The organism is Duganella aceris (genome assembly GCF_011090165.1).
In the GTDB taxonomy this organism is placed as follows: domain Bacteria; phylum Pseudomonadota; class Gammaproteobacteria; order Burkholderiales; family Burkholderiaceae_D; genus Rugamonas; species Rugamonas aceris.
This window is the reverse complement of record NZ_JAADJT010000002.1, coordinates 171,181-228,851: the sequence shown is the minus strand read 5'-3', so window position 1 is coordinate 228,851 and position 57,671 is coordinate 171,181. Positions and strand designations below refer to the sequence as shown.

Annotated in this window: 41 protein-coding genes (2 of these 41 only partly in view); 22 read left to right on the top strand and 19 right to left on the bottom strand. The window is 67.5% G+C overall.

Annotated elements, in window-relative coordinates:
- Window positions 1–2,620: the 5' portion of a hybrid sensor histidine kinase/response regulator gene (locus GW587_RS05495; protein ID WP_166099613.1), read on the bottom strand. 2,345 nt of this gene lie to the left of the window's left edge; only the first 2,620 of its 4,965 coding nucleotides appear in the window; the start codon lies at window positions 2,618–2,620; its stop codon lies off the left edge, out of view.
- A 215-nt stretch (window positions 2,621–2,835) separates the two neighbouring features.
- Between GW587_RS05495 and GW587_RS05490 the strand changes: the two genes are divergently transcribed.
- Together GW587_RS05490 and GW587_RS05485 are read left to right on the top strand one after the other, a co-directional pair.
- Window positions 2,836–3,183 (top strand): hypothetical protein, encoded by a 348-nt coding sequence (locus tag GW587_RS05490; protein WP_166099610.1) that lies wholly within the window; start codon window positions 2,836–2,838, stop codon window positions 3,181–3,183.
- A 10-nt stretch (window positions 3,184–3,193) separates the two neighbouring features.
- Window positions 3,194–4,288, top strand: a complete 1,095-nt coding sequence (locus GW587_RS05485; protein ID WP_166099608.1) for a radical SAM/SPASM domain-containing protein — start codon at window positions 3,194–3,196, stop codon at window positions 4,286–4,288.
- Between the two features lie 5 nt (window positions 4,289–4,293).
- Here the strand turns inward: GW587_RS05485 and GW587_RS05480 are convergent, their stop codons facing one another.
- Together GW587_RS05480 and GW587_RS05475 are read right to left on the bottom strand one after the other, a co-directional pair.
- Window positions 4,294–6,012 carry a phytase gene (locus tag GW587_RS05480; protein WP_166099605.1) on the bottom strand — a complete coding sequence of 573 codons (1,719 nt, stop codon included), beginning with the start codon at window positions 6,010–6,012 and terminating at the stop codon, window positions 4,294–4,296.
- Entirely contained in the window at window positions 6,012–8,558 is a 2,547-nt protein-coding gene (locus tag GW587_RS05475; protein ID WP_166099603.1) for a TonB-dependent receptor, read from the bottom strand. The genes GW587_RS05480 and GW587_RS05475 overlap by 1 nt, the downstream gene beginning before the upstream one ends.
- A gap of 302 nt (window positions 8,559–8,860) precedes the next feature.
- Here GW587_RS05475 and GW587_RS05470 point away from each other — a divergent pair, with 302 nt between their 5' ends.
- The 3 genes from GW587_RS05470 to GW587_RS05460 all read left to right on the top strand — a co-directional run bounded on the left by GW587_RS05470 (window position 8,861) and on the right by GW587_RS05460 (window position 11,283).
- Window positions 8,861–9,775: a GGDEF domain-containing protein gene (locus GW587_RS05470; protein ID WP_166099600.1), complete on the top strand. Its 915-nt coding sequence runs from the start codon at window positions 8,861–8,863 to the stop codon at window positions 9,773–9,775.
- Window positions 9,772–10,818 carry an AraC family transcriptional regulator gene (locus GW587_RS05465; RefSeq protein ID WP_166099598.1) on the top strand — a complete coding sequence of 349 codons (1,047 nt, stop codon included), beginning with the start codon at window positions 9,772–9,774 and terminating at the stop codon, window positions 10,816–10,818. Before GW587_RS05470 ends, GW587_RS05465 begins: the two co-directional genes overlap by 4 nt.
- A gap of 78 nt (window positions 10,819–10,896) precedes the next feature.
- Window positions 10,897–11,283 (top strand): VOC family protein, encoded by a 387-nt coding sequence (locus GW587_RS05460; protein ID WP_166099596.1) that lies wholly within the window; start codon window positions 10,897–10,899, stop codon window positions 11,281–11,283.
- On the opposite strand, the gene GW587_RS05455 is transcribed toward GW587_RS05460, so the two are convergent.
- Window positions 11,284–13,122, bottom strand: a complete 1,839-nt coding sequence (locus GW587_RS05455; protein WP_166099594.1) for a hybrid sensor histidine kinase/response regulator — start codon at window positions 13,120–13,122, stop codon at window positions 11,284–11,286.
- A gap of 144 nt (window positions 13,123–13,266) precedes the next feature.
- On the opposite strand from GW587_RS05455, the gene GW587_RS05450 reads away from it, so the two are divergent.
- Window positions 13,267–13,635 (top strand): GFA family protein, encoded by a 369-nt coding sequence (locus tag GW587_RS05450; protein ID WP_166099592.1) that lies wholly within the window; start codon window positions 13,267–13,269, stop codon window positions 13,633–13,635.
- 66 nt (window positions 13,636–13,701) lie between these two features.
- Here the strand turns inward: GW587_RS05450 and GW587_RS05445 are convergent, their stop codons facing one another.
- The 3 genes from GW587_RS05445 to GW587_RS05435 all read right to left on the bottom strand — a co-directional run bounded on the left by GW587_RS05445 (window position 13,702) and on the right by GW587_RS05435 (window position 16,063).
- Window positions 13,702–14,793, bottom strand: a complete 1,092-nt coding sequence (locus GW587_RS05445) for a S41 family peptidase (RefSeq protein WP_166099589.1) — start codon at window positions 14,791–14,793, stop codon at window positions 13,702–13,704.
- An 18-nt stretch (window positions 14,794–14,811) separates the two neighbouring features.
- Window positions 14,812–15,564: a LytR/AlgR family response regulator transcription factor gene (locus GW587_RS05440; protein ID WP_166099587.1), complete on the bottom strand. Its 753-nt coding sequence runs from the start codon at window positions 15,562–15,564 to the stop codon at window positions 14,812–14,814.
- 262 nt (window positions 15,565–15,826) lie between these two features.
- Entirely contained in the window at window positions 15,827–16,063 is a 237-nt protein-coding gene (locus tag GW587_RS05435; RefSeq protein WP_166099584.1) for a hypothetical protein, read from the bottom strand.
- Between the two features lie 82 nt (window positions 16,064–16,145).
- Here GW587_RS05435 and GW587_RS05430 point away from each other — a divergent pair, with 82 nt between their 5' ends.
- Window positions 16,146–17,546, top strand: a complete 1,401-nt coding sequence (locus tag GW587_RS05430) for an aminotransferase-like domain-containing protein (protein ID WP_207393356.1) — start codon at window positions 16,146–16,148, stop codon at window positions 17,544–17,546.
- On the opposite strand, the gene GW587_RS05425 is transcribed toward GW587_RS05430, so the two are convergent.
- Window positions 17,543–18,451: a LysR family transcriptional regulator gene (locus GW587_RS05425; RefSeq protein ID WP_166099581.1), complete on the bottom strand. Its 909-nt coding sequence runs from the start codon at window positions 18,449–18,451 to the stop codon at window positions 17,543–17,545. The two genes, GW587_RS05430 and GW587_RS05425, sit on opposite strands and share 4 nt — an antisense overlap.
- 108 nt (window positions 18,452–18,559) lie before the next feature.
- Here GW587_RS05425 and GW587_RS05420 point away from each other — a divergent pair, with 108 nt between their 5' ends.
- Complete coding sequence (locus GW587_RS05420) at window positions 18,560–19,309, top strand: SDR family NAD(P)-dependent oxidoreductase (protein ID WP_166099579.1); 750 nt, start codon at window positions 18,560–18,562, stop codon at window positions 19,307–19,309.
- On the opposite strand, the gene pyk is transcribed toward GW587_RS05420, so the two are convergent.
- From pyk to GW587_RS05400, 4 genes are all read right to left on the bottom strand, one after another.
- Entirely contained in the window at window positions 19,306–20,724 is a 1,419-nt protein-coding gene (gene pyk, locus GW587_RS05415) for a pyruvate kinase (protein ID WP_166099576.1), read from the bottom strand. The genes GW587_RS05420 and pyk overlap by 4 nt on opposite strands.
- An 11-nt stretch (window positions 20,725–20,735) precedes the next feature.
- The gene (locus GW587_RS05410) at window positions 20,736–21,995 is read right to left on the bottom strand and encodes a glycerate kinase type-2 family protein (protein WP_166099573.1); all 1,260 of its coding nucleotides are present in this window, start codon (window positions 21,993–21,995) and stop codon (window positions 20,736–20,738) included.
- 14 nt (window positions 21,996–22,009) lie between these two features.
- Window positions 22,010–23,350: a dicarboxylate/amino acid:cation symporter gene (locus tag GW587_RS05405; RefSeq protein WP_166099571.1), complete on the bottom strand. Its 1,341-nt coding sequence runs from the start codon at window positions 23,348–23,350 to the stop codon at window positions 22,010–22,012.
- Window positions 23,351–23,435: 85 nt separating this feature from the next.
- Entirely contained in the window at window positions 23,436–24,524 is a 1,089-nt protein-coding gene (locus GW587_RS05400) for a tartrate dehydrogenase (RefSeq protein WP_166099568.1), read from the bottom strand.
- A gap of 112 nt (window positions 24,525–24,636) precedes the next feature.
- Between GW587_RS05400 and GW587_RS05395 the strand changes: the two genes are divergently transcribed.
- From GW587_RS05395 to GW587_RS05385, 3 genes are all read left to right on the top strand, one after another.
- Window positions 24,637–25,554 (top strand): LysR family transcriptional regulator, encoded by a 918-nt coding sequence (locus tag GW587_RS05395; RefSeq protein ID WP_166099565.1) that lies wholly within the window; start codon window positions 24,637–24,639, stop codon window positions 25,552–25,554.
- Between the two features lie 62 nt (window positions 25,555–25,616).
- Complete coding sequence (locus GW587_RS05390; protein WP_166099563.1) at window positions 25,617–26,498, top strand: sulfurtransferase; 882 nt, start codon at window positions 25,617–25,619, stop codon at window positions 26,496–26,498.
- Between the two features lie 52 nt (window positions 26,499–26,550).
- Window positions 26,551–27,801 (top strand): right-handed parallel beta-helix repeat-containing protein, encoded by a 1,251-nt coding sequence (locus GW587_RS05385; RefSeq protein ID WP_166099561.1) that lies wholly within the window; start codon window positions 26,551–26,553, stop codon window positions 27,799–27,801.
- Here GW587_RS05385 and GW587_RS05380 read toward each other — a convergent pair.
- Window positions 27,798–29,240, bottom strand: coding sequence for an MFS transporter (locus tag GW587_RS05380; RefSeq protein WP_166099558.1), 1,443 nt, complete (start codon window positions 29,238–29,240; stop codon window positions 27,798–27,800). The genes GW587_RS05385 and GW587_RS05380 overlap by 4 nt on opposite strands.
- 166 nt (window positions 29,241–29,406) lie before the next feature.
- Between GW587_RS05380 and GW587_RS05375 the strand changes: the two genes are divergently transcribed.
- Window positions 29,407–31,773, top strand: coding sequence for a glycoside hydrolase family 127 protein (locus tag GW587_RS05375; protein ID WP_166099555.1), 2,367 nt, complete (start codon window positions 29,407–29,409; stop codon window positions 31,771–31,773).
- On the opposite strand, the gene GW587_RS05370 is transcribed toward GW587_RS05375, so the two are convergent.
- Window positions 31,770–33,884: an AsmA family protein gene (locus tag GW587_RS05370; protein ID WP_166099552.1), complete on the bottom strand. Its 2,115-nt coding sequence runs from the start codon at window positions 33,882–33,884 to the stop codon at window positions 31,770–31,772. The genes GW587_RS05375 and GW587_RS05370 overlap by 4 nt on opposite strands.
- Before the next feature lie 122 nt (window positions 33,885–34,006).
- Between GW587_RS05370 and ypfJ the strand changes: the two genes are divergently transcribed.
- Window positions 34,007–34,885, top strand: coding sequence for a KPN_02809 family neutral zinc metallopeptidase (gene ypfJ / locus GW587_RS05365; protein ID WP_166099550.1), 879 nt, complete (start codon window positions 34,007–34,009; stop codon window positions 34,883–34,885).
- A 4-nt stretch (window positions 34,886–34,889) separates the two neighbouring features.
- Here the strand turns inward: ypfJ and GW587_RS05360 are convergent, their stop codons facing one another.
- Window positions 34,890–39,647 carry a DEAD/DEAH box helicase gene (locus GW587_RS05360; protein WP_166099548.1) on the bottom strand — a complete coding sequence of 1,586 codons (4,758 nt, stop codon included), beginning with the start codon at window positions 39,645–39,647 and terminating at the stop codon, window positions 34,890–34,892.
- 108 nt (window positions 39,648–39,755) lie between these two features.
- On the opposite strand from GW587_RS05360, the gene GW587_RS05355 reads away from it, so the two are divergent.
- From GW587_RS05355 to GW587_RS05325, 7 genes are all read left to right on the top strand, one after another.
- The gene (locus GW587_RS05355; RefSeq protein ID WP_166099545.1) at window positions 39,756–43,487 is read left to right on the top strand and encodes an ATP-binding protein; all 3,732 of its coding nucleotides are present in this window, start codon (window positions 39,756–39,758) and stop codon (window positions 43,485–43,487) included.
- A 146-nt stretch (window positions 43,488–43,633) separates the two neighbouring features.
- Entirely contained in the window at window positions 43,634–44,497 is an 864-nt protein-coding gene (locus tag GW587_RS05350) for an STAS domain-containing protein (protein WP_166099542.1), read from the top strand.
- A gap of 7 nt (window positions 44,498–44,504) precedes the next feature.
- On the top strand, window positions 44,505–44,864 hold the full coding sequence (locus tag GW587_RS05345; RefSeq protein ID WP_166099540.1) for an STAS domain-containing protein: 360 nt from the start codon (window positions 44,505–44,507) through the stop codon (window positions 44,862–44,864).
- Window positions 44,861–45,331, top strand: a complete 471-nt coding sequence (locus GW587_RS05340) for an anti-sigma regulatory factor (protein WP_166099537.1) — start codon at window positions 44,861–44,863, stop codon at window positions 45,329–45,331. Before GW587_RS05345 ends, GW587_RS05340 begins: the two co-directional genes overlap by 4 nt.
- A complete protein-coding gene (locus GW587_RS05335; RefSeq protein ID WP_166099533.1) occupies window positions 45,319–46,341 on the top strand; it encodes a SpoIIE family protein phosphatase in 1,023 nt (340 codons plus the stop codon). The genes GW587_RS05340 and GW587_RS05335 overlap by 13 nt, the downstream gene beginning before the upstream one ends.
- The gene (locus tag GW587_RS05330) at window positions 46,338–47,714 is read left to right on the top strand and encodes an ATP-binding protein (protein ID WP_166099530.1); all 1,377 of its coding nucleotides are present in this window, start codon (window positions 46,338–46,340) and stop codon (window positions 47,712–47,714) included. The genes GW587_RS05335 and GW587_RS05330 overlap by 4 nt, the downstream gene beginning before the upstream one ends.
- Window positions 47,711–49,615, top strand: coding sequence for a hybrid sensor histidine kinase/response regulator (locus GW587_RS05325; protein WP_166099527.1), 1,905 nt, complete (start codon window positions 47,711–47,713; stop codon window positions 49,613–49,615). Before GW587_RS05330 ends, GW587_RS05325 begins: the two co-directional genes overlap by 4 nt.
- 4 nt (window positions 49,616–49,619) lie before the next feature.
- Here GW587_RS05325 and GW587_RS05320 read toward each other — a convergent pair whose 3' ends face one another.
- Window positions 49,620–50,591 (bottom strand): GlxA family transcriptional regulator, encoded by a 972-nt coding sequence (locus GW587_RS05320; protein WP_166099524.1) that lies wholly within the window; start codon window positions 50,589–50,591, stop codon window positions 49,620–49,622.
- Complete coding sequence (locus GW587_RS05315) at window positions 50,591–51,568, bottom strand: SLAC1 family transporter (protein ID WP_166099521.1); 978 nt, start codon at window positions 51,566–51,568, stop codon at window positions 50,591–50,593. The genes GW587_RS05320 and GW587_RS05315 overlap by 1 nt, the downstream gene beginning before the upstream one ends.
- A 213-nt stretch (window positions 51,569–51,781) precedes the next feature.
- On the opposite strand from GW587_RS05315, the gene GW587_RS05310 reads away from it, so the two are divergent.
- Window positions 51,782–54,526: a bifunctional diguanylate cyclase/phosphodiesterase gene (locus tag GW587_RS05310; RefSeq protein WP_166099519.1), complete on the top strand. Its 2,745-nt coding sequence runs from the start codon at window positions 51,782–51,784 to the stop codon at window positions 54,524–54,526.
- Window positions 54,527–54,539: 13 nt separating this feature from the next.
- Window positions 54,540–55,460: a bestrophin family protein gene (locus GW587_RS05305; RefSeq protein ID WP_166099516.1), complete on the top strand. Its 921-nt coding sequence runs from the start codon at window positions 54,540–54,542 to the stop codon at window positions 55,458–55,460.
- 25 nt (window positions 55,461–55,485) lie between these two features.
- Here the strand turns inward: GW587_RS05305 and GW587_RS05300 are convergent, their stop codons facing one another.
- Together GW587_RS05300 and GW587_RS05295 are read right to left on the bottom strand one after the other, a co-directional pair.
- On the bottom strand, window positions 55,486–56,760 hold the full coding sequence (locus tag GW587_RS05300; RefSeq protein ID WP_166099513.1) for an EAL domain-containing response regulator: 1,275 nt from the start codon (window positions 56,758–56,760) through the stop codon (window positions 55,486–55,488).
- Window positions 56,757–57,671, bottom strand: partial view of a methyl-accepting chemotaxis protein gene (locus tag GW587_RS05295; RefSeq protein WP_166099511.1) — the 3' portion only. The gene runs 771 nt beyond the window's last position; 915 of the gene's 1,686 nt are visible here — the last part of the coding sequence; the start codon falls outside the window, past its right edge — the gene reads right to left on this strand; the stop codon is at window positions 56,757–56,759. Before GW587_RS05295 ends, GW587_RS05300 begins: the two co-directional genes overlap by 4 nt.

Here is a 57,671-nt window from a genome sequence, read left to right as displayed (position 1 = left end):
TGCCGATCACGCTCGATTCGCGCAGGATGGTGTGCAGCAGCGCGTCGAAATCGAGCTCGTCGTTGATGGACTTGACGATGGCGTGCACCCGCTCCAGGTGCAGCGTGCGCGAGTAGACCTGCTGTTGCAGCTGGCGCACGCGCCAGCGGTACAGGCCCCAGCCGAGCGCCAGCACCGCCAGCGCGCCGCCGAGCCGCGCCCACCAGGTCTGGTACCAGGCCGGCAGGAAGTCCAGGTCCATGGTCAGTTCGTTCGGGCTCCACTCGCCGTCGCGGTTGCTGCCGCGCATGTGCAGCCGGTAGCGGCCGGGCGCGACGTTGGCGTAGGTGGCGACGCGGTGGCTGGCGTCGGTCTCGACCCATTCCTTGTCGTAGCCGTCCAGGCGGAAGGCGTAGCGGTTGCGCGCGCTGGCGGAGTAATCCAGCGACGCCACCTCGACCTCCAGCTTGCGGGTGCCGGGCGGGATGCTCAGGCCGGCACCGCCGGGCGCCAGCAGCGGCGCGGCCGGCACCTCGGTGCGGTCCAGGTGCACCGAGCTGACCACCAGCGGCGGCTGGTAGCGCCAGCGCTCCGGCGGCTGCGGGTGCACCACGGCGTAGCCGCCGGAGGTGCCGAACACCACGTCCGATTGCGCGGTCTGGCCCACCGCGCCGACGATGTAGGGCTGGAACACCAGGCCTTCGGCGCGCCCCAGCGCCTGCACCTTCAGCGTGGCGCTGTCGATCACGGCGATGCCGTCCGAGCTGGAGGCCCAGATGCGGCCGGCCAGCCCGGCGCGCAGCGCGCCGACGCTGTTGCTGGGCAGGCCGGCGCGGGTGTCGAGCCGGCGGAAGCGGCGCGCGCCGTCGGCGCTGCGGCCGTCGAGGATGCCGATGCCGCCGCTGTTGGTGCCGACCCACAGCCGCCCCTGCGGATCGAAGGCCAGCGCGCCGACGAAGCCCTGCGGCAGCGAGCCGTCGTTGCCGGGCTGCGGCAGCATCTGTTCGATCTCGCCGCTGGAGGTGTCGAAGCGGTTGACGCCGCCGCGGGTGCCGATCCACAGCGCGCCGTCGGGGCCGAGCTGCATGGCGGTGATGCGGTTGTCGCTCAGGCCGCCCTTGTCGGCCGGTCCCTGGCGGAACGCCTGCACCGTGTTGGCATGGATGTCGTAGCGCAGCAGGCCGCTGTAGGTGCCCAGCCACAGGATCTCGCCCTGGCGCACGATGCTGCCGATGCGCGGCAGCGGCTCGTCCCACGGCAGCGGCACGCGCGCCACCCGGCTGCCGTGGCCGCTGGTGCGGTACAGGCCCAGCGCGGTGCCGATCCAGGCCTCCTGCGGCGCCGCCTCCGCCATCGACAGGATCAGGCGGTTGGGCAGGGCGCTGTCCGGGCGCGACGGGTCGGGCCGCAGGCCGGCGCTGCGGCCGCCGTCCGGCGCGATCAGGTCGATGCCCTGGTCGGCCAGCGCCACCCACAGCCGGCCGCCGCTGTCGGTCATGAAGGCGAACGCCGAGATCGCCGGCAGGCCGACCCCGTCCATGACGGTTTCGACGGTGCGGTTGGCCGGGTTGTGGACGTCGACGCCGCGCTCGTTGGCGGCCCAGACCAGGCCGCTGCGGTCGCGCCACAGCGCCGCCACCCGGTCGTTGGCCAGGCTGATCGGGATGGCCGGACGGTGCACGATGCGGCGGCTGCGGCCGCTGGCGTCGAACTCGATGATGCCGCCGCCGTAGGTGGCCGCCCACCACACGCCGGGCAGGGTTTCGCTCAGCGACAGCACCATCGCGGTGTTGGCGTCCTTGACCTGGTCCAGCGCCAGCAGGCGCGCGCCGGCGCCGCTGGTGGCCAGCCCGACGCCGCTCTTCAGCGTGCCGAACACCACCTCGCCGCCGACGTTGCTGGCCAGCGACAGCACCGCGTCGTCGACGCCGCCGGCGATCGGCAGGTCGGCGACGCGGCCGCTGGCGGCGTCGCGCCGCGCCAGGCCGGCGTTGGAGCCGATCCACAGGTGGCCGTCGCGGTCGAGCAGCAGGGCGCGGATCTGGTTGGCGGCGGCGCCGCGCGGATGGTGGCTGATGGCGTTGCCGCGCGCGGTGTCGAGGTAGTCCAGGCCGCCGGCGGTGCCGACCCAGATGCCGCCGCGCGCGTCGCTGGCGATGGCGCCGACGTTCGGGCTGCTCAGGCCGGCGGGACCGGCCGCGAAGCGCACAAAGCGTTCGTGCCGCTTGTCGTACATGGCCAGACCGTCGCTCGAGGTGCCGATCCACAGGCGGCCCTTGGCGTCGACGTGCAGGGTCTGGATGAAGTCGCCCGGCAGCGAATGCGGATCGTCGGCCTTGAAGAAGAAATTGCGCATGCGGTAGCCGTCCCAGCGCCCCAGGCCGGTCTGGGTGCCGAACCAGATGAAGCCGTCGCCGTCCTGCACCACCGACATCGTGATCGGGCTGGGAAAGCCGCGCTCGGCCGGCACCAGGTGTTCGAACACGGCGGGCGCCAGCGCCTGCCACGGGCTGGGCTGGGCGGCGGACGCGGCCTGGCCGGCCGCGCAGGCCAGCGCCACGGTGGCCGCCAGGCGGCGCATGGTGGGCGGACGCCGCTTGGCCGCGCCGTCAGCGGAAAAAGGATGGATCAAATCGCGCACAAACGTTATGGCCTGCCTTGGGTTTCCCTATGCTTGCTAGCAGCGGGCGTCACTTGTCAAAGCATACGGAATTGTTTACCGAAAGTCTATTTTTTGACGCGTGGCGCGGGCGCCGGCGTCAAGCGCCGCGCATCTGAGCTGGATCAAAGGTGGTCACCGGGCCGCTGCTACGCTGAGGTTGCGGTATTTTTCGTCACTTTACAGCGGAGGAAGCCATGAAACCAACGGAATTGGGCCGGTTGTCGTATGACGTCTCGCCGGAGGCGTTGAAGCAGATCGTCGAGAGCGGCAAGGTGCTGGAATTCGCCAACACGGTGGCGGCCGGCGCCGCGTCGGAGATCCACGCCCAGCTGGTGGACCAGATCGCGCGCGCGGCCATCGGCGGCGGCGCGGCGGGCGGGCTCAGCGTCGGCGCCGTCAATGTGTTCGAAGGCGGCGACTTCGGCACGGTGCCGGTCGGGCCGGGGCCGAAGGGGCCGCGTCCCAAGGTCAGCGTCTTGTTCGGCGGTAACGCGCTGACGCATGTGGTGGATCTCGCGCAGGTCGCGGCGCTGCGCAATTGACGGCGTCGCCATGGCCACGTCCGCCACGCTGATGCTGCACCTGACCGGCCGCTGCAACCTGGAGTGCCGGCATTGTTATATGGACGGCTCGCCCAGGCGGCGCGAGGCCTTGCCGTTCGACTGGGTGGCGCAGGCGTTGCGCGCGGCGCCCGGGCTCGGCATCGGCACGCTGTTCCTCACCGGCGGCGAACCGCTGCTGTATGCGCGCTTCGCCGACGTGGCGCGGGTCGCGGCCGAGGTGGCGGGCCTGGCGACCACCGTCTGCACCAACGCGACGGTGGTGCGGCGCCGCGACGCCGCGCTGCTGGCGCGGCTGGGTTTCGATGCCCACGTCAGCATCGACGGCATGCCCGGCCACCATGATCTCTTCCGCGCCCGGGACGGCGCCTTCCGCAAGGCCGAGCGCGGCATCGGCCTGCTGCTGGCGGCCGGCGTGCCGGTCACCATCGTCACCACCATCTCGCGCGGCAATGTGGAGCAGTTCGAGCAGATCGCCGGCTGGGCGCTGGCGGCCGGCGCCAGACGGCTGCTGGTGCAGCCTTTGCTGGATCTGGGCAGGGGAATGGCGATCGGCGATCAACAATTGAGCGGGGAGCAGCTGAACCGGCTCATCCTGCAAACCTCGGATTTCGGCAACCGCTCGGCGGGGCGCATCGCCGCCAGCATCATCGGCGGCAGCAAGCGATTCCTGCTGGCGCATCCGTGCGCCGCCTACGTCTGCAACGGTGGCGGTTGCCATCGCGGCGTCTCGGCGGAAATCAAGAAGGTGGTGGTGCGCGAGGATGGGACCGTCCTGCCGGAGGCGACCAACCTCGACCACCGCTACGCGTTGGGCAACGTCGCCGACGGCTCGCTGGCCGAGCTGGTGCAACGCTACTTCCCGGCAGGCTATGCGGCGTTCGACCGGCTGTGCCGGAGCACCTACGAGCAATGTGTGCCGGACTGGCCGGCGCCGATCGTGCCGTGGGACCAATTGCTGGCGCTGCACAGCCGCAGCGTGCTGCCGGCGCCCGTCGGCGCGGCGCCGGAGCGGGGCTGCGGTGGCGGCGGCGCCGGGAAAGCCGCCGCCGCGCCGATCTGGATCAAGCCCGGGAGCGCGGCCTGACGTGATCAGTCCAGCTTCAAGGCCTTGGCGACGTCCTCCCAGGCGACATACTTGAAGTTTTGCGGCCCGTCCGGCAAGCGCTTGTAGCCGTCCTGGATCACCAGCATGCCCTTGGCGTAAGGCCCGCCGAAGTTGGCCGAGCTGACTTCCAGCCCGTCCGTCTCCGAGGTGCCGTCGATGCCGGCCGCCAGGTTGTAGCCGACGCGGAAGCTGCCGCGCGCACGGTAGGGCGCTTGCGCGTCCATCACCAGATAGCTGTTGTCGCCCTGGCTGGAGACGATCAGGTAGTCAGCCGCGCCGCCTTGGCCGTGATACAGCGCCATGCCTTCGACATCGGCCACCAGTTGCGGCCCGACCGGCATGATCATGCTCAGCTTGGCCGGCGCGTCGCCCTTGGCCGACACGGTCCAGACACCGCGCTTTTCCTCTCCCAGGAACAGGCGGTGGTTGCGGTCGTCGACCACGCAGCCCTCGGGCTGGCTGGCGACCTTGAAGCGGCGAAGCAGTTTGCCCGACATGCCCTGGCCGTCGGCGCCGGCCTCGATGCGGTACTGCAGGAAGCTGCCGTCCTTGTCGTTGATGAAAGCCTCCAGGCCGCCGTCGGCGGGGCGGTACAAGCACATGCCGTAGATGTTTTCCAGACCGGTGGCGAAGGCGCCGGCGGCCGAGACATGGCCCTTGGCGTCGATGGCGAACAGCATGACGCTGTTGTCGTCGCGCTGCGTGGCCACCGCCAGATCGAGTCTGCGGCCGCCGACCGTGACATCCTGGCGCACGTCCACGTTGTTGAGGCGGCCGACTTCCAGCAGTTGCAACTCCTTGCCGTTCAAGTCGTAGACCAGCAAGCCCTGTTTTTTGTTCGTGCCGAGAATGCGCGCACCGGCCGGATCGGCCGCATTGCGCCAGATCGCCGGATCGTCGGCAGCGTCGCCCGTGCGCGCCACCGGCTCGGTCTGCCCGCGCGGCTCGACGATAGCCTTGGCCGCCGGCGCCGCCGCCGCCGCGCCGGCCCTCGGCCCAGCCGCCGCCGCACCGCCCGCCGCCGCCGCGCCGCCCACCGTAGCCGGCACCGCCTTCCACGGCAACACCCGCACCTGGCCTTTTTTCTCGACCTCGCCGCCTTTCAGCAGCTGACGGCCCGGCGCCCCCTCGGCTTCCGCGTTGTACGCCCACAGGCCGACATGCTCCTCACTGACAAACAGCTTTTGTCCAGCATCATCGGCGCGGCAATGTTTCGAGTGCGGCGGCAGCGACAGCTTGCGCACCAACCGCCGCTGATCGCCATGCAGCAACCACTGCTCCGCCTGACCATCCTTGCCGATCACAAACAGATGATCGATCCGCTGCGTATCACGGTACAAGCACGACGCCTCGATGCCGAACGGCGGCGCCGGAAACGGCTTCTGCGCCGTCAACGTCCCCGCCGCAAGATCCACCAGCACCGGCACCACCTGCTCGGCGTTGGCATCCATCACCACCGCCAGCACACCATCGCCTTGCGGACGAACATCAAGCTGCTTGGCGCGCAGCGCCAGACGCGCACGCTCGTTACCCCTGGCATCGAGCAGCAGCAAACCCTGCTTGTCGATGCCGAGCCAGCCGCCGTCGGGCATGACGGCCAGCTCGCTGGCCTTGGCGGCGGCGCCGGGAAGAACGACGGCGGCCTGCGCCACGACGCCGCAGGAAACCAGCGCACCGAATAAAATCGCGTTAAGAATTTTCATTAGAACAGGCTGACTTTCAGGCTGAGTTTGTAGGTGCGGCCGTACTGTTCATACTGCGCGTTGTAGGCCTTGCTGCCGAGGTAGACGTAATATTTTTCGTTGTTCAAGTTGGCCGCTTCGAAGTTGACCTGCACCTGCTTGCTCAACTGATAGGACAGCGAAAAATCCACCTGCTTCTGCGCATCGACGATACGGTCCTGAGCAGCGTCGAGAATATCGTCACCCATCTCCAGCAGATACTGCGACTTGTAATTGACCGCGACACGCGCGCTCACCGGACCCTGCTCGTAACCCAGCATCAGATTCATCACCCGATCCGACTGCCCCGGCAGGTGGATGCTGCGCGAACGCATGCGCTTCGCATCCAGGTCATAGCGCGCGACATTCGCGTCCGAGCGCGTCAGGCTACCGTTGGCGCCAACGATCAAACGATTGAACGGCGCCGGCAACATGCGCAGCGGCTGGGTGTACGCCAGTTCGATACCCTTGACGCTCGCCTTGTCGCCATTGGCGTAAGTGATCGCCGACGTGTAGCCCGCCCACTGACCGCTGCCCGCCAGGTTGGTGGTGTAAGTAAAGTTCTTGATATCCTTGTGGAACACGTAAGCCGATAAGCTGCCATCATCGCCCAGCACACGCTCGATACCCAGGTCGAGATTGGTCGACTTCAACGGCGCCAGATCCGGATTGCCGATGGTGGCCTCGGTATCGCTGGCCTGGCTGACGCCCGGCGCCAGCTGATCGAAATTGGCGCGCACCACCGAATGGGTCCAGGCCGCGCGCACGCTGGTCTTGGCGTCCACGTCGTAACGCGATTGCAGCGCCGGCAACCAGTTGGTGTACGAGCGGTCGCGCTTGACCGCCGCGATGGCGCCGCTTTCCTCATCGACGCGCGAACCGGCCGCATCGAAACGCGTGCGCTCGGCGCGCACGCCCGCCAGCAGATGCCAGGCATCGATGTCGTAGCTGTTCTGCACGTAGGCCGCATCGATATCCTCGTTCATGCGGTAATCGTCGACGGTCGAATCGACCACCACGCGCGCGCCGTCGCGTTTCAGGCCGGCCACCAGCGTGCGGATCGCCGCCGGGTTGATGGCGTTGCCGATGCGGCCCAGCTTGTAGTCCAGCTGGTCGGCGGTGACGTAATCGCTCATCGCCGTGCTGGCGCTGCCGATCTGCTTGGCGCTGTACGACCAGGCTTCCTTGTCGTTGGTCTTTTCGCGGCTGCTGGTCTTGGCGCCGAACTTCAGCGTCGCGCTGCCTTCGCCCAGCTCGAACTTGCGGGCCAGGTCGAACTGCACATGGTTTTCCTTGTCCTTGGCATAGCCCTGTTGCAGCGCGATCGAATTCAGCTTGTAGTTGGCGGCCGCGTACAACGCCTCCGGCGCGATCAGGCGCGGGATTTCCGTGCCGCTGAAGCCGACGCCGGCGAAGTCCTTGCTGCCGCGGAAGCGGGCATCGTTGATCGATTCCGGCGCGTCGTCCTTGGAGCGGCTGGCGCCGCCGTTGACGTCGAGCTTCCAGCGATCCCACTTCTGTTCGGTGCCCAGCACGACCGAACTGATGGTCTGCGTGTATTTGCGCTGACGCAGGCGACGCTCGCCGCGCACGCTGTCGGTCTTGCCCTCGGTCAGGGCGCCGCCGGCGACATTGCTGATGGTCAGGCGATCGCGCACCTCATCGTCGCTGAAGTCGCTGATGAAGCTGCGCAGAAAGTATTTGCTGGCGGTGTCCGCATGATAGTCCAGGTTCAGCGCGGCGGCGCGGCGCTCGCGCGTCGGCTGGTAGTCGCGCAGCTCCAGGCCGGCCAGCTTGCCGTCCTCCCAGGCGCCGCCGGTCTCCGCGTTATCGGACGCGAACTCGCGCTTCTCGTAGCTGACTCCACCGGCCACGCCCAGCTTGCCGTCGAGGAAGCGGTCGGCGAACAGCACGCTGCCGTTCGGGCTGGTCTTGCCGAGGTTCTGGTCGCGGCTGGCGCCGATGGTGGCCGACAGCAGCTTGCCCGGCAGGTCGAAGCCGGTCAGCGTCTTGACCTCGACCGTGCCGCCCAGCGAATTGGCATCGTGGTCCGGGGTCAGCGTCTTGCTCACTTCCAGCGTGCGGATCAAGCCGGCGGGCAGCACGTCCAGCGCCACCGCGCGGCGGCCCGATTCCGGCGACGGCACCAGCGCGCCGTTGATGGTCACCGCATTCAGGTCCGGGCCGAGGCCGCGCACGCTGACGTAGCGGCCTTCGCCCTGGTCGCGCTGCACCGAAACGCCGGGCAGGCGGGCCAACGCTTCGGCCGCGTTCTTGTCCGGCAAGCCGCCGATATCGTCGCTGCTGATGACGCTGACGATGTTGTCGGCCTTCTCTTGCGCCGCGATGGCGTTGCGCAGGCTGGAACGCTGGCCGGTGATGACCACGCTGCCGGCGGCGGCGACGCTGCTGTCGCCGGCGTCGACCGCATCGGCGGCCTGAACGGTGGAGTAGGTGGCCAGCATCGCCAGCACGCCGGCGGTCAAGACGGTCAGGCGCAGATTTGGATTGGTATATATAGTTTTCATGAAATGCCGTCGGAATAGGTTGGGAGACGGGCGGATTCTAGGTAGACAATATGTCAATCGCATGACAGGTCGCAGCGCCGGAGCCGCGAAACCCCCGCCTGCCGCATCAAATGAGCTGGATTGACCTGCGGCCCGAGCCAGCGGCGGACGCGGCGCGGTGAGAATAGCGACCTTCGCCGCACGCCGGTGAGCTGTTTGCACCCGTCGCCGGCCATGTGTTGTTTCTGTGCGCGCGTCACAGCCCGGTCATAAAGCGGGGGTATGCTGCGGCGGCCATCGTCCCGTCCACCCGAGAGCCGCCCATGTTGCAACTTCACCGTTCCACCCTGATTGCCGCCGGCCTGGCGCTGTTGGCCTGCGTCTTCCTGTATTCCACGCTGGGCGTCGCCAAGTCCTTCCACATGTGGAAATGGACCGACATCGTCAGCGAAGGCGGCACCGCCGTCATGGCCGGCAGCTGGGTGTTGTTCACCTTGAGCAGCCGCCCCGGCGGCCTTGTCACGCGCCTGCTGGCCGGCGGCCTGGCGCTGATCATGATCGGCTCCTTCGCCGACTGCATGGATGAATTCTTCATGATCAGCAAGACGGCGCGCTGGGACCACTGGCTGGAGGCGATGGTGCCGATCGGCATGCTGGTGGTCACCATCGGCATGTATTACTGGCGGCACGAGCAGTTCCGCCTCAACGAGCATCTGCAAAAGCGCGAACGCCTGTTCCGCGACCACCGCGCCTTCGACCGCATCACGCAGCTGGCCAACGCCGACTACCTGCGGCGCCAGATCCGCCACGAACAGGCGCGCCGGCCGGGCCAGCAATGCGCGCTGGTGCTGCTCGACATCGACGGCTTCCACGCCATCAACCGCGAATTCGGCCAGGCGGAAGGCGACCGCGTATTGCAGGCGGTCGGCCACATGCTGCTGCTGAACCTGCGCAACGACGACCTGCTGTGCCGCTACGCCGGCGACCGCTTCGCGCTGCTGCTGCCGGACACCAGCGTGGCCGAGGCCGATGCATTGGCCAGCCACCTGGCGGCGATGGTCGGGCAGATGCGTCACCACGCCAAGAGCGGGCAGGTACGGATCACGCTGCGCCACGCCAGCTCCAACGCCGACGCCGCGCCGGATGTGCTGCTGGCCGAACTGAGCCGCGCCGTCTCGCAGCCGGCGGCCGGCACGCACGCGATGGCGGCGCCAGCGGCCTCGGCGGCCTTGGCGTGATCGCCTATCGTCAAAGCGGCGACAGCTTCATTCCGGCGCGGCACCAGCCGGCGCTGGTGCTCGACTACGCCCGCAGCCGCGAGCTCGACGAGCGGGGCGACCTGGTGCTGCGCGGCACCGGCCTGCACGGATGGCAGATGCCGGCCGCCGACAGCGCGCTGACGCCGGTCCAGTACCTGCAACTGCTGTCCAACGTCACGCGCGCGCTCGACAGCCCGGACACCAGCTTCATGCTGGGTCAACAGATGCTGCCCGGCCACTACGGCGCCTTGAGCCACGCGCTGCTGCAAGCGCAGAACCTGCGCCAGGCCTTGCAGATATTGAGCGCCGGCCAGGCGCGGCTGTGTCCCTTGCTGACGCCGCGCCTGCGCGAGGAGGGCGGCATGGCGGTGCTGTACTGGACCGACAGCTTCGGCGCGCCGAGCCAGTTGCCTGCGCTGGTCGAGATGCACATGACGGCGGTGACGGCGATGTGCCGCTGGCTCAGCGGCGAGCGCCTGCCGTGGCGCTACTGCATCAACCGCAGCGCGCCGGCGCATATCGAACAGCATCAGGTGCACCTCGGCAGCGACCTGCGCTTCAACTGCCATCTGGATGCGATGCTGATCAATCCGGCCTGGCTGGATCGCCCCTGGCCGCGCGGCAACGGCATGGCCGCGTCGGTGGCGCTGCACAGCGCGGCCGACGAAGCGGGCGCCGAAGCGCTGGCGCCGGCGCTGCTGACGGCGCTCTACGACTACCTACTGGCGAATATCCGGCTGGGACCGACGCTGGAAGGCAGCGCCGCCGATTTTGGCATCAGCCCGGCCACGCTGAAGCGCCACCTGGCGCGCCACGGCAGCCACTTCCAGGCCGAGCTGGACCAGGTGAGGGCGCACGTCGCGATCCAGCTATTCCAGATGCGCGGCTACGACAACGAAGCCGTCGCGCAATATCTCGGCTTCCACGACGCCACCAACTTCCGCCGCTCCTTCAAACGCTGGACCGGCCTGACCCCCAGCCTGCTGCGCGACGGCCTGTTGAGCATTCCGCAGTTGATCTGAAGTGTCGCGTCGCCGCTTGACCTGTCGGGCAATGCCGGATATGTTAACGTCTTGTCATGATGACTCCAGGAGCTCACAATGAAACGTGTTACCGGCATTGGTGGTGTGTTCTTCAAGTCGCCGGATCCGAAGCGGCTCGCCGAATGGTACAAGGTGCATCTCGGCTTGAATGTCGAGGCGTGGGGCGGCGCCGCCTTCCAATGGTCCGGCCCGGACAACCCGAGCGGCGCCGGCACCACGATATGGAGTCCGTTCAAACAGGATACCGATCACTTCGCGCCGAGCCAGTCCTCGTTCATGATCAACTATCGGGTGGACGACCTGCATGCTTTGCTGGCCGCCTTGCGCGCCGAAGGCTGCCAGGTGCTGGACAAGGTCGACGACTCGGAGTACGGCAAGTTCGGCTGGGTGATGGACCCGGACGGCAACAAGCTGGAGCTGTGGCAGCCGCCCGAAGGCCAGTAATCAGACGCGCCGCGTCACGGCGGCGAGCAGATCGGTCACCTCTTCAAGCATGACCGGCTTGGTCAGGTGATGATCGATGCCGGCGTCGCGGCTTCTGGCGCGGTCCTCGTCCGAGCCCCAGCCGCTGAGCGCGGCGAGGTAGACGTCTTTCAGCGCCGGCTGCCCGCGCAACTGGCGCGCCAGATCGAAGCCGTTCAGATGCGGCATGCCGATGTCCAGGAACACCACGTCGGGCGCGAAAGCCAGCGCCGCCTGCAACGCCTTCGGCGCCTCCAGCACCACGCTGGTGGTGTAGCCCAATTCCTCCAGCAGCAGCGCCAGCGTTTCGGCGGCGTCGATATTGTCGTCGACGATCAATACGCGCGCGGCCGCGGCCGCCGCACGGCCAAGCGCCGGCCGCCGATCCGCCGCAGGATCCATCGCGGCGGCGTTCGCCACCGGCAGGCGCAGGGTGAAGACCGATCCCCCTTCGGCGCCCGGGCTGTGCACCTCGATGCGTCCGTCGTGCATCTCGGCCAGCTGTTTCGCCAGCGCCAGGCCGACGCCCAGGCCGCCCTGCGAGCGCTCGATGGCCGCATCGACCTGCGTGAACAAGTCGAAAATCCGGGGCAACATCGCCGCCGGGATACCGATCCCGTTATCGATGACGCGGATCATCACCTCCGCGCCGCTGGCTTCCGCCACCAGCTCGATCTGCCCGCCGGGCGGCGTGTACTTGGCCGCGTTGTTCAGCAGGTTGCTGATGATCTGCGCCACGCGCGTCATGTCCGCATCCAGCCAGACGATATTGCCCGGCACGGTCACGGTGAACTTGTGCTTGGCGGCGGTGATCAACGGCCGGCTGGTCTCGACCGCGCTGTCGATGACCGCGCCCAGCTCGACCCGCTCCCGCTTCAGCGTCACCATGCCGCGACTGATGCGCGAGACGTCGAGCAGATCGTCGATCAGCCGCACCATGTGACCGAGCTGCCGCTCCATCATGCTCAGCACGCTCGGCGCTTGCTCGCTCTTGCCGATCTTCAGCACCACCAGTCCGGTCTGGATCGGCGCCAGCGGATTGCGCAGCTCGTGCGCCAGCGTCGCCAGGAATTCGTTCTTGTAGCGGTCGGCTTCGAGCAGGCGGCCGGTCTGGTGGCGCAGCGCGTCGGCCGAGGTGTTACGTTCGATCAGATCGGCGGCCTGCCGCGCCACGATGTCGAGCAGGCGCAGTTCGCGTTCGCCCGGCTCGTGCGTGCGGGTCCAATGGGTGGTGAGCATGCCGACCAGCCGTCCGTTACGCGTCAGCAACGGCGTCGATTGCGCCGACCTGGCGCCGGCCTTGCGGAAGGCGATCAGGTCCTCGCTGCCCTCGATGAACTCGCAGCGTTCGAAGTCGGGAACGATGACGCGTCCCGACACCGCCAGCGCCCGGCCGCAGGTGCAGGCACGGCCGGGATGCACCCACTTCCAGAACTGCACCGCCTCGTCGTTGAGGCCGCGATGCGCGATCAACTCAAGCTGGTTGCGCTCCTCATCGTAGCGCTGCATGCTGCCGAAATCGGAGCGCATCACCAGGGTCGCGGCATCGACCAGCTTCTGATACAGATCACCGAGCGTGTTCTCGTCGATCAGCATGGCGCTGATGCCGTGCAGCAGATGCGCATCCTCCAGTTCCGCTTCGAGCTGGCGCTGGGTCTCATCGCGCATCCGCAGCGCGTTTTCCAATTCGAGCTTCTGCGCCTCCACCACCGCCAGCGCCTGGCTGAGAGCGGCGGTCCGTTCCTCCACCCGTTGTTCCAGCGCCGGGTTCGGACTGAAGTGTTCATACTCGGCGGATTCGATGGCGTTGTGTTTGAGCATAAGGAGCCCCTGTGCGCTACTGGACGGCGGAAAGTCAATTATAACTCCCGCCGCCGGCCGGACTCAAAGCCGGGCGGCTAAATAATGGCGGCGCCGCGCGCATCGCTTCCGGCGTATATTGTGCGGTTTAGGGGGAGTCGTGCCATGTTGAGAGGAAGCTGTTTGTGCGGCGGTGTCGTGTACCGGGCCGAGGGGCCGGTCCACCACGCCAGTCACTGTTACTGCACCATGTGCCGGAAGCAGCACGGCGCCGCCGCCGGCTCCTACGCCAACGTGCCCAGCGCGGGCTACGTGATCGAACGCGGCGCCGCGTTGGTGACCGAATACGCCTCGTCGGACGAAGGGCGGCGCGGCTTTTGCAGCGTTTGCGGCTCGACCCTGTTCTGGCGCAGCACGCAGGAGCCCGATTGCATCGCCGTCACACTCGGCACGCTGGAGCCGGAGTACGCCGGCCCGGTGGACGTCGAATGGTTCCCGGAAAACAAACCGCGCTGGCTGCCGGTGCAACAATGAAACTTCATGCGCGCGCGCAGGTCGAGCAGGTCGTAAGTTCGACCGCGACGTCATCTTTCGTCCGGGTTAACGCTCGCCCCTGAGCGTGTAGACCGGCTTTTCCGCTTCGCCTTTTTCCGCCATTGCAAGCTGACGCTGCAGTTCCTTGCGCTCGGTGTCGTCCTTGGCCGACGCGACCAGGTTGCGCAGGATGGCGACATGCGCCGTCTGCAGCGCCTGCGCCGCCGGCACGGCGATGTCCGGTTTCACGCCGACGTGCTCCCAGTTGGTTTTGGTGACGGAATTGGTCGCGCGCGCGGTCGGGATCGAGACCACGATGTCGTGCCCGACGCCGAACCAGCCCACGGGATTCGAGCCGCCGCCGGTGGTTTCTCCGACCAGCGTTCCGCGCTTCTGTGTCTGGAAATCATAGGCGCAATCTTCGCCGGCGGAAAACGTGCGGGCCGAAGTCAGGACATACACGGGCTTGTCGTAACGCTGTGCGACCGTCTTCACGGTCCAGAACTGCCGCGTGGTATCGCTCGGGCGATCGTACATGTCGATCAGGTGACGCTCGTCGCCGAGCGGGAAGAAATGGCTCATCAGGTAAGCCACGCTGGCCGGGCTCCCGCCGCCGTTGCGGCGCAGGTCGAGGATCAGCGCGTCCGTTCCCGCTAGGAGCGACATCGCCGCCGTGTACGCCGCGCCGACGAATTCCGCGCCGCCGAAGCCGCGCAGCTCGATGTAGCCGACGTTGCCGGGAAGGCGTTCGATCTTTTCGATGTCGTAGCCGCGCCGCACGCTCTGTTCGCGCCATTCGTCCATCTTGGCGCGGCTGGGTAACTCCGCGGCGCCGCGCTCATGAAAACCCTCGTAAAACCCGGCGGAGAAATGCTTGTCGCTGCTGAGTTCGCGCAAGTCCGTGTCCAGCGCCGCGCTGAACGCTTTCGCGCTGTCGGCGGACGCATAGCCGCCCTTGGCGTTTTTGCTGGTAATCGCACGGCCGACCCGTTCGGCCACCGCTGGATCGATGTAATTCGCGTTCATCTTCGCCACCAGTGTCTGCACGATCTCGGCGCGACCGGCCGCGTTCAGCGCGGCGTCCGCCGCCGCGAAGGCGGGAAGCGACAACAGCATGGCCGATACGACTGCCGCGACAAACTTCTTTCTACCTAACATACGTTCCTCCAGGTTGGACTACAAATCGGATGTCTTGTTGAGGTGTTGCAGCGCTTCGGCCAGCGCGGGCATATAGGAGCGGCTGGCGCGCAGCACGCTGCCGTCGCGCAGGCGCAGCATGGCGTCCCGGTTGGTGAGCGGGCTCAGCTCGGCGATCATGTCCAGCCGCACGATGGACGAGCGGTGCACGCGGTGGAACTGGCGCGGATCGAGCTGCATGGCCAGGTTGTGCAGGCGTTCACGCACCAGCCAGGTCTTGCCTTTCGCATGCAGGGTGGCGTAGTCGCCGTCGGCCTCGATGCGCTCGACGTCGGCCACCGGCACCAGCACCGTGCGCGATCCCACACGCACGCTGAAGCTGCGCAACGCGGGGGTGACCGGTGCGGCGGCACGGCCCTGGCCACGGTAGGGAAAAGCCTGCTGAGCACGGTCAAGGGCTTCGTCGAAGCGTTCGTCGTCGACGGGCTTGAGCAGGTAATCGAGGGCGGCCAGCTCGAAGGCTTGCACCGCGAAGCCGTCGTAGGCCGTCAGCAGGATCGCCATCGGCCGCTGCGCCGGCGGCAGCGCGGCCAGCACGTCGAGGCCGGACTTGCCCGGCATCTCGACGTCGACGAACGCCAGGTCGGGCTTCAGCGCCACAATGCCTTCGTAGGCGCTGGCCCCGTCACCGAATTCGCCCACCAGCTCGAAGGCGCCGCGCCGCGCCAGCCTGACCTTGACCGCCAGCCTGGCCAGCGGTTCGTCGTCGACGATCACGACCCTGATGTTCATGCCGCCACCTCGAGGCCGCGCAGCGGCAGCGTCGGCGGAAACAGCCACAGGGGAGTTTCGACTTTCACGCTGGATAGCCAGAAGTGTCTATCGTTTCAGCCATCCATCGAATCGAAAGTATAGAGCGCATGCAAAGTCCCGAGCCACGAAAGCCATCACCTTAAGCGATAGCCCGACAGCGGTCCAGTCAAATGCGCCGACCCGTGCATACCCCGCGACCAGCCGGTTTGAACATTCTCATTCCAGGTTCCGAAACCGGCCTTCACGGGAAGGTCAAGTCCAAACCGAGCATCTTGATAAGGATAAAGGTGACCAGCCCCAGGCCCAGGAGCGATAGCACGAAGACTGCGGCCACCTTGCCGCCGGCGCGGAGCACCGCGCGCCTCTCGTTTTCCTTCCCCTTCTTCCCTTGGTCGTAATGCCACTTGATGGCGTAGAACATGCCCGTGCCCAGCACCAGAAACTTGAAGGTAACGAAGACTATTGGTATCCAATCCATTATTTTGAGTTTCCCAGGTTATGGTGTTGCTGCACCTTCTGAGGCATACTACTTTAAAACAATGTCCATACATGAAGACAAAATGTCCCAGTTGAAAACCATACAAGATGAAGATTCGCCAGCCTGGTTGCCGCGATTGGCCGCGCGCGGCGGGCCGCGTTTTTTGCAGATCGCGGATGCGTTGCAGGCGGCGGTGGCGGACGGATCGCTGAAACCGGGCGACCGTCTACCTCCGCAGCGCCAGTTGGCCGCACAGCTGGACGCCGACCTGACCACGATCACGCGCGCATACGACGAAGCCAGACGCCGCAACTTGTTGGAGGGACGCGGCGCTCGAGGCACGTACGTCGCGGCGCCGAAAGTCGAATTGACCTCGATCCTCGACCTGAGCATGAATACGCCACCACCGCCGGATGGCGTGGACTTCGACGACCTGTTGAAACAAGGCTTGTCGCAAGTATTAATGAGGTCGAATAATGAATTGCTGATGACTTACCACCTGGGCGGGGGCAGCGAGTCCGACCGTCAGGCTGGCGCCAAATGGCTGGAACCGATGTTTGGACCGCTGGATCCCCGACAGCTTGTCGTCTGTCCGGGTGCGCAAGCGGCGATCGCCGCATTGATCCTTGCGCTGACGCAGCCTGGCGATGTGATCCTCGCGGAGCCAACCAGCTATCCCGGCTTGCGTGCCGCAGCGACCCAATTCGGCCGGCACGTCATCGCAGTGGAAGCGGACAAGCACGGGATGGTGCCTGAGATGCTGGAGAAAGCATGCCATCAGCACCAGCCCCGGCTGGTCTACCTCAATCCGACATTGCAGAACCCGACCACCATCACCATTCCGGAACGCCGGCGCAAGGAGCTCGCCGGCATCGCGAAGCGCCGCAATGTACGCATCGTCGAGGACGATCCCTACTGGCTTCTTGCCGAAGCCCCGCCGCCGCCCATTGCCACGTTTGCCCCGGAACAGGTGTACCACATCTCCACGCTGTCCAAATGCCTGACGCCCGGCTTGCGTGTCGCCTTCGTGCTGATCCGCGACCCGCACGAACGCGCAAGTTTCCTGGCCGCGCTCAGATCATTTGCGCTGATGGCCACTCCGCTGACGGCGGCGCTGGCCACCCAGTGGATTCTCGACGGCTCGGCGGAGCGATTGATGGCGGGCGTACGCAAGGAAGCGCGCCTGCGCCACCGGATGGCCCGGGATATCCTGGCGGGGCGGTACAGCGGCGCCGGAGACGGCCTGCATGTATGGATCGAGTTGCCGGCGTATTGGAACGCCTCGCAACTTGCGCGTGCGGCCGACAACGAGGGCATCGCGGTCACGCCGGCGGAGGCATTCGCAACCGGCAGCGGATCCGTGAATGCGATTCGGATCTCTTTGGGCAGCATCCGCGACCGTGAGCGCTTGCGCGCGGGTCTACAACAGCTGTCTCGGCTGCTTGCGCGGCGCCCGGAGTCGTTCAGCGCCGCTGTGGTTTAACTGCCCAGCGCCGCCGCGGCGAAACGCTCGGCGATCCAGTCGATGAACACCCGCAGCCGGTTGCTCATGTGCCGGTTCGGCGGATACACCACATAGAACGGATAGGGCTCCGGCTGCCAGTCCGGCAGGATGGCCACCAGCTCGCCGCTGGCGAGCTGCGCCTGCGCGTTGTAGCGGAAGGTCTGGATCACGCCCAGCCCGGCCAGCCCGGCCGCATAGTGCGCATTGCTCTCGTTGACGCCGACCGCATGCCGCACCGCGACCTCGATCCTCTCGCCGTCCTTGCGGAAATGCATCGGCATGGCGCGCCCGGTGCGCGCCGATAAATAGTTGACCACCCGATGTCCGCTGGACAGATCGTCCGGGTGCGTCGGCACGCCGTGCTCGGCCAGATAGGCCGGCGTGGCGCAGGTGACCCAGCCGGCGGCGCCGATCTGGCGGCCGATCATCGACATATCGGTCAGCACGCCGCCGCGTATCACGCAGTCGACGTTGTCGCTGATGAGGTCGACATGCCGGTCGCTGACGCCCAGATCGATCTGGATGTCCGGGTAGCGCCGCACGAAATCCGGCAGCGCCGGGATCAGCAGCAGGCTGGCGGTCGAGCCGCCGCAGTCGATGCGCAGGTGGCCGCGCGGCTTGACCCGCTCGGTGCCGAAGCTGCCGTCGATATCGCCCAGTTCCTTCAGCAGCCGCCCGGTCTTTTCGTAATACGCCGCGCCGTCCGGCGTGACCGAGACCCGGCGCGTGGTGCGCTGGAGCAGCTTGACGCCCAGGTGCGATTCCAGCGACTGGATCAGCTTGGTAACGGTGGCGTTCGGCATTTGCAGCGAATCCGCCGCCTTGGTGAAGGTGCCGGCCTCCACCACCCTGGCGAAAGCGCGTATCGCGAGTAATTGGTCCATTGCGTCCTTGATTATTCACATAGGGGAATAACGTATTCGGTTTCAGCTACTTTATTCAACAATCTTACAGGCATACAGTAGCGACATCAACTACCCAAGGAGCAGATCATGAACAAGAAACTCGAAGGCAAAGTAGCACTGGTTACCGGCGGCACCACCGGCATCGGCCTGGCTTCGGCACAGGAATTCGCGGCCCAGGGCGCGCTGGTGTTCGTCACCGGCCGCCGCCAGGCCGAGCTGGACGCGGCGGTCGCCGCCATCGGCCACGGCGCCATCGGCGTGCGCGCCGACAGCAGCAAGCTGGACGACCTGGATCGTGTGTACGCCGAGATCAAGGCCAAGGCCGGCCATCTGGACGTGCTGTTCGCCAACGCCGGCGGCGGCGACATGCAGGCGCTGGCCAGCATCACCGAAGAGCACTTCGACCGCATCTTCGACAGCAACGTGAAAGGCACGCTGTTCACCGTGCAAAAAGCGCTGCCGCTGCTGAAGGATGGCGGCTCGGTGATCCTGACCGCGTCGACCACGTCGGTGCAGGGCACGGAAAACTTCAGCGTCTACAGCGCCAGCAAGGCCGCGGTGCGCAACTTCGCCCGCTCGTGGCTGCTGGACCTGAAACCACGCAACATCCGCGTCAACGCCATCAGCCCAGGCCCGGTGCGCACCCCAGGACTGGCCGGCCTGGTGCCCGCCGAGCATGTCGACGGCCTGTTCGGCCACCTGTCGACGCTGGTGCCGATGGGCCGCCTCGGCGAGCCCGAGGAAATCGCCAAGGCGGTGCTGTTCCTGGCCTCGTCGGACAGCAGCTTCGTCAACGGCATCGAGCTGTTCGTCGACGGCGGCGCGGCGCAGATCTAATCGACCTGCGCGATCCGCAGCAGGTTGGTGGTGCCCGGCGTGCCGAAAGGGATGCCGGCCGAGATGACGATGGTGTCGCCGCTGCGGGCGATGCCTTCGCGGCTGGCGGTGCGGCAGGCCCACGCGCTCATCTCCAGCACATCGACCACCTCGTGGCACAGCACCGGATACACGCCCCAGGCCAGCGCCAACCTGCGCGCGATGGCCTGGCGCGGCGTCATGCCGACGATGGGCGCGTGCGGCCGTTCGCGTGCCATGCGCAGCGCCGAGTAGCCGGAGCTGGTATAGGCCACCACCGCCGCCACCTTCAAGGCTTGCGCCACGCCGCGCACGGCGACGCCGATGCCGTCCGAGGCCAGCGCCGCCGCGCCGTCGTCGCGCGCGGCCATCATCTCGCGATAATACGGATCGGCCTCGGTCTGCGCGATGATCGAATGCATGATCGCCACCGCTTCCAGCGGATACTGGCCGGACGCCGATTCCGCCGACAGCATCACCGCGTCGGCGCCGTCGTAGATCGCGGTGGCGACGTCGGACGCTTCGGCGCGCGTCGGCACCGGCGCCGACACCATCGATTCCAGCATCTGCGTGGCGACGATCACCGGCTTGCCGGCCTTGCGGCAGGCGCGCACGATGCGCTTCTGAATCGCCGGCACCTGCTCGTGCGGCATCTCGACGCCGAGATCGCCGCGCGCCACCATCACCGCGTCGCTGGCGGCGACGATGGCTTCCAGCGACGCGATGGCGGCCGGCTTCTCCAGCTTGGCGACGATGCCGGCGCGGTCGCCGACGATGGCCTTGATCTCGGCGATATCCTCGGCGCGCTGCACGAACGACAGCGCGATCCAGTCGACGCCCAGGCTCAAGCCGTAATCCAGGTCCGCATGGTCCTTGGCGGTCAGCGCCGACAACGGCAGCACCACGCCCGGCACGTTGACGCCCTTGCGGTCCGACACGCGGCCGCCGATGACGACGCGGGTTTCGGCGTGCTCCGGTCCGAACGATTCCACCCGCAGCCTGACGCGGCCGTCGTCGATCAGCAGTTCGGTGCCTACTTCCAGCGCGCTGTAGATTTCCGCGTGCGGCAGCGCGACGCGGCGCTTGTCGCCGGCCAGTTCGTGGTCCATGTCGACGCGGAAGGCGTCGCCCGCCGCGAGCGTGACCGGGCCGTCGCTGAACACACCCAGGCGTAGCTTGGGTCCCTGCAAATCGAGCAGCACGCCGATCGGGCGGCCGCTATCGCGTTCGATGGCACGGATGGTGTCGAGCCGCGCCTTGTGGTCGGCATGGCCGCCGTGGCTGAAATTCAGCCGGAACACGTCGGCGCCGGCGTCGAACAGGGCTTGGATGGTCGATCGGTCGCTGCTGGCCGGGCCGAGCGTGGCGACGATCTTGGCATTGCGGTTGCGGTGCATGAGGGTTCCAATCAGCGCGTGACGAGCAACGCGCGAAAATCGTTGACGTTGGTGAGGGTAGGGCCGGTGACGACGCTGTCCCCCAACCGTTGAAAGAAGCCGTGGCCGTCGTTGTTATCCAGGCTGGCGCTGGGGCGCAGGCCGGCGGCCCAGGCGCGGTCCAGCGTGTCCGGCGCGATCCAGGCGCCGGCGATTTCCTCCTGGCCGTCGACGCCGTCGGTGTCGCCGGCCAGGCCGTGCACGCCGGCTTCGCCCTGCAGCGCGATGGCGCAGGACAGCAGGAATTCGACGTTGCGGCCGCCGCGTCCCTGGCCGCGCACGGTGACGGTGGTCTCGCCGCCGGACAGCAGCACGCACGGCGCCGCGAACGGCTGGCCGCGCCGCGCCGCCTGCAACGCGATGCCGGCCATGACCTTGCCGACGTCGCGCGCCTCGCCCTCGATGCCGTCGCCGAGGATGTAGGGCGTGACGCCGGCGTCGGCGGCCACCCGCGCGGCGGCGTCCAGCGCCATTTGCGGCGTGGCGATGATGCGTACTTCGGCGCGCGCCAGGCGCGGATCGTTGGGCTTGACCGATTCGCCCCGGCCGCTGCGCAGCACGTCCATCACGTGCTCCGGCAGCCGCATGCGGTAGCGGCCGACGATATCGAGCGCATCGGCGCAGGTGCTGGCATCGCCGACGGTCGGGCCGGAGGCGATGTCGCGCGGATCGTCGCCCGGCACGTCGGAGATCAGCAGCGTGACCACGCGCGCCGGATGGCAGGCCGCCGCCAGCCGGCCACCCTTGATGGCCGACAGGTGGCGCCGCACGCAGTTCATTTCGCTGATGCTGGCGCCCGATTGCAGCAGCACCTGGTTGACATGCTGCTTGTCCTCCAGGCTGATGCCGTCGATCGGCAGCGGCAGCAGCGACGAGCCGCCGCCGGAGATCAGGCACAGCACCGTGTCGTCGGCGCTCAGGCCGTGCACCCGGTCCAGCATGCGCCGGGCGGCTTGCAGGCCGGCGGCGTCGGGCACCGGGTGCGCCGCTTCGGCGATCTCGATCCGCTGGCACGGCACGGCGTAGCCGTAGCGCGTCACCACCAGGCCGGTGAGCGGACCTGTCCAGTGCTGCTCCACGGCGCGCGCCATCTCGGCCGAGGCCTTGCCGGCGCCGATCACGATCAGCCGGCCCTTGGGCGCCTCCGGCAGCGCGGGCGGCACGCACAGCGCCGGCTGCGCCGCCGCGATCGCGGCCTTGAACATATCAAGCAGAAGCTCGCGGTGGTTCATTGCGTTCTCCTGGTTCAGGCCGAGGCCTTGTGCATCACCGTCAGCGATGCCGGCGCCGGTTCTTCCTGCTCGTACAGCGCCTTCATCTCTTCCTCGGTGGACTCGCCGTTCAGCACGCGGTTCATGCGGTCGCGATCCAGCGCGCCGACCCAGCTGGCGATCGCCATCGTGCCGACCGCGTTGCCGATGGTGTTGGTGATGGCGCGGGCTTCGGACATGAAGCGGTCCACGCCGAGCAGCAGCACCATGCCGGCCACCGGGATCTTGCCCATCGAGGCCAGCGTCGCCGCCAGCGTGATGAAGCCGGAACCGGTCACGCCGGCCGAACCCTTGGAAGTCAGCATCAGCACGCCGAGCACCACGAATTGGTCCATCATCGTCAGCGGCGTGTTGGTGGCCTGTGCGATGAAGATCGCGGCCATCGTGTAGTAGATGCACTGGCCGTCCGGATTGAAGGTCACGCCCGCAGGGATCACCAGGCCGACCACCGGCTTGGCGACGCCGGCGTGTTCCAGCTTGCGCATCATCTGCGGCACCACCGATTCCGACGAGCTGGTGCCCAGCACGGTGAAGATCTCGTCCTTGATGTAGCGGAGGAACTTGAGCAGGCTGAAACCGGAAACCCGCGCCACCAGACCCAGTACGACGAACACGAACACGACGCAGGTGATGTACATGGACCCCATCAGCTGGCCCAGCGACACCAGCGAACCGAGGCCGTATTTGCCGACCGTGAAGGCGATCGCGCCGAAAGCGGCGATCGGCGCCAGCTTCATGATCATGCCGACCACGATGAACATGCTGTTGCTGAAGGCTTCCAGGAAGTCGACCACCGGCTTGGCGCGGCGGCCCATGTGCGACAGCGCCACGCCGAACATGGTGGCGAACACCAGGATCTGCAGGATATCGTTCTTGGCCAGCGCTTCGACCACGCTGACCGGGATCATGTTCAGCAGGAAGCCCATGAAAGTGTCGTGCTTGGCGGCCGCCGCCGTGTAGCTGGCGATGCTGGTGGTGTCCAGCGTGTGGACGTCGACGTTCATGCCGGCGCCGGGTTTCACCACGTTGACCACGATGAGCCCGAGCAGCAGGGCGAAGGTCGACATGACCTCGAAGTAGATCAGCGCGCGCACGCCGACGCGGCCCAGTTCCTTCATGCTCTCCATCTTGGCGATGCCGAGAACGACCATCGCGAAGATCACCGGCGCGAACACCATCTTGATCAGCCGGATGAAGCCATCGCCCAGCGGCTTCAGGTCGCTGCCGAGCTGCGGATATAAAAAGCCCAGCACCCCGCCGGCGATGACGCCGATCAGGACCTGGACGTATAGCTTGCCAAAAAATTTCTTAGACATGATGCGGTCTCCTATGGATAGTCCTGCTTGATCGCGTCCCGCCGGCTCTTGATGGCCGGTCGGGACGGACCTGCGCCCGTGGCGCTTACGCTGCCTTGCGCTGCTGCGCGCCGCCGAGGAAGTCGCACACGGCGCGGGTGACTTCCGCCGTGGTGGCGCTGCCGCCCAAGTCGCCCGTGTGCAGCGACGGATTCGCGGTGACGCTTTCGATCGCCTGCATCACGCGCTTCGCCGCTTCGTTCTCGCCGAGGTGCTCCAGCAGCATCACCACCGACCAGAAGGTGCCGACAGGATTCGCCAGGCCCTTGCCCATGATGTCGAACGCGGAGCCGTGGATCGGCTCGAACATCGACGGATAGCGGCGTTCCGGATCGATGTTCCCGGTCGGCGCGATGCCCAGGCTGCCGGCCAGCGCGGCGGCCAGGTCGCTCAGGATGTCGGCGTGCAGGTTGGTGGCGACGATGGTGTCCAGCGTGGCCGGGCGGTTGACCATGCGCGCGGTGGCGGCATCGACCAGCTCCTTGTCCCATTTGACGTCCGGGAAATCGCGCGACACTTCCAGCGCGATCTCGTCCCACATCACCATCGCGTGGCGCTGGGCGTTGCTCTTGGTGATCACGGTCAGCAGCTTGCGCGGCCGCGACTGCGCCAGCTTGAAGGCGAAGCGCAGGATGCGTTCGACGCCGACGCGGGTCATCATCGACACATCGGTGGCGGCTTCGATCGGGTGGCCCTGGTGCACGCGGCCGCCGACGCCGGAGTATTCGCCTTCCGAGTTTTCGCGCACGATGACCCAGTTCAGGTCTTCCTGCTTGCAGCGCTTCAGCGGACCGTCGATGCCGGGCAGGATGCGGGTAGGGCGCACGTTGGCGTATTGGTCGAAGCCCTGGCAGATCTTCAGGCGCAGGCCCCACAGCGTGATGTGGTCGGCGATGTCCGGGTCGCCGGCGGAGCCGAACAGGATGGCGTCTTTGCCGCGCAGCGCATCGAGGCCATCGGCCGGCATCATCACGCCGTGCTTGCGGTAGTAGTCGCCGCCCCAGTCGAAATCTTCGAATTCGAACTGGAAGCCGGCGCCGCCGGCGGCCAGCGCGGCCAGCACCTGCTGGCCGGCCGGGACGACTTCCTTGCCGATGCCGTCGCCTGGAATGGTTGCGATTTGGTAGGTTTTCATGTGAGGTCTCCTTGTATGAGTGGCGGGTAGTGGCTGCACTGTAAGCGCTGGACGCCGGCGTTTAAGAGGGCTAAACTCAAGCCATTGTTAACCTCCACCTCAACAATCAAGCATGAGCAGCAGCGGATTCCAGCCGGCCGAATTGGGCTTCATCGTTTCACTGTCGAGCGCCGGCAGCCTGAGTGGCGCGGCGCGGGAGCTGGGCATCACCACCTCGGCGGTCAGCAAACGGCTGTCGATCATCGAGGCGCGCGTTGGCGTGCCGCTGGTGAACCGCACCACGCGCCGCATGAGCCTCACGCCCGAGGGCGACGTGCTGCTGGAGCACGCGCGCCGCATCCTTGGCGAGATCGCCGACCTGGATCAGCTGCTGACCAGCTCCAAGGGCATGCCGAAGGGGCAGCTCAGGGTCAACGCCACGCTGGGCTTCGGCCGGCTGCATGTGGCGCCGGTGATCTCGAAATATGTGCTGCGCTATCCGGAGGTGGACGTGCAGTTGCAGTTGTCGGTCGATCCGCCGGCGCTGACGGACGACCAGTTCGACGTCTGCATCCGCTTCGGCGCGCCGGCCGACTCGCGCGTGATCGCCAAGCGGCTGGCGTCGAACCGGCGCTTGCTGTGCGCCTCGCCCAAGTATCTGGCCGAGCGCGGCGAGCCGAAGTCGCCGTCGGAACTGCGGCGGCACAACTGCATCTGCATCCGCCAGGGCGACGAGGCTTACGGGCTTTGGCGGTTATTCAGCGGTCGTGAATCGGAACGCGACGCGGAGGCGGTCAAGGTGCGCGGCAACCTGGCGACCAACGACGGCGAGATCGCCGTCAACTGGGCGCTGGACGGCCACGGCATCCTGATGCGGGCGGAATGGGACATCGAGCGCTACATGGAGTCGGGCCGGCTGGTGCAGGTGCTGCCGGCCTATCGGACGCCGGACGCCGACATCTATGCGGTGTATCCGCAGCGCCACCAGCTCTCGGCGCGGATACGCACCTTCGTCGAATTCCTCACCGACGCCTTCGAACGCTTCGACTGAAAAGCCGAAGCCGCCCGCGAGGCGGGTAAAATACCGGGTTTTGCACCGAAGCCCCCCTCGATATGCGAGATTTCCCCGCCATTGCCGACTCCCGCCCGGACCTGATCCGTGGGCGTCAGCTGGTCACGCCCGTGGCGCTGGCGGCGATGATCGGCGGGACGCCGGCCGGCGCGTGGCGCCTGTTCGAGGCTGGATGCGGCGCCGAGGCCCTGTTCGAACAGGCGCACATCCCCGGCGCGGCTTATCTGGATACCTGCCTGGTGGAGCAGGCGCCTTTGTGGAACAAGGTCTCCGACGACGCGCTGTTGGCGCTGCTGCTGGCGCATGGCGTGCGTCACGATACGACGGTGATCCTCTATGGCCGCAACAACCTGGCCGCCGCGCGGCTGGCGCACCTGATGTTGTACGCCGGCGTGAGCGACGTGCGCCTGCTTGATGGCGGCTTCGCGCTATGGCGGGCCGGCGGCCACGCCTGCGAGAGCGGGCCCGCGCGCGCAGCCGGCGCCGCATGCGACTTCGGTGCCGCATTCCCCGCGCATCCGGAATACATGACCGACATGCGCGAAGTGCAGGCGCTGCTGGCCCGACGCGACGGCGCGCTGGTCAGCATCCGCACCGAGGCCGAATTCACCGGCAAGGTCTCCGGCTACAGCTACATCAGCGCCGCCGGCGATATCCCCGGCGCGCGCTGGGGCCGGGCCGGCGAGGACGGCGACGTCAACAGCATGAGCACCTACCACCACGCGGATGGCAGCATGAAGCCGGCCGCCGACATCCGCCGGCAGTGGGCGGACGCCGGCATCGCCGGCGGCGAACGCACGGTGTTCTACTGCGGCACCGGCTGGCGCGCGTCGATGGCGTTCTTCTACGCGTGGCTGATGGGCTGGAACGATATCAGCGTCTACGACGGCGGCTGGTGCGAGTGGAGCCGGTCAACCGGATGATTTTTGTGCGGCGCGTCGCCAAAAGCCGCAGCCCGCCTTCTACAATGAGGGCATGATCAAGCGAATCCTCCTTCTGCTGTGCGGCTGCGCGGGCATGCCGGCGTCCGCAGCGGATTATTACGTGGCGCCGGACGGCAGCGATGCCGCCGCCGGTACGCCGGCCGCGCCGTGGCGGTCGGTGATGCACGCCCAGGAACGCGCCCGGCCCGGCGACACGATTTATTTTCGCGGCGGCCGCTATGTGTTCACCGTAGGCGTCGACGCCTGCGCCAGCCGCACCGCGACCGTCAACGCGGTCACGCTCGACAAGAGCGGGGGCGAGGGCAGGCCGATACGTTACTGGGCCTATCCGGGCGAGACGCCGGTGTTCGATTTCTCGGCGATGAAGGACGACTGCCGCGTCAAGGGCTTCAACGTCACCGCCAGTTGGGTGCACTTGAAGGGACTGGAAGTCACCGGCGTGCCGCAGCAGCCGGAGAATCGCCTGAACCACGAATCGTGGGGCGTGTGGATCAGCGGTAGCCACAATGTCTTCGAACAGCTCAACCTGCACCACAATATGGGACCGGGCCTGTTCATCAAGGATGGCGCATACAATCTGGTGCTCAACAGCGACTCGCACCACAACTACGATCCTTATACGTCGAACGGCGCCGGCCAGAGCGCCGACGGCTTCGGCGCGCATATCAAGGCGGGCCAGCCGGGCAATGTGTTCCGGGGCTGTCGCGCCTGGGCCAATTCTGATGACGGTTTCGACCTGATCAACGCCTTCTCGCCGGTGACCATCGAGTATTCGTGGGCGTGGCTGCATGGCTATCTGCCGGGCACGATGACGCCGCTAGCGGCGGGCAACGGCAACGGCATCAAGGCCGGCGGCTACGGTGGCAAGTACGTGGAGAATGGCGTCAGTCACACGGTGCGCTTCTCGGTCGCATTCGCCAACAAGGCGGCGGGCTTCTACGCCAACCATCATCCGCTGGCGCTGGACTTCTTCAATAATACGGCTTTCGATAATCGTCCGGACTACAACATGCTCGGGATCGCGGCGGATGGCGGCGCGCTCAATCTCGGCAACCTGCGCCGCAACATCGCCTACGGGCCCAAGCCGACCGCCAACACGGAGGGGCTGGACATGGCGGGCAATTCATGGACCTTGCCCGCGCCGATAAGCGCCGCCGATTTCGACGACGTCTCCAGCGCGGGCTGGGATGCGCCACGACAGGCCGACGGCAGCTTGCCGCTGCTGCGCAGTTTTCGTCCGCGCCCCGGCGGACGGCTGGCCGGCATGGGAGCGTTCGACTAGCGGTCGGAGATCCAGACGAAGGCGCAGGCCGCGCTGGCGAGCGCCGTCACCGCGCAGGCCAACGCCGCGACATGAAACGCCGCCACCAGCGCCGGGCCTTGCGCGCCCAGCACCAGCCCAAGCAGGGCGGTGGTCAGCAGGCCGCCGGCGCGGGCCACCGCGCTGTTGAAGCCGGAGGCGACGCCGCTGTGCGCCGCGTCCACCGACGACAGCACCGCCGTGGTCAACGGCGCCACCGCGACCGCCATGCCGATCGCGATCACCAGCATCGCCGGCAGCGTGGTGGTCCAGTAGTTGCCGCCGCCGATGCGCATCGCCAGCAGGAAGCCCGCCGCGACGATCACCGGACCGGCCGTCAGCGGCAGGCGCGGACCGATCTTGCCGGAGATGCGGCCCATCGTCGACGAAGCAATGGCGATCACCACCGGCAACGGCAGCAGCGCCGCACCGGCCGCGCTGGCCGAGTAGTGGTCGACTTCAATCAACACGAACGGCACCAGCAACAGCAGGGCGCCCAGCGCGCCGTACAACAGGAAGGTCATCAGGTTCAAGCCGCTGAAGCTGTGTGAGCCGAACAACGACAGCGGCAGCATGGCGCGGTCGCCCGCGCGCCGCTCGACGCGCAGGAACAGCAGCAGGAACGCGACGCCGGCGGCGATCGCAAACAGCGGCTGCCAATGCAGGCCGCCGCCCGGGTCCGCGCTTCCCGCGCCGCCGCTGGAGGCGACCGTCAAACCCCAAGTCAGCGCCGCCAGTCCGACGCTGGCCAGCGCGGCGCCGGGCAGATCCAGCTGCTCGGCGTCGTCGTCGGCCTGGTCGCGCAGATAGCGCATGCCCAGCACCAGCGCCAACGCCGCCAGCGGCAGATTGATGAAGAAGATCGCGCGCCAGCCGACCACGTCGATCAGCCAGCCGCCCAGCAGCGGGCCGATGGCGCCGGCCGCCGCGCCGACCGCCGCCCAGATGCCGATGGCGCGTCCGCGCGCCTCGCCGCTGAAATGGGTGCCGAGGATGGCAAGGCTGTTGGGCATCAGCATCGCCGCGCCGGCGCCTTGCAGGATGCGGCCGCCGACCAGCAGCGGCAGCGACGGCGCCAGGGCGCATAGCAGCGACGCCAGTGCGAACAGCGCCACGCCCCATAGCAGCAGGCGGCGCTTGCCGTAGCGGTCCCCGGCCGCGCCGCCCAGCAACAGCAGGGCGCTGAGCGGCAGCAGGTAACCGTTGACCACCCACGACAGTCCGGCGCCGTCCGCACCCAGGCTGCGGCCGATGGCCGGCAGGCCGACGTTGACCACCGAGCCGTCGATGAACGCCAGGCTGGAGGCCAGGATGGTGGTGGCCAGCACCATGCGCGGATGGGCGGTCAGCAAATCTTCCGGGCAGGGCGGGGCCGCCAGCGCGATCGAGCGGTCGCATCCCGGCTGTGCGGCGGTGTTCATGATGTGGGGCCAGTGCGGTTCATGTGACGATGATGACACAGCCTGCGTCTCCCCGCACTCCCTCGTTTGTGCAGAATTCGTCATTTTTTATGCCCCTGCGGTGCAAGACGGGGCGGGGGCTGCGGCGTTACATTATCCGCTGGGATGAATTTCTAAAAGGTCAGGTATGCGCGCATCGCCGTTGTCTCGTCAACGCAGGTTGTTGTTGCAGGGCGCGGCCAGTCTCGGACTGGTCGCCGGATGGAACGCGCGGGCCGCCACGGCGGACGCCGGCGGCGTGCCATCCAGCGCCAAGGCGTTGCCGTTGTCGGCGGTGCGGCTGCTGCCTTCCGTGTACGCGGACGCGATCCAGGCCAACCAGGCCTACCTGCTGCGCCTGAGCGCCGACCGCTTCCTGCACAACTACCACCGCTTCGCCGGCCTGCCGACCAGGGGTGCGTTGTACGGCGGCTGGGAAGCCGACACCATCGCCGGCGAAGGGCTGGGCCACTATCTGTCGGCGCTGTCGCTGATGCACGCGCAGACCGGAGCGCCGGCGCTGAAGCCGCGCATCGATTACATCGTCGCCGAACTGGCGCGCGTGCAGCGGGCGCAGGGCGATGGTTATGCGGCGGGCTTCATGCGCAAGCGCAAGGACGGCACGGTGGTCGACGGCAAGGAGATCTTCCCCGAGATCATGCGCGGCGAGATCCGCTCCGCCGGGTTCGATCTGAACGGCTGCTGGGTGCCGCTGTATAACTGGCACAAGGTGTTCGCCGGCCTGTTCGACGCGCAGACCTACGCCGGCAACGCGCAGGCGCTGCAAGTGGCGGTGGACCTGGGCGGCTACATCGACAAGGTCTTCGCCGCGCTGAGCGACGAGCAGGTGCAGCAGGTGCTCAACTGCGAACATGGCGGCATCAACGAAAGCTTCGCCGAACTGTACGCGCGCACCAACGACAAGCGCTGGCTGGCGCTGGCGCAACGACTGTATCACCACAAGGTGCTCGATCCGCTGGCGCGCGGCCGCGACGAACTGGCCACGCTGCACTCCAACACGCAGATCCCCAAGCTGATCGGCCTGGCGCGTCTGCACGAGCTGACCGGCCGCCGCAGCGATGCCGACGCGGTGGATTTTTTCTGGAAGGCGGTTACGCGGCATCACAGCTACGTCATCGGCGGCAACGGCGACCGCGAATACTTCTCCGGGCCGGACACCATCGCCGCCCACATCACCGAGCAGACCTGCGAGGCCTGCTGCAGCTACAACATGCTGAAGATGACGCGCCACTTGTACAGCTGGGCGCCGGACGCGGCGTACTTCGATTATTACGAGCGCACGCATCTGAATCACATCCTGGCGCACCAGAATCCGCGCACCGGCATGTTCACCTATATGACGCCGCTGATGTCCGGCACCGCGCGCGAGTTCTCCAGCGAGGAGAACGACTTCTGGTGCTGCGTGTTGTCCGGCATGGAGAGCCATGCCAAGCACGGCGACTCGATCTATTGGGAGAACGCGGATACCTTGTTCGTCAATCTCTACATTCCGTCGACGGTGGAATGGAAGACGGCCGCCGCGCGGCTGGAGATGACGACACGCTATCCGTTCGAGGGCGATATCGCGATCAAGGTGAAGCGCCTGGCGGGCCAGCGCTACTACACACTGGCGTTGCGGATTCCGGCCTGGGCCAGCGGCCACACGCTGCTGGTCAACGGCAAGCCGTTCGCGGCGGCGCGCGGCAAAGGCTATGCGCTGATACGGCGCCGCTGGCGCGCCGGCGACACGGTGCGTCTGTCGCTGCCGCTGGAGCTGCGGCTCGAATCGGCGGCCGGCAACGAAGGCGTGGTTGCGCTGTTGCGCGGCCCGATGGTGCTGGCGGCCGACCTGGGCGCGGCCGACAAGCCGTTCACCGGACTCGCGCCGGCGCTGGTCGGCGCGAACATCCTGGCGTCGTTCGCCGAGAGCGACAAGGCGAAAGCCGTGTATCGCAGCGTCGGCTCCGGGCGTCCGGGCGACATGAAGTTCACACCGTTCTTCGCGCAGTACGAGCGGCGCGCGGCGGTGTACTTCAATGCCTATAGCGAAGCGGAATGGGCGGCGTCGGAGGTGGCGTTCCGCAAGGAGGAGGCGCGGCTCAAGGATCTGGCGGCGCGTTCGGTCGATGTCATGCATCTCGGCGAGATGCAGCCTGAGCGCGATCACGATCTGCAATCGGATATTTCATATCCGGTGTCCTACCGTGGCCGCAACGGCCGCGATGCGCGCACCGGCGGTTACTTCAGCTTCCGCATGAGGAGCGGGCCGGGGCCGTTGGCCTTGCAGGCGACGTATTGGGGCGAGGAGCGCAACCGCGACTTCCACATCAGCGTGGACGGCGAGCGCATCGCGCATGTGGTGTTGGACGGCAGCCGTCCAGGTGAATTCATCGACCAGGATTATCCGGTGCCGGAACGCCTCACCGCAGGCAAGGCCACGATCGTGGTGCGTTTCGACCCGGAGCCGGGCCGTACGGCCGGCCCGGCGTTCGGCGTGCGTTTGTATTCGCGTTAGTGCTTGATCACAGGCTTGACGTTCTGCGCGTTGACCTGTTGCGGTTGCTGTGGCGGTGCGGCCTTCTTCGCCTCGGCCGGCGCGGCGACGTTCGGCGCCTGCACCTGCGTCGTCGTTGATTTGGTCGCCACGCGGCGGGTTTGCGTCGCATCCTTCAGCGCGGCGGCGCAATCGACCGGCTCCACGCGGCCCGGATTCACCAGCGGCAGGATGGCGGCGGCGGGGGCGGCGATGGTCGCCAATGCGATGGCGGCGCCGGCCTTCAGCACCAGCGGGCCTTTGTAAGGGCCGACATCGGGATCGGTGAAGGTGCCCTTGGCGTACAGCGGTGTGCGCAGCGAGATGATGCGCACGCCCTTGGTCTTCGGCCGCACGTCCAGATCCAGCGTTTCATGCGCCAGATCGATGGAGCCGTTGATGTCGATGACGGCTTCCTTGGTGTCGATCACGAAGCGGCGGGTTTGCGCCTTGCCGCGTTCGACCACGAAATCGCTGGCGGCGCAATTAAGCTCGATCTGCTTGTCGCCGAACAGCTTGACGTAGACCAGGTTGGCGATGTTCAGGCCCGCCGCTTCCAGAATGAATTTGCTGACCGAGCCTTCGCTGACGGTGGCGCCCAGTTCACCGCTGGACGTGGCCAGCATGCTGGAGATGGAGTTGCCGGTGCCGGCCAGCGCCGCGTCGCCGTTGACTTCACCCACGCTGGCCTGCATCGATTGCAGCTTGGGGAACAGCTCGCGGATCTTCAGGTGACGCGCCGCCATCTTGATCTGCGCGTCGATCTGCTTCTTGCTGCCATCGAGCTTGATGTTGGAGGTGATGTCGCCGCCGGCCATGCCGAAGTTCAGCGGTGTCAGCGTCAGCACCTTGTTTTTCATGACGATGCGGGTTTCGATATCCTGCAGCGGGATGTCGTGCGTGCGCACCAGCTTCTTGCCGGAGAACTTGACGTCGGCGTCCAGCGCGTCCCATTTGGCGGTGTTGAACTGCTCGACCGGCAGAGCCTTGTCGTCGGGCTGGTTCTTGGCCTTGCCGCGTGAAGCCTTGCCGGCGTTGCTCTCCGCACCGATCGTCGGGCCCAGGTCGTCCAGCCGCAGCTGGCGCGAGGTCAGGGTGCCGGTCAGCAGCGGACGCGGTTTGCGCGGGCTGTAATTCATCGTGCCTTCCAGATCGCTTTCGCCGACGGTGCCGGTGAAGTTCTTGTACGTCCAGTCCCACTGCTCGCCGCGTTTTTTGCCGATCAGATTACCCTTGGTGGCGTAAGGCGGCGTTTCCGGCAGCAGCACGCCGGTCAACGGGTACAGGTCGGCCATGCTGGCGCCGGCCAGCGACAGTTTCAGATCAAGCCCTGACAGCGAGCGTGGATCGGTCAGGACGCCGGCGATGCCGATCTTGTTCTTGCCCAGCGTGGCATTGGCTTCGAGCGGGAAGTTGGTGTGTTCTTCTTCGAGCGTCAGCACGGCGCCGGCGCGGCCGCCGCCGGTGATCGGCGCGTTGCGGTAGGTGCCGCCGAGTTCGAATTTCATGCCGTAAGTCGGCGCGCTCGCATCGTTGAGCGAGGTGGCCTTGGCGCGCAGATCGAGGTCGATGCCGCCGTCGACGTAACGCGCGGTGCCGTTGCTGAAGGCTAGCCGGCGGATGTCGACTTCCCATTCCGACGGGCCATTGTCCTTGAAGGTCCAGGTATTGCTGCCGTCCTTGCGCCGCTCGGCGGCGACGGTCACGCGGTCCAGCGCCAGATCGCTGATGACGACTTCCTTGTGCAGCAGCGGCAGCGGGTGGACGGAGACGACGATGTTGCCCACGTCGGCCAGCATTGGTCCGGTCTTGGTCCATTCGGGATTGACGATGTGGACTTCCTTGGCGCTGATCTCGGGGCGCGGCACGTAGCGTCGCCAGCCTTTTTCGCTGGCGTCGCCTTGGTGCCAGCGCACGCGCAGGTCTCCGTTGATGGCGAATTCGCGGCCGATGGATTCCGACACCTTGTGGTTGATCCAGGGACGCGCGCGATTCCAGTCGTAGGTCAGCACAAAGATGATCAATGCGACGATCACCAACAGCAACGTGGCGAGGAAGCCGAGCAGGATTTTGATTGGGCGTGAGGTTCTCATGAGGCCATGCTACGCCCGGGGTCGTGCGCACAATGTGCGCTATGCCACAATGGGGTGCAAAACGTTGCTGTGCGCGGGTTGGGCGGCGTATAGTGACTTATGAAAACAGTGTGGGGTACAAGATGAAATGGCAAGGTAATCGCGAAAGCGACAATGTGGAAGACCGGCGCGGCCAGAGCGGCGGCGGTGGCGGCAGCGGCTTCGGTGGGCGCTCGATCGGGATCGGCACCATCGTCATCGCGCTGGTCGGATCGTATTTTCTGGGCGTCAGTCCGGTCACGCTGCTGAATATCTTGACTGGCGGCGGCGGTGGAGTGACGTCGGTACAGCAAGCGCCCGCGCATGCGCCGCCTGCGTCGGACCTTCAGGCGAAATTCGTCGCGACTGTGCTGGGCGATACCGAAGATGTCTGGACCGCGTTGTTCAGCGCTTCCGGCAAGACCTATGTCAAACCGACGTTGGTGCTGTTTTCCGACAGTACGCCCACCGCTTGCGGCACCGGACAAACGGCGACCGGGCCGTTTTACTGCCCAAGCGATCAAAAGGTTTATATCGATTTGAGCTTTTATCGCTTGATGCAGGATCGCTTCAAGGTCTCCGGCGAATTCGCTCAGGCGTATGTGATCGCTCATGAGGTCGGGCACCACGTGCAGAACTTGATGGGCACCTCGGACAAGGTCCAGCAGGCGCGCCGGCGCGCGTCCGAGACCCAGGCCAACGCGATGTCGGTGCGGCTGGAGTTGCAGGCGGATTGCTACGCCGGCGTGTGGGCGTTCCACGCGAACCAGGCGCGCGCGATTCTGGAGCAGGGCGACGTCGAGACCGCGCTGAAGGCCGCCACGGCGATCGGCGACGATGCCTTGCAGCGGCAGGCGCAGGGGCAGGTGGTGCCGGATTCCTTCACGCACGGCAGTTCCGAGCAGCGGGTGCGGTGGTTTAAGAAGGGCATCGACAACGGCAAGGTGGAGCTGTGCGACACGTTCGGCGCACGTCAGCTTTAACGGCTTAGCTGCGGCCCACCAGGTGGGCGTGCAGCAGTTCGCGCTCCTCGCTGCCTTGCGGGTAGCTGAATTTTCCGGCGGCCTGGGTGGCCACCAGTACGCCGTCGCGGAACAGCAGACGGTTGCCGGCGAGCGCGGGCACCTTGTCGCCGGCCAGCAGTGTGCCGCAGAGGTTGAGCGGATCGACGGCCGAGATGCAGACCATGGCGCCGTCGTGCGGACGGCGGCGCATCTCGCGCAGCAGCGGGATCGCTTCCGGCAGCGCGAACTGTTCGCCGGAGAGGCCGGCCACAAAGCGCCCGCCGCGTATCTCGCCGCGTGCTTCGAGGCGGTGGTACACCGGCAGCAGCTCGCGCCACGCCGGCAGCCATGCCGCCTCGCGCTCCAGCAGGCGCCAGAACATCACGCCGTAGCGGCGCAGCAGCGTCATCGCGATGTGCTCCAGCGTTTCGGGATCGGTGCGCGGCCTGCGGACCGGCGGCGCGGGGACAGTCCTGGCGCTCGCCGGGGTCGCCATTGTGGCCGTCGTCACGCGCGCGCCCGGTATCGCCCGTACGCCCGGCGTCAACGGTGCTGCTCCCGCTGCGGCCGTCGTGCGCGAGGCCCGGGTGGCCGGCGCGGCGGGATCGGCGGCGTCGTGGGCTGCGGCGGCTTCGCCGGCCGCCATCGCGTCGCCATTGACGGCGAGCGCGGTTTCGACCACCCGCTCGGTAATGGTCACGCCGTCGCCGCGCCGCACCAGCGCCCAGCGTCCGGCTTCCTCCATCGTCGGCCCGGCGCCACGGCGGCGGCGCTTGTCGCTGCTGGCGCGCTTGTTGGCCGGGACCAGCATGGCGCGCAGTCCGGCGTAGCTGTCGGCGTTGACCAGCCCGGTCGCCACCAGTTCTCCCAACGTATTCTCCAGCTCTACCGGCAGCAGCCTGGCGTCCTGCGACAGCTCGTCGAAGAACATCGCGCCGTCGCGGCGCAGCGCCGCCAGCACGCGCGTGGCGCGCGGCGAGACTTCCACCTCGGCCGGCATGGCGGGAAGCGCATGCCACAGCCCGAGCTGACGGCGCGGCAGCAGCACCAGCGGCGTGCCGCGCACCGGCCCGCCGGCGGCGCTGGACGGCGCGCCGACGCGGGTCCAGACGATTTTCCCCGAGCGGCACATATCGTCGAGCCACTGCGGCTCGTAGTCCGCCACCCGCAGCGCCAGCAATTCCTTCTCCCAGGCGCCGGCCGCCGCTTCGTAGCCCTCCAATTGCGCCAGCACCTGCGGCAGCGCGTCCGCGCCCTGCAATTGCGTGTCCGCCGACAGGTGCTGCCACTCGAACAGGAAGCGCATGAAGTCCTGCCGCTCCACCGGTTCGATCTCGCGCCGCAGGCTCTTGATCGTGTAACGGTGGATGCGCGCCAGCAGATGGCGCTCGCACCATTCCTCGGTGACGGCGCCGGGATTGAAGCGGCCGCGCATCACGTAGCCTTCGCTTTCCAGCTGCGTCAGCGCGATGGTGGCGGTGGTTTCGGGCAGCGCCAGCGCGTCGGCGATGGCGGCCAGCGGCTGCGGTCCGAAACCGCTCAGGCGCGCGCGCATGATGTCGACCAGGGCGGCGTCGCGGGTCCAGGGCTCGTCGCCGTTGAGGCGCAGGTTCTCCGGAATGGTCAGCGCGGGCGCGGCGATCGCATCGGGGTAGGCGGCCTGCAGGCAGGCCAGCCGCTCCAGCGCGACCCAGAAATCGGCGCCGCTGCGGGCGTCGCGCAGGCGCGTGGCGCGGCCGCCGTTCGACAGTCCGTCGAGCCAGCCCGGCCAGCCTTCCTCGCGCGCCGCTTCGTCGCGGGTGACGCAGGCCAGCGACATCAGCGCCTCGTGCATCTCGTCGCTGTTGCGCGCGTGCGGCCAGGCTTCGTCGGCCACGGCGGCGATGGCGCCGGCGTCCAGTGCGCCCAGGTCGTCGGTGGAGGCGGGGTCGGTCCAGCGGCGGTTGATCACGGCTTGCGTGCGGCGTTCTTCCAGCGGCGCGTCGTCGAGGAAGGCGTAGGGGCGGGCGTTGAGGATCTCCATCGCCAGCGGCGACGGCGCGGGCAGGTCGCGCGACAGCAGGCGCACTTCGCCGGCTTCCATACGGCGCAGCAGGGCGAGCCAGCCTTCGCTGTCCATCGCTTCGTGCAGGCAGTCGTCCAGGGTCTGGTCGACCAGCGGGTGGCTGGGCAGTTCGCGTTCGCCGACGATGTTTTCCAGGCACGCGGCCTGATCGGGGAAGACGGCGGCCAGCAGGTCGTCGCTCTTCATGCGCTGGAGTTGCGGCGCGACTTTGCGGCCGCCGGCGTAGCGCGGCAGGGCCAGCGCCGTGGTCGCGTTCCAGCGCCATCGGACGTTGAACAGCGGGGCGTCGAGCAGGGCCTGGATCAGGATGTGTTCTGCGCTGGTGGAGCGCAGGTAGCGCCAGACTTCGTCCAGCGGGAAGCTGTGGCTGTCCGATAGCGACAGCACGATGGCGTCCTCGGTGGCGGCGGCCTGCAGCTCGAAGTTGAAGGTGCGGCAGAAGCGCTTGCGCAGCGCCAGACCCCAGGCGCGGTTGATGCGGCTACCGTAAGGTGAGTGCAAGACCAGCTGCATGCCGCCGGATTCGTCGAAGAAGCGTTCCATGACCAGCGTGTCGCGGGTCGGCAGGGCGCCGAGCGCAGAGCGCGCGCGGGCCAGGTATTCGACGATCTGGCGCGCGGCATCGTCGTGCAGGCCGAGATGTTCGTGCAGCCAGCCAATGGCGCGCTCGATCCCGGCGCTGTTGTCGCCCGCCGCGCCGGCCCCGCCGTCCGCCGCCCGCCCCGGGCCGTCCGCGTTAGCCTCGCCGTCCGCCGCCCGCCCCGAGCCGTCCGCGTTGGCCTCGCCGTCCGCCGCCCGCCCCGGGTCGTCCGCGTTGGTCCCGCCGTCCGCCGCCCGCCTTGGGCCGTCTGCGTTGGCCTCGCCGTCCGCCGCCCGCCCCGAGCCGTCCGCGTTGATGCCGGCCAGCTGCCGCTCGATCTCGCCGCGCAGGCGGGCGACGCCGAATGACAGCTCGTCGCTGCGGCCTGGCGCCTCGCCCAGCCAGAATGGAATGTTGGGCGCGGCGCCGTGCGCATCCTCCACCCGCACCTTGCCGGCCTCGATGCGCTGGATCCGATACGACGTGTTCCCAAGTTGGAAAACATCCCCTGCCAAACTCTCGACCGCGAAATCCTCATGCACCGTGCCCACGCTCTGCCCCTGCGGCTCCAGCACCACCGTGTAATCGGCGTTGTCCGGTATCGTGCCGCCGGAAGTCACGGCGGTCAGCTTGCCGCCGCGCCGCCCGCGCAAGGTGCGGCTGACGGCATCGCGATGTAGATACGAACCGCGTACGCCCTGGCGGCCGGTGTAGCCGTCGGTCAGCATGCGCAGCACCGCCTCATACTGCTTGCGCTCCAGCTCCGCATACGGCGACGCCCGCCGCAGCAGCTCGAACATCTCATCCTCGCCCCACTCGCGACACGCCACCTCCGCCACGATCTGCTGCGCCATCACATCCAGCGGCGCCGGCGGAATGCGCAACAGATCCAGCTCATTGCGCCGCACGCAGTCCAGCAACGCCGCGCACTCGATCAAATCGTCGCGCGACTGCGGAAACAGCCGCCCCTTGGGCAGTCCGCCGACCTGGTGCCCCGACCGCCCGACCCGCTGCAGGAACGACGCGATGCTGCGCGGCGAACCAATCTGACACACCAGATCGACGTCGCCGATGTCGATGCCCAGCTCCAGCGACGCCGTCGCGATCAGCACCTGCAACTCGCCGCGCTTGAGCCGCTGTTCCGCATCGAGCCGGTATTCCTTGGCCAGGCTGCCGTGGTGCGCGGCCACATGCTGCGCGCCGAGGCGGTCGCCCAGATGGCGCGCCATGCGTTCCGCCATGCGCCGCGTGTTGACGAAGATAAGCGTGGTCCGATGCAGCACCGTCAACTCCGCCAGACGGTCGTAGACCCGCTCCCACACATCGTTGGCCATGATGGCCTCCAGCGGCACCGGCGGCAGCTCCAGGTTCAGGTCGCGCGCCCGCACATGGCCGACATCGACCACCGCGCAATCGCGCCCGCTGCCGGCGAGGAAGCGCGCCACCAGCGACAAGGGCTTCTGCGTGGCCGACAAACCGACCCGCACCGGCGGCCGCGCGCACAAGGCATCGAGCCGCTCCAGGCTCAGGGCCAGATGGCTGCCACGCTTGCCGCCGGCCACGGCATGGATTTCATCGACGATCACGGTGCGCACATTGGACAGCATGGCGCGGCCGCTATCGGAGCCGAGCAGCACATACAGCGACTCCGGCGTCGACACCAGGATGTGCGGCGCGCGCTTGCGCATCGCGTTGCGTTCCTTCTGCGTCGTGTCGCCGGTGCGCACCGCGCTGCGGATGCCGTGCGGCGGCAGGCCCATCGCCTCCAACTCGCGCGCGATGCCCTCCAGCGGCGCCAGCAGGTTGACGCGGATGTCGTTCGACAGCGCCTTCAGCGGCGACACGTACAGCACCCGCGTCTCATCCGGCAGCGGCGCGTCGCCGCTCTCGCGCACCAGCGCGTCGATCGCGGCCAGGAAGGCGGTCAGCGTCTTGCCGGAGCCGGTCGGCGCCGCGATCAAGGTCGGCTGGCCGGCGGCGATCAGCGGCCAGGCGCGCCGCTGCGCTTCTGTTTCCGTAGGGAACGACGAATGGAACCAGGCCGCCACGGCGGGATGGAATTCGTGCCGGAGTTCGGCTGCGGAGGATCGGTTCATGTCCTATTAGATGGGGACGAAGGGGGCGATGTCAAACAGACTCCATGCGGCAACAAAAAGTGATAGCCTTAAAACATTGTTAATGCGAAATTTTATCAAGGTTTTCCCATGAATCATCCGTCCGGCGCCATCCCCCAGTTTTTGAACGCACCGGGAGTGCTGGGTGCGCAGATATTGGCGTTCGACTGGTCGCGCACGCCGCTCGGCCCCATCGCCGGCTGGCCGCCCAGCCTGAAGGCGGTGGTCAGCCTGATGCTCAATTCTCCGCAACCGATGTGGATAGGCTGGGGCGAGCAGGCGACGTTTTTATACAACGATGCGTATATCAATGTGCTCAGCATGGCCAAGCATCCGTGGGCCCTCGGCCGGCCGGCGTCCGAAGTATGGGCCGAAATCTGGGACATCTGCGGCCCCTTGGTGGACAAGGTGTTCGGCCACGGCGAGGCCACCATGGCCGACGACGTGCGGCTGTTTATGCGGCGCGGCGATTTTCTGGAGGAGACTTTCTACTCCTTCTCGTATAGCCCGGTGCGCGACGAATCGGGCCGGGTGGCGGGCCTGTTCTGTCCCAATCTCGACGTCACCGCCAAGCACCTGAACGCGCGCCGGCTGCGCACCGTCTCCGACATGAGCACCCGCACGCTGCTGGAAAAGAGCGTGCAGAGCGCCTGCGCCATCGCCATCGCCACCATCGCCGACAATCCCGACGACCTCCCGTTCGCCCTGCTGTACCTGGCCGGCGCCGAAGGCGATGAGGCGCGGCTGGCGCAGGCCACGCATCCCGGCCTGGCCAACGCCGCCGGCCTGTTCCCGGTGGCCGAGGTGATCGCCGACGGCGCCGCGCGGCTGGTGACGCTCGATCCCGGCCGGACGCTCGACGGCATGCCGGCCGGCCTGGCCAATCAGCGCATCGGCCAGGCGCTGGTGCTGCCGTTGATGGACGCGGTCACGCGCCATGCCGCCGGCGCGCTGGTGCTGGGCGTGAGCGCGGCGCGCCCGCTCGACGCCGATTACCGCAGCTTCATGGAGCTGATCGCCAGCCAGGCCGGCAACGCGATCCAGCACGCCCGCGCCGCCGAGGACGAGCGCCTGCGCGCCGAGATGCTGATGCAGCTCGATCACGCCAAGACCCAGTTCTTCAGCAACGTCAGCCACGAATTCCGCACCCCGTTGACGCTGTTGCTTGGCCCGATCGAGGATGCGCTGGGCGACGCCGCCGAGCCGCTGCCGGCGGTGCAGCGCGCGCGCATGCAGCTGATGCAGCGCAACGCGCTGCGGCTGCAAAAACTGGTCAACACGCTGCTGGAATTCTCGCGCGTGCAGGCCGGCCGCGCCCAGGCGGGTTTCGCGCCGACCGACCTGTCCGCGCTGACCGCCGATCTGGCCAGCAGCTTCCGCTCCACCATCGAAGGCGCGGGCATGCGGCTCACCGTCGATTGCCGGCCGTTGCCGTCGCCGGTGTATGTCGATGCGGCGATGTGGGAAAAGATCATTCTCAACCTGCTGTCGAACGCCTTCAAGTTCACCTTCGAAGGCGAGATCCGCGTCGGCCTGCGCGGCGTCGGCAAGCAGGTGCGGCTGCAGGTGGAGGACACCGGCACCGGCATCCCGGCCGACCAGCTGCCGCTGTTGTTCGAACGCTTCCACCGGGTCGAGGGCGCGCGCTCGCGCACGCACGAAGGTTCCGGCATCGGCCTGGCGCTGGTGCATGATCTGGTGGCGCTGCACGGCGGCGAGATCGGCGTCGACAGCGTGGCGGGTCGCGGCACCGTGTTCAGCGTGACGCTGCCGCTGGGCAGCGCCCACCTGCCGGCGGACCAACTGCGCGAGCAGGCGCCGCCGCTGCCGGCGAACGTCGCGCAAGCCTACGTCGCCGAAGCCGACGGCTGGGTGCAGCCGGCCGCCGTCGCGCCCGACGATGCGCCCGAGACCCCGGCCGCGCCGCGCATGCTCGGGCGCCTGCTGGTGGTCGACGACAACGCCGACATGCGCGACTACCTGCGACGCCTGCTACGTGGGCAGTGGCGGGTGGAGGCCTGCGACAACGGCGTCGCGGCGCTGGAGGCGGTGGCGCGGCAGGCGCCGGACATCATCCTGTCCGACGTGATGATGCCCCGGCTCGACGGCTTCGGCCTGCTGGCGGCGCTGCGCGCCGATCCGGCCACGCGCGACATCCCGTTCATGCTGTTGTCGGCGCGCGCCGGCGAGGAGGCGCGGCTGGAGGGATTGCAGGCCGGCGCCGACGACTACCTGGTCAAGCCGTTCTCCGGCCGCGAGCTGGCCGCGCGTATCGACCTGCTGCGCCTGCGCCAGCAAGGGCGAGTGGTGGAGCGGGCGGTGGAGCGGCGCACGCAGGGCATCTTCAGCCAGGCGCCGGTGGCGATCACCATCCTGCGCGGACCGCGGCACGTGTTCGAGCAGGCCAACGCCTACTACCAGGAGATCATCGGCCATCGGCCCGTGGTGGGACTGCCGATCCGCGAGGCGCTGCCGGAACTGGAGGGTCAGGGCATCTTCGAGTTGCTGGACAGCGTGTTCGACACCGGCCAGCCGTACGTCGGCCGTTCGGTGCTGGTCAAGCTGATGCGCGGCTCGCCGCCCCGGCTGGAGGACGGCTACTTCGATTTCGTCTACCAGCCGCTGCTCGACGATGCCGGCAAGCCGGAGGGCGTGGCGGTGGTGGTGTTCGAAGTGACCGAGCTGGCCAACGCCAAGCGCGCGGCGGAGGCGGCCAACCGCGCCAAGGACGAATTCCTGGCGATGCTGGGCCACGAGCTGCGCAATCCGCTGGCGCCCATCGTCACCGCGCTGCAGCTGATGCGGCTGCGCGGCGGCGACTACGCGGTCAAGGAGCGCGCGGTGATCGAGCGCCAGACCAATCACCTGGTGGCGCTGGTCGACGATCTGCTGGACGTGTCGCGCGTCGCCGAAGGCAAGATCCAGCTGCGGCGCGAAGCGGTGGAGATGGCCGAGGTGGTGGCGCGCGCGATCGAGACCGCCAGTCCGCTGATCGAACAAAAGCGCCATGCGCTGGAACTGGAGGTGCCGGCGCGCGGGCTGGCGGTGATGGCCGATCCGGGCCGCTGCGCGCAGGTGTTGGCCAACCTGCTGACCAACGCCGCGAAATACACCGAGCCGGAAGGCCGGCTGCACGTCACGGCGCGGCGCGACGGCGACCAGGTGGTGGTGTCCGTGCGCGACAACGGCATCGGCATCTCGGCCGAGATGCTGCCGGCGATCTTCGAGCTGTTCGTGCAGGAGCGCCAGGCGCTGAGCCGCTCGCAGGGCGGGCTGGGACTGGGGCTGAGCATCGTGCGCAGCATGGTGGCGCTGCATGGCGGCAGCGTCGCGGCGCACAGCGACGGCATCGGCCGTGGCAGCGAGTTCACGCTGCGCTTGCCGGCGCTGGCGCCTGGCGAGGCGGCGCCGCTGCCGCCGCCGTCGGCCTGCGAGCAACCCGGCGCGGTGCGTACCGGCTTGGCTATCCTGGTGGTCGACGACAACGAGGACGCCGCCAACGCCCTTGGCGAGCTGCTGACGCTGCACGGGCACACGGTCGAAGTGGTGTTCGACGCGCCGTCCGCGCTGAAGGCGGCGCCGCTGTTCAAGCCCGACGTCGGTCTGTTCGACATCGGCCTGCCCGGCATGGACGGTTACGAGCTGGCGCAGCGGCTGCGCCGGCAGCACGCCGATGCCGATGCCGCGCCGTTGCGCCTGTTCGCGCTGACCGGCTACGGCCAGGAAGCGGACCGCCGCCGCGCCGCCGAGGCGGGCTTCGACGCCCACCTGACCAAGCCGATCGACGTCGCAGCATTGATGGAATTGCTCTGTGGAAAATAAATCGGGGTTTTTTCGTCAAAATAGGAATTTTCCTACAAGCGCACTGTTGAAAGTGCCGCAAGAAACGGGGGGCGATCGCGTATGCTGGAAGAACTATTGAAATTACGAAATATTTCGTCGCCAACCGCCAAGACCATGAGGACTGAATGAGCACCAACGAAAACGCCCGCCGCATCAGCACGCTGATCCAACAGCATCAGGCCGAGATCCAGGCCGACTGGGTTGAACATCTGCAGGGACTGTCGTTCCGCAACGATAGCGCTTCGGAAGAGCAGCTGCGCCGCCACTGCGGCCAGTTTCTGAAGCTGCTGCCCGGCGCGGCGCTGGACGGCGGTTTCGACAGCATCGACGGCCGCGCCTACGACGAGCTGCGCGACCAGCTGACCGAGATTTCCACCCAGCGCGCCAAGCAGGGTTCGACCCCGAGCGAAACCGCGACCTTCGTGTTCTCGCTCAAGCAATCGCTGTTCGCCAGCCTGCGCCAGTCGCTGTCCGCCGAGCCGGAGCTGCTGGCAGAGGCGCTGTGGAGCGTCAGCACGCTGCTCGACAAACTGGGCCTGTTCACCATCGAGGTGTTCCAGAAGAGCCGCGACCAGATCATCGTGCGCCAGCAACAGGAACTGCTGGAGCTGTCGACCCCCGTGGTCAAGCTGTGGCAGGACATCCTGGCGCTGCCGCTGATCGGCACCCTCGACAGCGCCCGCACCCAGGTGGTGATGGAGAGCCTGCTGGAGAAGATCGTCGAAACCGGCGCCGCCATCGCCATCATCGACATCACCGGCGTGCCGACCGTCGACACGCTGGTGGCGCAGCATCTGATGAAGACCATCGCCGCCGCGCGCCTGATGGGCGCCGACTGCATCATCAGCGGCATCCGCCCGCAGATCGCGCAGACCATCGTGCACCTGGGCGTCAACCTGGAGGACGTGGTCACCAAGGCCACGCTGGCCGACGCCTTTACCGTGGCGCTGGCGCGCGTGGGAGCGACCGTCACCCGCGTCGCCGTCTGAGTCGCCTATGGAACGCATACCTATTCTGCGCATCGGCGACCTGCTGCTGGTGACGATCCAGGTCGACATGCATGACCGCCTGGCGATGACCCTGCAGGACGACCTGACCGAGCGCATCGTGCGCGACGCCGCCAAGGGGGTGTTGATCGACATCTCGGCGCTCGATCTGGTCGATTCCTTCATCGGCCGCATGATCAGCAACACGGCGGCGATGGCGCGCGTGCTGGACGCGCAGACCGTGTTGGTCGGCATGCAGCCGGCGGTGGCGATCACGCTGGTGGAGCTGGGGTTGACGCTGCCGGGCGTGAAGACCGCGCTCAACGTCGAGAAAGGCATGGCCTTGCTCGGGAAGAGTTATCTGCGATGAACATGAACCAGGCACCCGAGGCGGTGCGGTTTAGTTCGCGGCTCCTGAACACAACCGGGCGCGAGATCCAGAACAGCGCGACGCTGCCGCTGCACACCGACGAACATGTGGTCGGCGTGCGCAAGGTGGTGCGCGAGCACGCGCTGGAGCTGAAACTGAGCCTGGTCGAGCAGACCAAGCTGGTGACGGCCGCCAGCGAACTGGCGCGCAACACCATCAAGTACGGTGGCGGCGGCATGGTGCTGGCGCAGATGCTGTCGGACGGCGTGCGGCGCGGCCTGCGGCTGGTGTTCGCCGACGACGGCCCCGGCATCCTGGACATCGAGCAGGCGCTGCGCGATGGGTTCACCAGCGGCGGCGGCCTCGGTCTCGGCTTGGGCGGCGCCAAAAGACTGGTCGACGAATTCGACATCGATTCACGTGGAGGCGAGGGCACTGCGGTAGCTATCATCAAATGGAAAAAATAATCAGTTCGCTGGATACCCCTACGTGGGTAGGCATCACACATGCCAGCGATATCGCTGCGGCGCGCCGCGTCGGCCAGCGCATGGCGCAGCAGCAGGGCTTCGACGACACCCGCGCCGGCCAATTGGCCATCATCATCACCGAGCTGGCCACCAATATGCTCAAGCACGCCGGTGAGGGCCGGATATCGCTGTCGTTCGCCTACGGCGGCGAGGCTTGCGGCATCGATGTATTGGGTTTCGATCGCGGTCCCGGCATCGCCAACCTTGGCGCGGCGCTGCGCGACGGCATGTCCAGCGCCGGCACCGCGGGCACCGGATTGGGCGCGCTGCGCCGGCTGTCGGATCAATTCGACGTCTACGCACCGCGCGGCAAGGGTGCGGTATTCTTCATGCGCCTCTGGGCCGGCGCGGCGCCGGCGGTGCAGCCGCAATCGGGCGGCGTATGTCTGCCGCTGGCGGGCGAGACCGAGAGCGGCGACGCCTGGGCGGTGGCGCGGCAGCGGCATGAGATCGCGCTGCTGATGGTCGACGGCCTCGGTCACGGACCGGAGGCGGCCAAGGCCGCCAAGGCCGCCATCGACGCGATGACGCTGCAGCCGTCGCTGCGGCCGGCCGAGCAGGTCGAGGTGTGCCACGCAGCGCTGCGCTCCACGCGCGGCGCTGCGCTGGCGGTGGCGCTGCTCGACCCGGCGGCGCGGCAGTTGCGTTTCTCCGGCGTCGGCAACATCGGCGCCTGCATCGTCGATGGTGGACCACGGCGCCAGCTGGTGTCGCACAACGGCATCGTCGGCCACAATATGCGCAAGGTGCAGGAATTCACGCTGCCGTGCGAACCCGGCGCGCTGGTGATTCTGGCCAGCGACGGCATCACCACGCAGTGGGATCTGGACCAGCATCCGGGTCTGGTCGCCTGCGACCCGGCGATCATCGCCGCCGTGCTGCTGCGCGATTACGCGCGCGGCCGCGACGACGCCAGCGTGCTGGTGCAGCGCGTGCCGGAGGCCGCATGAGCGGCGCGACCCGCATCCTGCAGGTCGGCATCGACAGCGAACCCGATGTGGTGATGGTGCGCCAGCGCGCGCGGCAGATTTCGGCGTTGCTGGGCTTCAGCGTGCAGGACCAGGTGCGGGTGGCGACGGCGGTGTCGGAAGTGGCGCGCTGCGCCTACGGCCGGCTGTCGGGAGGAAGGGCGCAGTTCGCGCTCGACCTGCAGGGCCGCGCGCAGATGCTGATCGTGACCATACGCGCCGACGGCGCCGCGGCGCGCGCGCTGCCGCTGGCGGCGGGGGCCGAGGCGGAAAGCCTGGCCGCGCAACTGGACAACGCGGTCATCACCGCGCAGCGGCTGATGGACGGTTGCACCGTGCGCCAGGGACTGGAGTCGACGCTGCATGTGGAGATGTGCAAGGAGATCACGGGCCGCCAGCGCATCGACGCCGCCGGCTTGAACCGCCTCGGCGCGCAGCTGGCCGCCAGTCCGGTGCAGAACACCTATTCCGAGATGCAGCAGCAGAACCGCGAGCTGGCGTCGGCGCTGGCCGAGCTGCGCGAGCGCCAGGACGACCTGCTGGCGCTGACGCGCGAGCTGGAGGACACCAACCGCGGCGTGGTCGCGCTGTACGCCGAGATCGAGGAAAAGGCCGAGCGTCTTCGCAAGGCCGACGAGATGAAATCGCGCTTCCTGTCCAACACCAGCCACGAACTGCGCACGCCGCTCAGCTCCATTCGCGCGCTGGCCAAGCTGCTGCTGGACCGCATGGACGGCGAGCTGTCGGTGGAGCAGGAGCGCCAGGTCGGTTTCATCGCGGTCGCCGCCGCCGATCTGTCGGAGCTGGTCAACGACTTGCTCGATCTGGCCAAGATCGAAGCCGGCAAGGTGGAAATGAACGTCGCGCCGATGGAGGTGGCCACGCTGTTCAGCGCCCTGAAAGGCATGTTGCGCCCGCTGTCGCGCAGTCCGGAGGTGGAGCTGGTGTTCGTGCCGCCGGCCGAGCCGCAGACGGTGCTGACCGACGAGGGAAAAGTGGCGCAGATCCTGCGCAACTTCATCTCCAACGCGCTGAAGTTCACCGAAGCGGGCGCGGTCACGGTCGCGCTGCGCGACAACGGCGAAGCCGACCATGTCACCTTCGCCGTCAGCGATACTGGGATCGGCATCAGCGCCGACCATCTGCAATTGATTTTCGAGGAGTTCAGCCAGATCGAACATCCGCTGCAACGCCGCTCCAAGGGGACTGGCCTGGGCTTGCCGCTGTGCCGCAAGCTCGCCACCCTGTTGGGCGGCACGGTGGATGTCGAGAGCGTGGCGGGCTCCGGCTCCACCTTCATCCTGCGTCTGCCGCGCCAGTACCAAACGTCCGACAGTGAAGGATATGGTTCATGATGAAAGATAAACCCGTGAGCAACCACGATATTCTGATCCTTAATGTCGACGACAACGACGGCGCGCGCTATGTGAAGACCCGCATCCTGCAAGGCGCGGGCTTCCAGGTGGCGGAGGCGGCCAACGGCACCGACGCGCTGGCGCTGGCGCGGCGGCTGGTGCCGGCGCTGGTGCTGCTGGACGTCAAACTCCCGGACATCAACGGCATCGAAGTGTGCCGCCAGATCAAGGCCGACGCCGCGACCTCGCTGGTGCTGGTGCTGCAGACCTCGGCCGCGCTGACCGGCCGCGACGACAAGATCCGTGGCCTGGAGGGCGGCGCCGACAATTATCTGGCGGCGCCGATCGAAGCCGACGAACTGGTGGCCAACGTCAACGCGCTGCTGCGCTTGCAGCGCACCCAGGCCGACCTGCGCAACAGCGAGGAACGCTTCCGCCAGCTGACCGACAATATCGAGGATGTGTTCTGGATGTTCGGCTTGTACAGCAACGAGCTGCTCTACGTCAGCAAGGCCTACGAGGCGATGTGGGACCGTCCGGCGGCGCAATTGCAGGAACGTCCCGGCGACTGGATCGACGGCATCGACCCCGACGACCGCGACGAAGTCGAAACGCAGTGGCGCGCCTTGCAACAGGGTGGTCACTATGAGCAGGAATACCGCGTGCGGCGCGGCGACGGTACCGTATGCTGGGTGCGCGACCGCGCCTTCATGGTGCGCAACGCCAGCGACGCGCCATACCGCATCGCCCGCATCACCAGCGACATCACGCACCGCAAGGAGATGGAAGGACTGCTGCATGCGGCGGACGAGAACAAGAACGACTTCCTGGCCACGCTGGCGCACGAGCTGCGCAACCCTTTGAGCCCGATCCGCAACGCGGTGGCCTTGATGGGACAGGCGCCGGCCGAACAGGTGGAGCTGCACCGCAAGGCGCGCGAAGTGATCGTGCGCCAGGTCAGTCATTTGTCGCGGCTGGTGGACGATCTGCTGGACGTGGCGCGCATCTCCGAGGGCAAGCTGACCTTGCAGCTGCAACAGGTGGAGCTGCACGCGGTGCTGGAGCCGGCGATGGAAACCGTGGCGCCGCTGCTGCAATCGCGCGGCCACGCGTTGACGGTCGAGGTGCCGCCGCAGCCGATCTGGCTGCACGCCGATCCGGTGCGGCTGGCGCAGGCCATCGGCAATCTGCTGCACAACGCCGCCAAGTTCACCAACCGCGACGGCCGTATCAAGCTGGCGGTGACGCTGCCCGGTGAAGGCCGGGTGCGGATCGCGGTGTCCGACAACGGCATCGGCATCACCGACTACAACCTGCCGCGCATCTTCAACATGTTCTCGCAGGGCGCCGCGACGCAGGACCGGGTCCACGACGGTCTCGGCATCGGCCTGTCGCTGGTGTCGACGCTGGCGCGCATGCACGGCGGCGGCGTGACCGCCGACAGCCCCGGCATCGACCAGGGCAGCACCTTCACCATCGAGCTGCCGTTGGCGGCATCGCCGGAGGAAGCCCAGGCGGTTCAGGCATCGGCCTTGGCGCCGGGCGCGCGCCGCTTGCTGCTGGTCGACGACAACGCCGACTCGGCCGACGTGATGGGCGAGCTGCTGCGCGCCATGGGACACCAGGTGCATGTGGCGCACGACGCCGAAGGCGCGATGGCGCTGGCGCGGGCCCATCCCCACGACGCCATCATCCTCGATATCGGCCTGCCGAATATCGACGGCTACATGCTGGCGCGGATGATGCGCGCCGATCCGTTGCTGGCCTCGACGCGGCTGATCGCCCACACCGGCTACGGCTCCGACACGGACCGGCAAAAGACCGCCGACGCGGGCTTCGACTTCCACCTGGTCAAACCGGCGGATTTCGACCTTCTGGAGCGTACGCTGGCCGGGCTTTGACCGCCTAGGGGGCGGTCTTCGCCACGCCGAAGCTGTCGCGGTACTGGTTGGGCGTGACGCCGAAGCGTTGCGCGAACACCAGCCGCATGCGCGCCGCGCTGCCGAAGCCGCAGCGCCAGGCGATGGTCTTGAGCGCCAGCTCGCTGCCCTCCAGCAGGTTGCGGGCGGCGTCGACGCGGGCGCGCTGCACGAATTCGGCCGGCGTCACCGCCATCTCCTCGACGAACTTGCGGGCGAAATTGCGCGCGCTCATGCCGGCCACCTCGGCCAGGTGCTCGACCGACAGCGATTCCGCCAGATGCTCCATCACGTAGTTCTGGATCACGGCGGCCAGCGCGTCCGGCGCGGCGGCGTCCGACAGATAAGGACTGAACTGCGACTGGCCGCCCTGGCGCTGCGCCAGCACCAGCAGCCGCTTGGCCACCGCCAGCGCCACCGCCGGCCCGTGATCCTCCGCCACCAATGCCAAGGCCAGGTCGATGCCGGCCGTGACGCCGGCCGACGTCACCAGACCGCCGTCGCGCACATGGATGCGGTCATGCTCGATCCGCGCCGATGGGAACTGCGCCGCCAGCTGCGCGGCGTCGCTCCAGTGGGTGGTGGCGCGCCTGCCGTCCAACAGGCCGGCGCGGCCCAGCAGGAAGGCGCCGGTGCAGATCGAGCCGTAGCGCGGCACCTTGTGCGCCACGGCGCGCAGCCAGGCCGACAGTCGCGGGTGATCCGGCGCCTGCGGCAGTTGCGGGCCGCCGGCCACCAATACGATATCGTAGTCGGTGCCGGCGTCTTCCAGGCCCAGGTCCGCGCCCAGTTGCTGGCCGTTGGACGCGCGGATCGGGTAGGGCGCGGTGCCGACCGTGACCAGCCGATAGCCCCGGCCGGCATCGACATAGTCGTTGGCCTCGGCGAAGACATCCATCGGACCGGAGACGTCCAGCGACTGCACGCCGGGGAACAGCACCAGGGCGACCGTCTTCATCAGGCGCGGCCCGGCGCCGGTGCGGCTTGCGGCGCGGCCGGGAAGTAGCCGCCGCGCGCCAGCAGCCGCAGCGAACCGACGGCCACGTACAGCACCAGCAGCAGCGTCGCCACGAACACCGCGCCGGCGACGGCTTCCAGTATCCGGCTCGGGTTGTTGCGGGCCATCAGCATCAAGCCCTGGCCCAGCGTGGCGAGGCCGAAAGTGTAGGCCCAATAGCCGGGCGCGAAGTCCTGCTGCGCCAGCCACGGCATCGCGAACCCCATTCCGGCGAACACGAACAACGCATAGCCGGCCAGCGCATAGGTCACCGCCGCGCTGGCGTCGGCGCCGGCCAGCACCTGGTACGCCACCAGGGCCACCACCGGCGGCGCGCTGTAGATGCCCATGAAGTTGCGGGTCTTGTCGGCCAGGCCGCCGGTCATCAACTGGTGGGTGATCGCCGAGTCGAGGATCAGCCACGAGATGGCGCCGGCGCCGAACAGCATCCAGCCGTAATCGACGTAGCCGAAAATGCCGGCAGCCAGCGCATTGACCAGCACACTGGCGGTATAGGGCAGGAACAGCGGCGGCACGATCTGCGCGGCGTCGCGCCTGGCGCTCCAGTGCGCGGCCAGGCGCCAGGCGCCGTAGCCCACGTTGACGGCGGAGCCGAGCCAGAACAGCGGCGTGGCGGCCGCCAGCCAGTACGGCTGCAGCGCCAGCGCGACCAGGATCAGCGATTCCGGGATCAGCGCCAGGAAGGCCGACTGCACCGGATCGCGGGTTTCGGCCACGGCGGCGGCGCGGTGCGCCATCCATTTGTGCGCGTACAGCGCCATGAACAGCACGAAGGACAGCACGGCCAGCGCCTGCAGCACCTCGCCGGCCAGGGGCGGCAAGGCCCACAGATTGTGGGCGAAGCGCCAGGCGTTGCCGGTTTCGGCCAGTCCCAGCGTCAGCGCGAAGAAGGAGGCGGGCAGCAGTTTGGTTTTCATGGTCGTCAGTTTTCGGTGGGTGAGCGATGAACTGAGTTTAGGTCGAATCGCTGTCGGCATAAACCGATCGAATGGATCGAATCCTGCCAATGTAGCACCGATTCATGCCGGGCAGGGCGCATTAAACCTTGGTATGAGTTTGCATACCAAGGTGCGATTTCGCCGGTTCCTGATTAAACCTACATTAGCGTTATGGCATATATGGAGGGGATCATGGACCAGCAGAACGATAAAAAACCTCGGACCGTGCGGGCGGAATGGCTGATGTTGTCCTTTGTGCTGGTGTTCAGCGGCCTGCTGATCGCCTACTTCATCTGGAACGAACGCAGCCTGCTGATGGCCTCCAACGTCGAGCGCATGCGCTTGCAGACGCTGATCATCGACGAGAACCTCAGCCGCCAGCTGGAAGGCGTGCGCAGTGCGCTCGACAGCGCACGCAGCGCGTTGCGCGAGACCAGCGGCTGCACTTCCGACTGCCGCCGCATCCTGCTGCAATCGCTGAAGCGCGCCATGCCCGGCGTGCGCGCGCTGGTGATGGTGAACCGGCGCGGCGCCATCGTCATGTCCGACGACGACCTGCGCGACAGCCGCCTTGACGACAGCGACTACACCAGCAAGGTGGAAAGCATGCGCGACGCGGATACACTGTACCTGTCGCAACCTTACGAGAACACGCCTGGCGTATTCAATCTCAAGCTGTCGATGGCGGTGGTGACCGCCGACGGCGGCAACAATGGCGCGGTCAGCGCCATCCTCAATCCGGAATATTTCGACGCCGTGATGCGTTCCGCCCTGTACGCGCCGGATATGAACAGCGCCATCACCGAGGACAGCGGCCGCCGCATCCTGTTCGTGCCGGCCGATCCGGCGGCGATGCGCAACACCGCCGCCGCGCCGGACCCGTTCTTCGTCCGCCACCGCGGCAGCGGCCGCACCGACACCGTGCTGGAAGGCGCCGCCGTCAACGGCGAGCGGCGCCTGGTGGTGCAGCGCACGATGCTGTTGAGCGGACTGGGATTGGACAAGACGCTGGTGGTCAGCCTGGGCCGCAACCAGGCGGTGATCAATATGGGCTGGCACAGCATGGCGTGGACCTGCGGGCTGGCGTGGCTGCTGTTCGGCGTCATGTCGAGCAGCGCGCTGGTGCTGGTGCAGCGCCGCCGCAGCGTGCTGGAAGACCTGGAGACCGCGCGCGCCGAAGAGCAGGCCGCCGCCGCCGAGAAAATCGAACTGGCGCTCAACGGCGCCAACCTGGGATTGTGGGACTGGGAGATGGCCGGCGACACCCGCATCGTCGACGGCCGCGCCGCCGCCATGCTGGGCTACACGCTGGAGGAGCAGTACGCCGAAACGCTGCAATGGCGCCGGTTGGTGCATCCCGACGACATCCCCGGCCTCGATGCGGCGCTGGCCGCCCACCTGGCCGACGAATCGCGTTCTTACGAGGCCGAGTACCGCATGCGCCATCGCGCCGGCCACTGGGTCTGGCTGCAGAGCAGGGGACGGATCGTCGAGCACACGCCGGAAGGCGCGCCGCTGCGCATGCTGGGCACGCGCATGGACATCAGCGCGCGCAAGCTGGCGGAGGCGGAGATCGCCCACCTGGCCTTCTACGACGGACTGACCAACCTGCCGAACCGGCGCCTGCTGCTGGACCGCCTGCACCACGCCATCGCCAAGGCCGCGCGCAGCGGCAATCACGGCGCGGTGCTGTTCGTCGACCTGGACAACTTCAAATCGCTGAACGACACCATGGGCCACGACATGGGCGATCGGCTGCTGGAGATGGTGGCGTTCCGCCTGCAGGAAGTCACGCGCGAGACCGACACCGTGGCGCGCCTGGGCGGCGACGAATTCGTGATCCTGCTGGAGGACCTGGGGGCAGATCCGCAGCAAGCGCTGGACAATGCGGCCGGCGTGGCCGGCAAGGTGCTGGAAGCCCTGAGCCGCACGTATCCCCTGGACGGCCACGATCTGCGCAGCACGCCGAGCATCGGCGTGGTGCTGTTCGGGCTTGAGCACCACACCATCAACGACCTGTTGCGCCAGGCCGACATGGCGATGTATGAAGCCAAGGCGGCCGGCCGCGCCACCTTCCGCTTCTTCGATCCACGCATGCAGGTGGCGTTGGACGCTTCCGCCTCGCTGGAGGCCGACCTGCGTTGCGCGCTGCAACGCGGCGAGCTGCAACTGCACTATCAACCGGTGGTGGACGCCACCGGCCGCACCACCGGCGTGGAAGCGCTGCTGCGCTGGATACATCCGCAGCGCGGCTTGATCGGACCGGCCGACTTCATCCCGCAGGCCGAGAAATCCGGGCTCATTTTGGAACTGGGCGAGTGGGTGCTGGAGCAGGCCTGTGGTCAGCTGGTGCAATGGTCGCTCAACGCCGATACCGCGCACCTGACGATGGCGGTCAACGTCAGCGCGCGGCAGTTCCGTCAGCCGACGTTCGTCGAGAAGGTGCTGCGGGTGCTGGACCAGACCGGCGCCGATCCGCGCCTGCTCAAGCTGGAGCTGACCGAGAGTATGCTGCTGACCGACATGGACGAAGTGATCGCGCGCATGACGACGCTGAAGGCGCATGGCGTCGGCTTCGCGCTGGACGATTTCGGCACCGGTTACTCGTCGCTCAGCTACCTCAAGCTGCTGCCGATCGACCAGCTGAAGATAGACCGCTCGTTCGTGCACGACATGCTGCTGACGCGGCACGCGTCGAGCATCGTGCGCGCCATCGTCACGCTGGCCTACAGCATGGATCTGGACGTTGTGGCGGAAGGCGTGGAAAGCCGCGAGCAATGGTCGGCGCTGGAAGCGATCGGCTGCACCTCGTTCCAGGGCTATCTGTTCGGCCGTGCCGCGCCCGCGCTGCCCGCCGTGTCTGTGCTCCCTGCCCACGTTGTGAACTGTACTCATGCTGAGGAGGCCGGCGCAATTATGCTGGACATGACAACATAAGGAGCATCGGCGCATGATCGTCCGTGAGCGCATGAACTGGTGGCGCATGCTGTTCGTCTGGAACGGCTCGGTGCTGAAGTCAATCATCCCGCAGCTGCTGGTGATGCTGGCCGTCAGCTCGCTGGCGGTGCTGACCGATGGCCGCGTCCTTGGCGTCAAGATTCCATTGGATACGGTGCCGTTTCCGCTGGTAGGCGTCAGCCTGGCGATTTTCCTCGGCTTCCGCAACAACGCCTCATATGCGCGCTATGTCGAGGCGCGGCAGATCTGGGGCCGCATCCTGATCGCGGCGCGGGCGCTGACTTCGCAGGCGATCAACTACCTGCCGTCCGAAGACGACGGCTTCGCGCGCAAGCTGTTCACGCGCCGCCTGATCGCCTTCGTCTATGCCCTGACGCACCAGCTGCGTCGCACCGATCCGATGCCGGACTTGGCGCGTTACCTGGAAAAGGACGAGCTGGAACAGTTGCGCGGCATGGCCTACATTCCGGTGGCGCTGCTGGATCGCCTGCGTTTGATGCTGGCCAAGGCCGCGCGCCGGCGGCAGGGCCACGAGCAGGTGCTGTGGATGCTGGACGCGCAGGTCGGCGAGCTGGCTGCGGCGGTCGGCGGCTGCGAACGGATCAGCAATACGCCTATTCCTTATGCCTACGGGGTGCTGATGCACCGCACCGTGTATCTGTACTGCTTCCTGCTGCCTTTCGGGCTGGTCGACGCCATCGGCATCGCCACGCCGCTGATCTCCGTGTTTGTCGCCTACACGCTGTTCGCGCTGGAGGCGATCGCGCAGGAAATCGCCGAGCCATTCGGCACCGATCCGAATTGCCTGGCGCTGCACGCCATGACCCGCAACATCGAACGCTCCGTGATGGAGCAGTGCGGTGAGGCGATGCCGGCGGCGATCGAGCCGTGCGATCGCTACACCATCGATTGATCGAGCGCCGTCAGCGGCGCAGCGCCTACAGCGAAGGGCGCAGCTGTACCACCTTTCCCTTGCCGGTAAATTCGCCGCCCGCTTCCGAGGCGGCTGCGGCGTTGCCGGCGCTCCATGACGGCAGCGCGGCGGCGGGCATCGGGCGCCCGACCAGATAGCCTTGCGCCAGGTCGCAGCCCAGTTCCAGCATCAGCCTTCTGTCTTGCTGCGTCTCGATTCCTTCGGCGACCGTCACTACCTTCAGTTCGCGCGCGGCGGCGATGGTGTTGCGCAGCAGTGGACGCATATGTGGGCGCTCGGCGGCGCGGTGCACCAGGCGCCGGTCCAGCTTCAATTCGTTGAACGGAAAGCGCGACAGTTGCAGCAGCGAGGCGTGGCCGGCGCCATAGTCGTCGAGCGACAGGCCAAAGCCGTGCAGGCGCAGTTTGATCAGGATGCGCAGCGCCGTCGCCAGGTCGGCGATTTCGGCTTGTTCGGTGATCTCGAAGGTGATGTGCTCGGGCGGCACGCCGGCGGCGGCGGTTGCCGCGATCAGTTGGCCGGCGAGGTGGGGATCGGATAGCGACAGCGGCGACAGGTTGATCGCCAACGGCAGCGTCAGGCCGATCGCGTTCCAGCCGCGCCAGTCGGCCAGGGCCAGGTTGACGACTTCCATCGTCAGCAAGTCGATTAGCCCTGCGGCTTCGGTGTGCGGCAGGAAGGCATTGGGCATTAGCAAGCCGTGCAAAGGGTGGCGCCAGCGCACCAGCGCTTCGACTCCTTGCAGCGTGCCGTTGCGCAGGGCGATCTTGGGCTGGTAGTGCAGTTCGAACTGGTGCGCTGTCAATGCGGCCAATAGCCGTTCGCCGTCGGGTGGCGGTGCGGCATCCGGCGCCGGCGCGGGCCGGAGCGGCATATGCGCGCGCGCCGCCGCCGGGACGCAGGCTTGGACGGCAGCCTGCAGTGCTTGCGGTTGCAGTGGTTTTGGTATGGCGCCCAGGGGCGGCAGGCCCAGTGTTACCGCCAGCGTCAAGGCCGCGTCTTGCAGTCGTGCGCAGGCGCGGCTGCAGATGGCGATGCTGATGTCGCGCTCCAGCATGGACAGGGTGAGTATCAGGTCGGCGCCGTCCATGTCTGGCAGGTGGAGGTCGATGATCGCCAGGTCCGGCGGGGCCGGCAGAGATTCGATCAGCTCCAGCCCGGCGGCGGCGCTGTCGGCCCAACCGTTGACGATGATGCCGAGCCGCCGGCATAGCGCCAGCGTATATTCGCGGTCGTCCGCGTCGGCATCGATGACGACCGCACGCAAGCCGGGCGTCATGCCGGCATCCGCCGGCTGCGCGCGGAGCGGTCGTGGACCAGCGTCAGCGCCGGCGTCGCCGCCGGAGCCTGCGGGCGATGCGGGCGGTGCGGGCCATGCGGCGCGAGGCCGGCTGCGGCGGGACCGCCCGGCGCGATCTTGAAGCGGTCGACCGCGCTGGCGAGTTGGCCCGATTTGTTCTGCAGCGATTGCGCCGCAGCCGCCACCTGCTCGACCAGCGCCGCGTTCTGCTGCGTGCCCTGGTCCATCTGCATCACCGCCTGGTTGATGGCGACGATGCCCTGGTGCTGCTCGGCGCTGGCGTCGCGGATCTGGCCCATGATGCTCTCCACCCGTGCCACGCTGTCGACGATGTCCCGCATCGCATCGCCGGCCTGGCGCACTTCCTCGCCGCCGGCGCCGGCCTGTTCCACCGCCGTCCCGATCAAGCCGCCGATCTGCCGCGCCGCGTCGGCCGAACGATGCGCAAGCTGGCGCACCTCGGTCGCGACCACGGCGAAACCTCGGCCAGCGTCGCCGGCGCGCGCGGCTTCCACCGCCGCGTTCAAGGCCAGGATATTGGTCTGGAAGGCGATGCCGTCGATCAGGCCGATAATGTCCGCCATCTGCGCCGCCGAACTGCGTATCGCCTCCATGCGCCCGGTGACGGCCGCCACCGCCGCGCCGCCTTTGCCTGCGGCTTCGGACGCCTGCACTGCCAAGGTATTGGCGTGCCGCGCATGATCCGCGTTCTGTTGCACGGTCACGGTCAACTGCTCCATCGCCGCCGCCGTCTCCTGCAGGCTGGACGCCTGCTGCTCGGTGCGCGACGACAAATCCAGATTGCCGCCGGCGATCTGGCCGGAAGCGGCGGCGATGGTCTCGGTATCGGCGCGTACCTGGGCCACCAGCTTGCTCAGGTTATCGCGCAT

Excerpts from the sequence above, each read along its gene's own strand:
- GW587_RS05490 (WP_166099610.1), top strand. The coding sequence starts at position 2,836 with ATGAAACCAACGGAATTGGGCCGGTTGTCGTATGACGTCTCGCCGGAG.
- GW587_RS05485 (WP_166099608.1), top strand. The coding sequence starts at position 3,194 with ATGGCCACGTCCGCCACGCTGATGCTGCACCTGACCGGCCGCTGCAAC.
- GW587_RS05480 (WP_166099605.1), bottom strand. The coding sequence starts at position 6,012 with ATGAAAATTCTTAACGCGATTTTATTCGGTGCGCTGGTTTCCTGCGGC.
- GW587_RS05475 (WP_166099603.1), bottom strand. The coding sequence starts at position 8,558 with ATGAAAACTATATATACCAATCCAAATCTGCGCCTGACCGTCTTGACC.
- GW587_RS05470 (WP_166099600.1), top strand. The coding sequence starts at position 8,861 with ATGTTGCAACTTCACCGTTCCACCCTGATTGCCGCCGGCCTGGCGCTG.
- GW587_RS05460 (WP_166099596.1), top strand. The coding sequence starts at position 10,897 with ATGAAACGTGTTACCGGCATTGGTGGTGTGTTCTTCAAGTCGCCGGAT.
- GW587_RS05455 (WP_166099594.1), bottom strand. The coding sequence starts at position 13,122 with ATGCTCAAACACAACGCCATCGAATCCGCCGAGTATGAACACTTCAGT.
- GW587_RS05450 (WP_166099592.1), top strand. The coding sequence starts at position 13,267 with ATGTTGAGAGGAAGCTGTTTGTGCGGCGGTGTCGTGTACCGGGCCGAG.
- GW587_RS05445 (WP_166099589.1), bottom strand. The coding sequence starts at position 14,793 with ATGTTAGGTAGAAAGAAGTTTGTCGCGGCAGTCGTATCGGCCATGCTG.
- GW587_RS05440 (WP_166099587.1), bottom strand. The coding sequence starts at position 15,564 with ATGAACATCAGGGTCGTGATCGTCGACGACGAACCGCTGGCCAGGCTG.
- GW587_RS05435 (WP_166099584.1), bottom strand. The coding sequence starts at position 16,063 with ATGGATTGGATACCAATAGTCTTCGTTACCTTCAAGTTTCTGGTGCTG.
- GW587_RS05430 (WP_207393356.1), top strand. The coding sequence starts at position 16,146 with ATGTCCCAGTTGAAAACCATACAAGATGAAGATTCGCCAGCCTGGTTG.
- GW587_RS05425 (WP_166099581.1), bottom strand. The coding sequence starts at position 18,451 with ATGGACCAATTACTCGCGATACGCGCTTTCGCCAGGGTGGTGGAGGCC.
- GW587_RS05420 (WP_166099579.1), top strand. The coding sequence starts at position 18,560 with ATGAACAAGAAACTCGAAGGCAAAGTAGCACTGGTTACCGGCGGCACC.
- pyk (WP_166099576.1), bottom strand. The coding sequence starts at position 20,724 with ATGCACCGCAACCGCAATGCCAAGATCGTCGCCACGCTCGGCCCGGCC.
- GW587_RS05410 (WP_166099573.1), bottom strand. The coding sequence starts at position 21,995 with ATGAACCACCGCGAGCTTCTGCTTGATATGTTCAAGGCCGCGATCGCG.
- GW587_RS05405 (WP_166099571.1), bottom strand. The coding sequence starts at position 23,350 with ATGTCTAAGAAATTTTTTGGCAAGCTATACGTCCAGGTCCTGATCGGC.
- GW587_RS05400 (WP_166099568.1), bottom strand. The coding sequence starts at position 24,524 with ATGAAAACCTACCAAATCGCAACCATTCCAGGCGACGGCATCGGCAAG.
- GW587_RS05395 (WP_166099565.1), top strand. The coding sequence starts at position 24,637 with ATGAGCAGCAGCGGATTCCAGCCGGCCGAATTGGGCTTCATCGTTTCA.
- GW587_RS05390 (WP_166099563.1), top strand. The coding sequence starts at position 25,617 with ATGCGAGATTTCCCCGCCATTGCCGACTCCCGCCCGGACCTGATCCGT.
- GW587_RS05385 (WP_166099561.1), top strand. The coding sequence starts at position 26,551 with ATGATCAAGCGAATCCTCCTTCTGCTGTGCGGCTGCGCGGGCATGCCG.
- GW587_RS05380 (WP_166099558.1), bottom strand. The coding sequence starts at position 29,240 with ATGAACACCGCCGCACAGCCGGGATGCGACCGCTCGATCGCGCTGGCG.
- GW587_RS05375 (WP_166099555.1), top strand. The coding sequence starts at position 29,407 with ATGCGCGCATCGCCGTTGTCTCGTCAACGCAGGTTGTTGTTGCAGGGC.
- GW587_RS05370 (WP_166099552.1), bottom strand. The coding sequence starts at position 33,884 with ATGAGAACCTCACGCCCAATCAAAATCCTGCTCGGCTTCCTCGCCACG.
- ypfJ (WP_166099550.1), top strand. The coding sequence starts at position 34,007 with ATGAAATGGCAAGGTAATCGCGAAAGCGACAATGTGGAAGACCGGCGC.
- GW587_RS05360 (WP_166099548.1), bottom strand. The coding sequence starts at position 39,647 with ATGAACCGATCCTCCGCAGCCGAACTCCGGCACGAATTCCATCCCGCC.
- GW587_RS05355 (WP_166099545.1), top strand. The coding sequence starts at position 39,756 with ATGAATCATCCGTCCGGCGCCATCCCCCAGTTTTTGAACGCACCGGGA.
- GW587_RS05350 (WP_166099542.1), top strand. The coding sequence starts at position 43,634 with ATGAGCACCAACGAAAACGCCCGCCGCATCAGCACGCTGATCCAACAG.
- GW587_RS05345 (WP_166099540.1), top strand. The coding sequence starts at position 44,505 with ATGGAACGCATACCTATTCTGCGCATCGGCGACCTGCTGCTGGTGACG.
- GW587_RS05340 (WP_166099537.1), top strand. The coding sequence starts at position 44,861 with ATGAACATGAACCAGGCACCCGAGGCGGTGCGGTTTAGTTCGCGGCTC.
- GW587_RS05335 (WP_166099533.1), top strand. The coding sequence starts at position 45,319 with ATGGAAAAAATAATCAGTTCGCTGGATACCCCTACGTGGGTAGGCATC.
- GW587_RS05330 (WP_166099530.1), top strand. The coding sequence starts at position 46,338 with ATGAGCGGCGCGACCCGCATCCTGCAGGTCGGCATCGACAGCGAACCC.
- GW587_RS05325 (WP_166099527.1), top strand. The coding sequence starts at position 47,711 with ATGATGAAAGATAAACCCGTGAGCAACCACGATATTCTGATCCTTAAT.
- GW587_RS05320 (WP_166099524.1), bottom strand. The coding sequence starts at position 50,591 with ATGAAGACGGTCGCCCTGGTGCTGTTCCCCGGCGTGCAGTCGCTGGAC.
- GW587_RS05315 (WP_166099521.1), bottom strand. The coding sequence starts at position 51,568 with ATGAAAACCAAACTGCTGCCCGCCTCCTTCTTCGCGCTGACGCTGGGA.
- GW587_RS05310 (WP_166099519.1), top strand. The coding sequence starts at position 51,782 with ATGGACCAGCAGAACGATAAAAAACCTCGGACCGTGCGGGCGGAATGG.
- GW587_RS05305 (WP_166099516.1), top strand. The coding sequence starts at position 54,540 with ATGATCGTCCGTGAGCGCATGAACTGGTGGCGCATGCTGTTCGTCTGG.
- GW587_RS05300 (WP_166099513.1), bottom strand. The coding sequence starts at position 56,760 with ATGACGCCCGGCTTGCGTGCGGTCGTCATCGATGCCGACGCGGACGAC.